This is a genomic window from Paenibacillus sp. ICGEB2008 (genome assembly GCF_000307675.1).
GTDB lineage: Bacteria > Bacillota > Bacilli > Paenibacillales > Paenibacillaceae > Paenibacillus > Paenibacillus polymyxa.
In genome coordinates this window covers 1-57,671 of record NZ_AMQU01000011.1, presented here as the reverse complement: position 1 = coordinate 57,671, position 57,671 = coordinate 1, and the positions used below count along the sequence as shown (strand labels likewise).

The following is a 57,671-nucleotide window of genomic DNA, read 5'->3' as shown; positions in this document are numbered from 1 at the left end:
GGCGATCCACAGGAATTCTATGATATTGAAATCGCTCCTTGTAAAGATTGGCTGAAGAGTGTTTTAGGTATAAACCCGATCTGGTATACGCCTGCTTTTGGTGGTGGAGTCAACCAAAAGTTAATGTTGGACAAACTAACTCCTGTTCTAGTACAGAATGGATTTGTTGGTGCTTTCAGTACAAGAGAAGGAGGGATTTCGGACAATAGAGAGTTTTGGATGGACAGAATAGACTGTATACGTCTGCCTCCTCTAGGGACATCATCGTATTTGTGATCTGTGGGATGTGAATGGGGAACGAACTACTATGTTGGTTCCTTGTGTTTTTTATTCAAAATTAGAGTTGCTTTTTGGGCATGAAAGGGGAGAAGAGGGGCTGCCTGGCTTTTTAAGCCTAAATGCGGTTTCCTTTGGTAACTCCTAATTATAAAAAGAAAAGGGGTTCCTGATGAGCTATTCCGAGGTAACGCTTGAAATAAAAAAAAATAATGTCGAATGATAAATTATCAAATGTGGAAGTATACAAATTACTGGATCATGAACTAACCAAATTAATTGAAAACTTTGAAAGTATAAATTCAAATTGTCGTCAAGTGATAGTAACTGAAATCGAACAAACAATATCAGATTATAAGAATTGGGGACTATATTTAACGTCATTTTTGCTTAGCTGTACAAAGAAACAGAGTTTTTTGAATGATATTTTTGAATATATGGAAAAAGAAGAAAGGATAGATGTGCTTCATTTTGTTTACTGGCAAATTACGAGCTTTCTTTTTACTACTCCTAAATTGAAAACAGAGCAAAACACTAATAAACTGAGAAGGATATATCGAAAATATTTTGAGTATTTTAATAGTCAAATTGCAAACGAGGCGAAGTGGATTCCTTATGAAGAACGCAACAAAGATCTTGTAGTTGTTGTAGCCGGACAGGTGCTTTCTATGTTACATAGCCCAACACAAGTAGCGTTAGATCATTGTAAAGCTTTATATAATCTCAAAAAAAATGTTTTCCTTATCAATACCGCAGACATGCCCCGCTCTATAGCCACGCCTTATTTCGGAGCTGTCCTATCTAACTATGTTGAGGGGTACAATCAAACTGACAAGCTAATGTATGAAAATTTAAGTGTTCCATTCTTTCAATGTCAAAAAGAAATGCCAAATGGCAGTCAAATAATGGAGCTTATGCAAATGATATTGCATTTAAAGCCGCTCTTTGTTTTATCCATCTCAGGCTCCAATCTAAGCTCCGACCTATTCTCTAATTTTGTGCCCGTAATTACTCTGCCATTGGCTTATGATCTCCCCATCTCAGAGAGCACATTTTCAATTTTGCCCAGAAAAATAAACACAGCAGATTTGAACACATTAAAAGAATTAGATAGGTCTCAGGAATCAGTTATTGAAAGTGTGTTTACTTATAAATATACGCCTCCGCAGACTAAAATGCATAGAGAGTTTTTTGGGTTAGGTGAGGATGATTTTGTATTGGCCATAGTAGGTAATCGCCTTGATATAGAGCTAGATGATTCTTTTTTAGCAGAGCTGGACGATCTGTTGAAAAGTAATGATCACACACGCATCATGTTTATAGGTGAACTTAAAAATTATAAAAAGGTAACGAGTCAGTATGTCACTCTTGAAAAAAAATCTGTTCATGTCGGAGTTCAAAAGGATTTAGCAGCTGTTTATGAACTGTGTGACGCGTATTTAAACACAGTTCGATCCGGAGGTGGTACTTCTGCCGCTATTGCTTTACGGCAAGGGCTACCCGTTTTTACATATGCCTTCGGAGATGTTGCTCACACGGCAGGAGAGTACTATCATATTAACAGTTTTGATGATGTGAAGACATTTATAAAAAATTGGGGAAATCCAGTATTTAGGGAACGCGAAAGATCTGTAGCAATAAACAGGGCAGATGAAATTTTTGATAGTGAAAAGGTTATGAGAGAGATTATAGAGACTATGACTAAATCACCACACTTTTATTAAGCTGCATAGGGCTTCACCACATAATTTGCTGAAATGAGAGATGATAATGATAAATTTCAATGTACCAGCAATCGTAGGTAAAGAAGGAGAGTATGTCGAAAAGTCATTTTCTAGTGGACATCTTTCGGGAGATGGAGAGTTTACGCGTTTGTGTGCAAACTGGTTTGAAAGAACTTTTGATGTAAAGAAAACATTAATAACGACTTCTTGTACACATGCGCTGGAAATGGCTGCTATTCTCTTAGATATCCAACAGGGTGATGAAATTATTATGCCATCTTATACGTTTGTATCCACTGCCAATGCATTTGTTTTAAGAGGAGCTAAGATTGTATTCGTGGATATTCGGCCTGATACTATGAATATTAATGAAGATCTTATAGAAGATGCGATCACAGATAAAACAAAAGCAATTGTCCCAGTGCATTATGCTGGAGTACCTTGTGATATGGATAAAATTTTAGAGTTGGGGAATAGGTACAATTTAGCAGTTGTGGAGGATGCAGCACAAGGGATTCTTAGCGAATATAAAGGAAGGAAACTTGGTACCCTTGGTCACTTAGGGTGTATCAGCTTTCACGAAACCAAAAATGTACATTGCGGGGAAGGTGGCGCTTTATTAGTTAATGATGAAACATTTATGGAAAAGGCTGAAATAATACGTGAGAAAGGAACAAACCGATCTAAATTTTTTAGAGGTCAGGTAGATAAGTATACTTGGGTTGACATAGGTTCTTCCTACCTCCCTAGTGAACTGAACACTGCATTTTTAATGGCACAACTTGAAGCCTCAGAAATGATTACAAAGAATAGATTGGCTAGCTGGAATTTATATTTTAATCTATTACAACCTTTGTGTGAATTAAATTTGATCGACTTACCATTTATACCTCTTAATGGTACACATAATGCTCATATGTTTTATATTAAAGTAAGAGATTTAGAAATAAGAACCGAACTATTAAGTTTTTTAAGAAGACATGAAATCATGGCTGTTTTTCATTATGTACCGCTTCATAGTTCCGAGGCAGGATTAAAGCATAGTTCATTCACTGGTGAGGATGTTTATACAACTAGAGAAAGCGAGCGTTTAATTAGATTACCTCTCTATTTCAATATAAAAGAGTCAGATATAAATATTATTGTAGATTGTATATACAATTTTTTTCGACAGTATAGTTGGAGGGATTTAGAATGCTGAAGCTTTTGCATTGGGATTCTATTTTTTTTGCTATGAATATGGCGGAAGTATCTACTACTTCGGAAGTTTCAAACTCATATTTTCAACATGTTATAGAAAAGAATAAATTAGATTTTATACAAGCACTTTGTGAAATTGATGATATAACGACTATTCATTTTCTCGAAAATGAAAATTTCCACATAGCAGATACGAAAGTGACATTTGAGACTACAATCGAAACTAACGTACACAGTAAAAGTTCTCTTGTATTAGCTACGGAGCATGACTTTCCTATTTTACAAAATATGATGACTGGATTATTTAAAGATAGTAGATATTTTTGTTATCCACATCTTTTTGATAAAGGAAAAGTGGATGAGTTATATAAACTCTGGGTGAAAAAGTCTATTACTGGTGCGTTTGATGACTATTGTCTTGTCATTAAATTAAATGAAGAAATTCTTGGATTCGTGACAATTAAAGAAGATTTAATAGATGGAAAGGCAAGAATAGGTTTATTAGGAATTGATTTGAAACACCAAAACAATGGAGTAGGCACGAAGTTACTGACAGAATTAAAGAGATTTCTTGAAAGTAGGCCGATTGAACAAATAGTAGTTTCCACACAAGGTCGAAATTATAGTGCATTAAATTTATATATAAAGTGTGGCTATAGAATTCAAAAAATGGAAAGTTGGTATTACTGGACAAGGGAGTTGAAAGAAAGGTACAAATGAAACTTCCTAGCTCCCCAAGATGACAGTGTTCTCTTTGTATGATGAGGGTGCTGATCAAGGCTAGTTCATAGATTCACCATAAGATCTTCTAAGACGAAAGCTTAGAATAAAGGATAATTAAGTCTTTTATAGAAATAGTACATCATTCACAGTAATTATTTTCAATCTATGAATAATTCTGAGTATTCTGAGAAGGGATGATGTTTATGAAGTGGGGAAAATATCTTTCTGGAATTTTATTAGCCATTTTAGTTTTAAGTATGTCAATAGCTCCAGCCTCAGTTGAGGCCAATTCATCAAGTTCAACGGCGAAGGATACTGCTACGTCACTTTCGCTTAATACGACTCAAGCGCTGGAACCTATCAGCACGACTGAGGCTGTATATGGTGAGACTCTTAAAGTGAACAATCATCGGGTTACATTAATGTCTAATTTCAATGTGAACGGTGATCTCATGAGTTTCACTGATTCTTTAACGACAGCTGATCCAACAGATTTTTGGTTCTTTAACGTACCTACGGATAGAAGCATTCTGGCTCAGATCAAGTCCAGTAATCCCAATTATAGATTTGACTTGTACTCGATTGATTGGAGCACGGGGACAGCAAGTTTGACGGGTTTTGGAGGAAAGGCTTCTGAATTGAAGTTTGCTACAGACTTAAAAGCAGGGGACTGGGGCCTTCGTGTTACTTCCACAGGAACGGTAGGTGAAGGCTATAGTATCCACATGAATGCGGCCTCGCCAGCGGATACACCGATTAATGGTAAGACAGCCAAGCTAACATCCTATTCTAATAATTTGTTATATACGGTCATTGAGTATCCAAACGGAGATATTAAGGTGAATGGGACCCAAATTGCCAATACAACGGTGGCGAACCCGAATTTGGAATGGTCAAGAGAATTCAACTTCTCTAGCGGTGGCAGTTACTCTTCAAGGAGTCATAATGTATCAGATGTTCGGGTTAAAAGTATCACTACGCCTGTGAAATATACCTCAAATTATGCAAGCTCGGATAATGCTGTTTTGATTGTTTTAAATGAAGATACGCTTTTTACCTATTTTGAATCTGCATATAGTTCAGGCAATCCACCGTATCACAGTTCCTCTTTTGTTGACACCAGTGGCAGAACTACGCCGAGACGTCTAGATTTTATTGATATGGCTGGAGATCCAGACATTCTTGTGTATGATCTAGATAAAAAGAAAGTAATTGATTTGGTAAGTAACTTAAATTACTACTACGCAAAAGGAATCGAGCCTCAGCCAACGGTAGTTTACTATAACTAACGTCGTAGAAAAAAATTAAATTTATTTTAGTAGTTTCAAACATTCACAAAGAGTTTATTATATTCGTATAATAAACTCTTTTGCCTATTATACCACTTCAATCTATAGGAATAGAATGCTTTGTCAATGTAAAATTGGAATAACTATGAATGAAAACATTATCAATTCCAATTGACAATGGATAACTTTGGGTGGTATAGTCAAAAATGTGGGCGAGAGCTTCACTTCATTTGATGACGAAGGGAATGTTAGTGCATGCAAGGTAAAGTAAAATGGTTTAACGCAGAAAAAGGTTATGGTTTCATCGAAACGGCTGACGGCGGCGACGTATTTGTACATTTTTCCGCAATTCAAACAGAAGGCTTCAAAACACTTGAAGAAGGACAAGACGTGGAGTTCGACATCGTCGAAGGCGCACGTGGACCACAAGCCGCTAACGTAACCAAATTATAATCATCCCCGGCATAGCCGACCTACATAATTGGTAAGATGGTTAGCAATGGATAACGCGCTAGCAACTGCCCTGGAATATATTCCAGGGCTTTTTTATGTTTTCTACATACAAAAAAGAGCCCCTTACACGGTGGTAAGGGGTTCAACATAACAGAACCTTTACTCTAGAGAACCGTCAAAGTCAGCCATCTCCACAAAAATGGTATTGGAGGAGGCAGATTGTTTCTCTACGCGTCCGTCTGGATAACGGAATTGATAGCGCAGGATGGCCTGGGCGATCAAGTACGCGCGGAGTGCAGATTCGATATCGAAGGAGAAGACGATGACGGCTTTATGGTCAGGATCAAGCTGGCCTAACGGGATACCTTGGAGCAGATTAGGATGCGGAATTGGCACAGAGTTCACGGTGACGGTTCTCAATACAAGGAAATCTTCGGCTGAGAATGGTGCTGTGAGCAATAGCTCTTCCAGTGGAGTATTGCCGATGTTTTCCACCTGGACGGTGAAGGACAGGGTATCTTCTTGCCCGACACGCAGAGCGCTGGAGCTAAGTGTAAGTTTAGGGATGGCTGCGATGACGGCCACGCCTACAGTGTTGGTTTGGGCGGTTTCCTGCAGGGTCTCTCCACCACTACGACGTGAGGTATATTCGATGGTGGCCTGGTTGCTGAATGTTCCATCTGCAGGTGCTTCACGAATTTGTGCCTGGAGCGTAAGGGTAAACGTCTCCCCTGGTGCAATATCCGGGAGTGTGATACCAGTGCCAGGATTAGCGCCTGGCTGTGCTTTCTCTTGGACAGTTAGGCTGTTGGGTACATAAACAAGTCCATGCGGCAACGGGTCCGTGAACAACGGATACTGCGCCGAGATTCCCCCCTTATTTGTAATCTGAATGGTGAAGGTCAGTGTGTCTCCTACAGAGGCGTCATGGGTGTTCACCTGTTTCACTAATTCGAGCAGTGGGAATACCACTGGGATCGTCACGGTATTTGTAGTCAATGTGCCTGGTACGATTCTTCCTCCAGGCAATGTAAATGAGTAGGTAAAGGCAGCTTGATTTACGATGTAGCCAGATGGTGGTGTCTCGGATACGTTTACCTGATAAGTCAGGGTCAATGACTGACCAGGTTCCACAGAACCTAGACTAACTCCGACAGCAGGATCGGCTTCTGCCAACGATTGACCGTCCAGCTGGATGCTGCCAGGAATGTATAGGGTTCCGGCAGGAATAAAATTCTGCAGAATAACTTCTGAAGTAATGTTGCCAAAGTTATGGAGCAGTACCGTGTAGGTCAGGGTTTCTCCTGCTAGGGCCTCCTTATTTTCTGTGGAGATGTTTGCGGAAAGCTGCGGATCAAAAACAGCTACAGTCACGGTATTGCTGGTGACCTCGCTCGCACCGCCACTATCAGCATACTGAAGTCGCACATTATTATTTAGACGTCCTCCGACCGGCAGAGATTGAACATTTATGGTGTAGGATACGTTAATTGTCTGTCCCGCCTGTAAGCTGCCGATAAAGAGTGGTTCACCCGGCTTGCTAGAGGCAGATGGAGAACCGTTAATTTTCAAGCTGTCCGGATTTATGATGGTGCCACTTGGTACGTAATCGGCTAATACGATGTCGGTAACGACGGAACCTCCATCATTAACAAGGGTCAGCTGATAAGGCACAGCATCACCCAATGCGACAGTAGATACCGTCGTGTGCAGCACAGCTGACAAGGCTCCTTGATCGGCAGCGGCTACTTTAACCGAGACGGAAGGCGAAGTGGTTTGCTGATCTAGGCTCCGTCCATCTGGTAACTGGTAGGAGTAAGTCAGCGAAGCTTGATTCTCTAGTAAGCCCGACTCAGGGACACGAACGACAAGTGCGGAGAAGACAGTAGTCGTTTTTTCTCCTGGTGCAATAGCGCCTAGCGTAATACCTTGTTCTGGACTGGCACCATATTGAGCAACTCCATTAACCGAAACAGAGCCGGGAACAAAGGAGAGATCAGGTGGCAATAAGTCAGCCAACAAGCCGAGGGCCCCAATATTTCCGGTGTTTTCCGCGATGATGGAATAGGTGACGCTTTGACCCGGATGTGCGATCTCTGTATTGGTTAATTTCGTAAGGTTCACTACAGGCTGGAGTATAGCAACCGTCACAGGATTGGACAAAATGGCACTCGATTCTTCACCATTTGTGAGCAACAAGCGGGCCTGGTTGGTACGCGGTCCCGGCTGTTCGGTAGCTGCGATACGGACTTCAAAGGATATAAGGGTCTTGGTATTCGCTTCTAATGAAGGCAACGGTATGCCATCACTAGGATCGATTCCAGCCACGGTAGACCCGTTAATCTGAACTGAGTCTGTAATAAACTCGATATCCTCTGGCAATGTATCCAGCAAACGGGCATTTTGCACGGTGTCCGCATCCTCGTTATGAATCACGAGTTCATACGTCAGGGTATCGCCAGTAGTGGCGAAAGGTGAGCTTACGCTTTTACTTAAGGTGATATCTAGCGGTGACACGGCAACCTCAACGATGTTGGATAAATGGAATCCGCCAGCCTCTCGGCCATCTGGAGCATTAAAGCGATAGCCTACCTCAGCCTGATCTACCAGTAGTACAGCTGTAGGGATGGAGGATACCAGCACTTGGAAAGTAACGGTTGCCGATTGTCCTGGTGCTATAGCTGGAGTCGGGATGCCGGAAACTGGGCTTGCACCAGGAGCAGCGATGCCGTTAATCGTCACTGTATTTGGAAGAAATACGGAGCCGTCTGGAATATTGTCACTTACCGTAGTTGAGGCAGCAATGTTTCCGGTGTTGGATACGACAATCGTGTAGGTGATGATGTCACCTATGGTGGCATTGTTGGTGCTGCTTGTTTTGACTGCTGTCAGGATCGGCTGGAAGACTGGAATAGTCACCACATTAGATGTTGAGCTGCCGGTAAATGCCCCGCTGGTAAAGCTAACTGATGCCTGATTGGTTAATTGTGCAGGTGTAGGCAAGAAATCAACTCGAACCTGGAATGTAACGGTAGTAACGGCTCCAGGAATGAGTGTACCGATGGCAATACCGAATCCCGGATTTCCATCAGGGAAGGAGGTTCCGTTTATAGTAACACTGCCATTCACAAAGGAGCTTCCCGCCGCAATGATATCTGAAACCACTATATTATTGGCAGTACTGATTCCATTGTTGGAGACAGCCAAGGTATAGGTGATGATATCGCCGACAATGGCGTCTGTAGCTGCTGTTCCTTTGACAATGCTCACATCTGGCGAAGATACAGAGATACTAACTGTGTTGGATACAACTGATCCTGATACGGTTCTGCCATCCGGCGGTTGGAAAGTGAATGAGCCTGATGCTTGATCGACCAGTACCTGTGGATTAGGCAGAGCATTGATAACGGTTTGGAAAGTTACGGATACCGTTCCGCCCGGCAGCACAGATCCAACCGGGACGCCCGTTTCGATGGACACACCAGGTTGTGGACTGCCAGCGATACTGACACTGTTGGCAAGGAATGATGATCCGGCAGGGATATTATCACTGATCGTAAGGGCAGCTGCAATATTACCGTTATTCACAGCTGTAATCGTATAGGTTAGTGTATCGCCGACGGAGGCGTTAACAGTGCTCGATGCTTTAGTAAGTGTAATTAACGGCTGGAACACAGGGACGATGAGTGGATCGGAAAAGGCAGTGCCGGTGAACGTTCCGCTGGTAAATGTGACGGATGCAATATCCGTGAGCAGTGGTGGTTGCGGCAAGCTTTGGACAGAAGTTTGGAAACTCACGATAAATGTATTTCCAGGTGCGACGTTTCCAATGACAATTCCAGCAATGGGCGAGGCGTTAGGGAAAGGTACCCCGTCGATAAGGACACTACCCGGAACGAATGAAGTACCTGCTGGGATTGTATCGGTTACAACGGTATCTGTGACGGAATCCACACCGCTATTCGTAATACTCAGTGTATATCTGATCGTATCTCCAACTACAGCGGCTGCCAGACTGGATGTTTTAGTCACCTGAATATTAGGTGCAGACACAGCGACATTAACTGTATTGGATGTGACAGTACCGCTCAGCACTCTACCATCCGGTGGTGAGTACGTAAAGTTCACTTGCCCTTGGTCCGTCAGTATAGGCGGAGTTGGCAGAGACGAGACGATGGTTTGGAAACTTACTGTGATACTGCCTGAAGGGGCCAGTGATCCGAGTGTTATGCCTGTAACTGGCGAAGCTCCTGGCACCAGGATGCCGTTAACGACTACGCTGTTAGGTAATAGTTCAGAACCTACAGGAATGTTATCCGACAGAACAGGTGAAACGGCGATATTTCCAGTATTGGTTAACGTCAAGGTGTAGACCAATGTCGATCCGATCTGTGTGTTGATGGTATTAGCGGTTTTGGTCAGGCCGATGATCGGCTGATAAACGGGCAAGGTCACCGGATCGGATTGCGAAGACGAGGTCAACGCGCCTGAAGTAAAGCTGACAGTCGCTTGGTTGGTTATTTGCGGCGGCTGAGGCAGACTGGCAACGGAGACCTGGAATGTAACGGCTGCTGAGCCACCTACTGCAATGGTGCCTACAGGGATACCTGAGATTGGTGACGCAGCAGGCACAGATGTGCTATTCACGGTCACACTGCCGGGGACAAAGCTGGTGCCTGGCGGCAGTGGATCAGATACGACGGCATTCACGACTGGGCTGATTCCGTTATTCGTAGCGACCACGGTATAAGTAATGGTATCTCCGACTACGGCAACTGTGGCAGAGGCTGTCTTGATAACGTCCACATCCGGCGAAGAGACGGAGACGGTCACGACTGGAGATACTGCACTTCCGGTCAGGACACGGCCATCTGGTGGCTGATAACTGAAAGCAGCGGTCGCCTGATTGACCAGTGTACCCGACGCGGGTAGTGAGGTAATAACTGCCTGGAAGGTCAGTGCGACGGTCGTAGCGGCGCCTATAATACCTAAGGGAATCCCGATGGTTGGATCTGAGCCAGGTGCGGCCGTGCCGTTGATCACTACACTATTAGGGATAAAGGCAGCCCCGGCTGGAATCGGATCAGTAAGGACGGTATCGGCGCCAATGTTCCCAGAGTTAGTAACAGAGAATGTGTAGGTCACAGTATCTCCAACCGTAGCTCTTCCCGTTCCTGCACTTTTTGATACAGTGACGATAGGTTGGTACACAGGGATGGTAACAGGGTTGGACACAGAAAATCCATTAAATGCACCTGAAGTAAAGCTGACGGTCGCTTCATTGGTGATGGACGCTGGTGACGGCAGCGATTGTACGCTAAGCAAGAAGCGAATAGTGGCTCCGCCACCGGCTCCAAGCGTCCCGACGGGAATGCCGTTTTGTGGGTTGGCTGTAGCAACAGGAGTGCCATTAATTGTAACGCTGCCCGGTACAAAGGCGGTTCCGAAAGGAATGGTGTCTGTTACGATTACGCCAGTCACTGGATCGAGTCCGTTATTGAACGAAGTTATGACGTAGGGAACCGAATCACCTACGACAGCGACTGCCACATCAGCTGCCTTCGTGACTGTAACATTCGGTGATGAGATCGGAATGGATACGGGCAAGGCTGCACCGCTGCCGGTCAACGTTCGTCCATCCGGCAGTTGGAACGTGTAGTTCACAGTGGCTTGGTTGGTTAGTATAGAGCCAGGTGGTACCGATATGACCACGGCGCTAAATGAGACGGTTACCGTCGCACCTGGGGCGACCGAGCCGATATTAATACCTGTAATCGGGTCTGCCCCGGGAATAGGCGCACCGTTGACCAACACGCTATTTTGATTCAGGCTAAGCGAGCTGGATAACAGATCAAGCACGACTGTCTCTGCGGGCGCATTGCCTGTATTCGTGACAGTGATGACAAAACCAAGCGTATTCCCTACGGTTGCACGATCTGCGCTCAGAGTATTGGTCACATTCAAAATCGGCTGAAATACAGGCAGGCTGACTTGATTCGAGACGGATTGGCCTGCGAAAGCCCCGGAATTAAAGGAGACCGTTGCCTGATCCGTTGACAAACCTGATGCTGGCAAGGAGGTTACTGTGGCCTGGAAAGTGACCGTTGCTGAGCTGGCAGAAGGGACAGTGCCCACGGACACGCCTGTGGCAATGTTGGCTCCTGGTATAGTGACACCGTTGACTTGTACGGAGTTAGGTACAAAAGTAGTACCGTCAGCAATCGGGTCGATAAAGACCGTTCCTGTCACAGGTGTAATGCCATTGTTTGCTGCGGTAATGGTGTACGTTATGGTGTCTCCAAAGGCTACAGACGTCTGATTGACTGTTTTGGTCACGGTCACATCTGGATTGGATACAGGTATAAACACCGGATTGGATTGGACGCTTCCGTTTAATGTTCGACCGTCTGGAGGCTGGAAAGTGAATGTGGCTGAACCTTGATTTAACAGCCCCAAGCCTGTAGGGACAGCATTAATGACCACTTGAAAGGTTAAAGCGACAGAGGCTCCCGCTGCAATATTTCCAACCACCACACCCGTTTGGGGGTTAGCCCCGGCAACAGGTAAACCATTTACAGTGACGCTGTTGGGTATAAAGGAGGAACCTGATGGAATGGCATCGGTAAAGGTAGCTGTTGCTGCTAAATTACCTGTATTTTGGGCGGTCAGTGTATAGACTACGGTATCGCCTACGGTTGCTTGACTCATATTAGCAGTTTTAACGAGGTTGATAATAGGTTGGTAAACGGGAACGACAACGGTGTTGGAGAGTGAGGTGAAATTCAGTGTGCCACTGGTAAAAGAAACCGTTGCCTGGTCACTCAGTTGGGGTGGATCAGGTAGACTGTTAACAGATACGGAAAAGGTGACCGTTGCTGACGCCCCAGCAGCGATAGAACCGATTGGAATCCCGGTCACGGGGCTGGCTGACGGCAGCGTTGTTCCATTTACGATAACGGAGCCAGGAACAAAAGAGGAGCCTGTCGGAATGGTATCAGTCACGCGGACATCTGTTACGATTTCGATGCCACTATTGGTAGCTGTAATAGTATAGGTTATCGTATCACCAGGAACGGAATCAGTTGCCGAGGTGCTTTTACTGACCTGCACATTGGGCGATGAAACAGGAATTGTGACGATATTGGACGAAACATTGCCGTTAACAATCCGGCCATCGGGCGGTTGAAAGGAAAAGCTGATATTCGCCTGGTCGGTGAGTTGGGGAGGTAAAGGCACGGAAGTAATCACCACCTGAAAAGTTGTTTGAGTTGTGGCTCCTGGTGCAATGGAGCCAATAGACAGACCTGTTGCGGGACTGGCACCCGGAGCAGGAGTACCGTTAACGACCACACTGTTCGGCACCAGTGCCGAGCCTGTGGGGATATTGTCTGTTAATGTGGCAGCAGCAGCAATGTTTCCATTGTTGGTCACTGCCACAGAATACGTAACGATATCGCCAACCGTTGCCTGTAGGGGGTCAGCAATTTTACTTACAGTTAGCACTGGAGCATTGACGGCTACTGTCACCGGATTAGATACTGAAACACCTGAAAAAGCGCCGCTGGTATAGCTGACACGCGCTTGATTGGTGAGCTGCGGTGGGCTCGGCAATGGAGAGGATACCGTGACCCTGAACGTGATCGTCGCCCCTCCTCCTGGGGCAATGCTCCCAACCGGGATACCTAATGCCGGATCTCCGTTAGCCACTGCGATGCCATTCAGTGTTACGCTGCCCGCAGTGAATTGGGAGCCGGGCGGGATCGGATCGGAAACGACCACATTGTTCACTGCCTGGATACCGTTGTTGAGTACTGTCAGCGTGTATAACACTGAATCGCCTGGAATGGCAGTGGAACGGTCTGCGGTCTTTGAAATGGACACATTTGGCGCAGACACAGGAATGGATAACACGTTGGATGATGAGCTATCTGTTCGCACTCGCCCATCAGGCAGCGTAAAGGAAATGGCGGCGTTGGCCTGGTCTGTCAGCACAGATGGCGTTGGAAGAGAGGTCACTACAGTTTGAAATGTCAGTGTGATCGGGCTTTGCGGTGACACGGTTCCGATAAAAATACCTGCTGCTGGACTGGCTCCCGGCTGACTAACACCATTGATTACCACGCTGTTCTCTATAAAAGTAGACCCGGAAGGAATAGCATCAGTCAGCGTGACAGAAGCATTATAGTTGCCGCTATTTGTGACCGACAAGGTATACAAAATCGTGTCGCCAATCGTAGCTGCTGTTGTACTTGCAGATTTGGCGACGCTGATACGCGGCTGATAAACGGGCACAGCAACCGTATTCGTCTGGGAGGTTCCGGTAAAGGTGCCACTGGTAAAACTGACACTGGCCGTGTTTTGCAGCGGCTGTACGGACGGGACGGCATTGACCAGCACGGCATAGGACACTAGAACAGATGCGTCTGCGCTGATGTTGCCGACAGGAATACCGCTTCTGGGGTCAGCCGTGCTCACAGGTGAACCGCCAACGGTTACGCTCCCGGGTACAAATGACAGACTACTAGGGAGCGGATCGGTAATCACGGCGTTGGTGATGGGATCAATTCCGTTATTAACGGCATTTACACTGTAGGTTAGCGTTTCGCCTACACTAACGGATGTGAATCCGGCAGACTTGGTTACTGCTACGTTGGGGAGCGATATGGATACGGAAACGATATTTGAAAGAAGTGTGCCCGACAGGGTTCTCCCGTCTTGCAATTGATAGGAATACTGGAGCTGTCCCTGATCGTTTAATCCACCTCCGGGTGGGAGAGAGTCTACTGTGGTGCGAAACGAGACTGTAATTTGTGCTCCAGGATTCACTGTGCCTACTGGAATTCCGGTATTGGGGTTGGCCCCCGGAACCGAAGATCCGCCAACAATGACGCTCCCTGGAATAAAGGTGGAGCCTGCCGGTACAGTTTCCGTTAAGGTCGTATTTAACACGGCTGTACCGGTGTTGGCGATGAGAAATGAATAAGTAATCGTTCCACCGACGCTGGCACGGTTGGAGCTTGCGCTTTTAGTAATCGTTGGCGCTGCAATCACGACAGGTATAGCTACAAGATTGGACAACGATGATCCGGTAAAGGCACCGGAGGTAAAGCTGACAGTTGCGCGATTGTTGATTTGCGAGGGAGAAGGCAATGAATTAATGGCTGCTCGAAAAACAACTGTTACCGATGCGCCTGGAGCCAAAGTGCCAATTGGAATCCCGTTTACAGGCGAAGTTGTCGTAGCTGGTGTTCCGTTTACAGTGACACTGCCAGGTACGAAGGCAACTCCGCTAGGTAGCGGATCAGTCACCACGACATTGGTCACATTTGCAATGCCGTTGTTTGTGGCGGTTATCGTAAACTGAATGGTTTCTCCAACAGCAGCAGCCGCTAAGGAAGAGGCTTTGGTCACGGTCACATTCGGCGAGGATACAGGAATGGTGAGCGTGTTGGATGTGCCGTTTCCATTCAATAAGCGTCCGTCAGGTGGCGTAAAGGTGTACGTGTAAGTCGCCTGATCTGTCAAGTTGCCAGAGGCAGGAACAGCATTGACGAGGGTCTGGAAGGTCACCGGTATAGTAGACCCCGTATTAATCGTTCCTACTGAAAAGCCAACAGCAGGATTGGCAGCAGGCACGGAAGAACCGCCAATGGTCACACTGCCCGGAACAAAGGATGAGCCCGCCGGAATGCTCTCTGTAAAGTTGAGATTCGCAGCAATGCTACCCGTGTTGGATATTTGAAACGTGTACGTAATGGTGTCTCCTACTGTAGCAGCCGATGTATTGGCACTTTTAACAATCCCAATAACGGGTTGATAGATCGGTGTACTCGCAGTATTGGACGGAACGCTACCAGAGATGACAGGCCCGCCAGGCACGGTTTGAAAGGAAAAGGCTGCCGATGCCTGATTGCCTAGCTGCGCATTGGCTGGCAATGAGGTGACTGTTGCTCGGAATGTAATGGTTACCGTGGAAGAAGGAGCTACGCTGCCCACTGTAATACCTGTTGCAGGATTGGCTGTGGGCTGGGCAGTGCCCGCGACAATAACGCTGCCGGGTACAAAGGTAGCTCCGGCTGGGATGATATCGGTAAGTACTGTGTTAGACGCGCTGACGAGCCCCGTATTTGAAATGTTAACCGTGTAAGTAACTGTATCGCCAATAACCAATCCCGTAGAGCTAGCAGTTTTGGTTAGAGTCACCAGCGGAGCATTGATATCAATTTGAATGGCATTGGCATTGACGGTATAAATATCGCCATTAGTGGTTAGTTGAAGGACACCGCTGGTTTGGCTGTTTAGCAGTGTGGATGAGATATCGACGTTGGTAATGTCCCAGCCTTGCCGCCCCCCCGTGACCTGCGTCCCAGGTGTCCCATTCACCGCATTAGTGGTACCGAAGCTCCCTGTCGTGACGAGTGTGCCATCATCCCCGTTAATTTGCGACGCAAAAAAATTAGTCGAAAAATTGTTGGGCCCAGACAGCGCAGTTAAGCTGGATGTGGTAGGTCCAAATAACGCACGATCCCCGGTGATATCCACGTCACCCTCTTGGGCGCTAATTAACGCCCTGCCGCGCAAAGTCCCCTGTACAGGCGTGGCAAACCCGCTCACTACCACGTTGACCGAGCCAGTAGCGCTGCTAACTCCTTCACCGCCTACACGCAGCGATAGGTTACGGAAGGGGAGAGACGGGTTATTGTATACCACTGCCAGTGTCCATCCAGCGTGGTTGGTGTTGGTAGAATCGGGGACCGTGATGGTGCCCGTTACATTTCCGACCGTGTATGCTCCTGCGCCGCCTTGAATGACCAGATTTGTTACATTTGCGGTTCTCACATAGGTACTGAGACTGGTGACGTTGACCGATGTTGCAGATTCAGGGCTGACTGTAGTAGATAAAGCAGGCGTCTGAAATGTGATCGGATTGCTGGCGCTGGACAATACATTGGTACTGCCGTTGGCATAGCTTCCTCCCCAAATAAGCTCAGCATATAGCACTGTACTGCCCGCAGGGAGCACAAGGAATGCCGTCGATGAGTTACTGGCAAAAGCAGAAGTCGTGCCAAATGGATATGTGCCGAAGCGTGAGGATGTATTGGTTGTGATGAAAGCACCAATGCTGGTCGCTGTACCCGGCACCCCTACCGAAGTAGAACGTGCCAGCCCGAGTGTATTTCCTATAAAGGTAATAGCCCCGGTCTGGTTCGTTGCATAACGCTGAATAAAAGCCATGGATTAACTTCCTACTTTCCATCTCTTCCCAATTAGTTGTCTTAGGGGTTTTCGTAGAGGAAGAGCCAGCTGGGCTGGGTGTAATGATCCTTTCGTATAAATTGCCTGCATGATAATCAGGTCTTGCATACGGCATAAGTTCCTATACCTGATTCAGCTTGATATGGCCCCCCCTCCCTCCTTCGATAAAATAGATTAGCATGAGCTCCAAATAGTGGATCTGTCACGACACCAGCGGAGTAGCTATTTAAATATCTCTTCATTATTCACATATGTATGCGAGCTAAAATTAAACATGACCCTTTTCATAGAATGGCGTTATTGGAAGCGTTTTATCGAATCATGAGGGATTTTGTAAAAATCCGTCGAAATGTTGATAGGTTTTTTTACTTGGCGTTAACATATGTGTTATACTGAAGGGGCAAAGGAGGCGTGCCCTATGAACTTAACAGTACGAGGTCAACAGATCGAGGTTACCGACGCTTTGAAGGACTACGTTGATAAGAAATTCAGCAGACTTGAGAAGTATTTCGATGCACCCCCGACGTCTGATGGAAGTGTAACGTTAAGCACAACCAGAGATTTGCACACTGTAGAAGTAACCATTCCTTTGCCGGGGCTTGTACTCCGTGCCGAAGACGAAAGCGATGACATGTATGCATCCATTGATGCCGTGGTAGACAAGCTAGAACGGCAAATTCGCAAGCACAAAACTAAGCTTAACCGGAAATTCCGGCAGGAAGGTAGTTTGAAAACTCTTTTTGTGGAAGATCCAGCGGGTAGCGTGGCTGTTGCCGAAGATGAGGATGCGGAAATGGATGAGCTGGAAGTCGTTCGTACCAAGCGTTTCTTGTTGAAACCTATGGATGTGGAAGAAGCTATTCTGCAAATGAACATGGTTGGACATAATTTCTTCGTATTTTCTAATATTGATAATGAGGAAGTTAACGTAGTTTACAAACGCAATGATGGTAAATACGGTCTGATCGAACGAGAATAGCCTGTGAAGCAGAAACTCATCACATTTTAAAGTGAATAGAATGTTTTCGATTGAAGCATGCTTCATGGATATTAGGAAAATGATCATAACACGAGCCTTATCCTTGCGAACCTGGCGGGATAGGGCTCTTTTATATGTTTATTGTAAACATGATTGAAAATTTCAGCTTGGACAGGTGTAACCAATTGTGTATTTCGTGCGTCAATTGTTTTGGTATCTTTAACCGGATGCAAATCTGGAGGCTGCTTGTGTTGCGGCATGTCCTACAAACTGTTACAATTTATGCAAAGAACATCGCACGATGGGCTGGTATAGCCGGGCCTGTCAAACATATCGGGAATCAATTTCATCATGGACCCTTTCTTATTGTGAAATTGATTCTATTAATTGTTTTGCGCGAAAGGGGTAAACCATGCTAGGAATTGTCAAAAAAATTTTTGGGGATACAAATGAACGTGACGTCAAACGTTTAATGAAGACGGTTGAACTGATCAATAAAATAGAGCCTGATTTTGAGAAGCTCTCGGATGAGGAACTGAAAGCCAAGACGGCGGAGTTTAGAGAGCGGATTGAACAAGGTGCTACGGCTGAAGAAGTGCTGCCGGAAGCTTTTGCAACGGTTCGTGAAGCGTCCAAGCGGGTGCTGGGCAAACGTCACTATGACGTACAGATGCTCGGCGGTATTGCGTTGCACGAAGGAAAAATCGCAGAAATGAAAACCGGTGAAGGTAAAACACTGGTGGGAACATTGCCGGTTTATTTGAACGCTCTGTTGGGCAAAGGTGTGCACGTGGTTACAGTCAATGACTATTTGGCACAACGCGACAGCGGAGAAATGGGACAAATTTATAATTTCTTGGGAATGAGCGTAGGTCTGAACCTGGCCAATATGGATCATGCTGCCAAACAGGAAGCTTATGCTTGTGATATTACGTATGGTACAAACAATGAGTTCGGGTTCGATTATCTGCGCGATAATATGGTGCTTTACAAAGAACAGATGGTACAGCGTCCGTTGTACTTCTGTATCATTGATGAAGTGGATTCCATTCTCGTCGATGAAGCTCGTACACCATTGATCATTTCAGGACAAGCTCAAAAATCGACCGAGCTGTATTTTGCGGCTGATCGTTTTGTGAAGAGCCTGAATGTTGAAGAAGACTACACGCTGGATATTAAGGTGAAGTCAGTTGCTTTGACCGAAAACGGCGTATCCAAGGCTGAAAATTTCTTTGGTCTTGAAAACCTGTATGATCAGGAAAGTGTTACAATCAATCACCACATCGTACAAGCCTTGAAAGCTAACGCTATTATGCGTTTGGATGTGGACTATGTCGTGGCAGACGGTGAAGTCCTGATTGTTGATGAGTTTACAGGTCGTCTGATGGCTGGACGTCGTTACAGTGATGGTTTGCACCAAGCTATTGAAGCGAAGGAAAACATCATTGTCCAAAATGAAAGCATGACACTGGCGACAATTACATTCCAAAACTATTTCCGTATGTACCGCAAATTGGCGGGGATGACGGGTACAGCGAAAACAGAAGAAGAAGAATTCAAAAAAATCTATGGTCTGGAAGTGCTCCAAATTCCGACGAACAAGCCTAACCAGCGTGTAGATATGCCTGACGTAGTGTACAAGAGCGTGAAGGGCAAATTCCATGCTGTAGTAGACGAAATTCTGGAGCGTAACAAAAAGAACCAGCCGATATTGGTAGGTACGGTTTCTATTGAAAACTCGGAGCTTCTTTCTGAAATGTTGAAACGCAAAGGCGTTCGTCATAAAGTACTTAACGCCAAGTATCATGCCGAAGAAGCTGAGATTATTTCCCGTGCAGGTGAAGCTGGCGCGGTTACCATCGCTACTAACATGGCTGGACGTGGTACTGACATCGTACTGGGCGAAGGCGTTGCAGAACTCGGTGGTTTGCACATCATCGGTACAGAACGTCATGAATCCCGTCGTATTGATAATCAGCTTCGCGGACGTGCAGGGCGTCAGGGTGATCCGGGCTCCACGCAGTTTTACTTATCGCTGGGCGATGAGTTAATGAAGCGTTTTGGTGCAGACAACGTACTGAATATGATGGAACGCTTGGGCTTCGAAGAAGATCAACCTATCGAGAGCCGTATGATTTCACGTGCTATCGAATCAGCTCAAAAACGTGTCGAAGGGAATAACTTTGATCAGCGTAAAGTCGTTCTTCAATATGATGACGTGATGAATCAGCAGCGTGCTATTATTTACAAACAACGCCGTGAGGTGCTGGAATCAGAGAACATCAAGGAAATTGTGTTCGACATGATCAAGCCTGTCATTGAGCGTGTAGTGGAAGCTCACTGTGGTGATGATATCCCTGAAAACTGGGAACTGGAAGAAGTTGCGGAGTATGTGAACAACAACCTGCTTGAGGAAAACACACTTTCGCGCGACGATCTGTGGGGTAAGGAAAAAGAAGAGATGGTCGATATGATCTTCGAAAAAGTTACCAACAGATACCACAGCCGTGAAGAGATGATCGGCGAAGAAATGGTACGTGAGTTCGAGAAGGTTATCGTATTGCGTGCAGTTGACAGCAAATGGATGGATCATATTGATGCTATGGATCAATTGCGTCAAGGTATTCACTTGCGTGCTTATGGTGGTACTGATCCATTGCGTGAATACCAATTTGAAGGTTTCGAAATGTTCCATGCTATGATCGCCAGCATCCAAGAGGAAGTTGCGACCTACATTATGAAAGCACAAATCGAATCCAACCAAGAGCGTCAGGCTGTCGTTGATGAAGATAAAATCTCAACGAGTGGAGAACCTGCGGCTCCCAAAAAGAAATCCGCTCCTTCGCGTCCGCGTAGAAAATAACGGATTGAAATTAAGGGATAGATCTTGATATACACTATCCTCTGCAATGCATATAATGGCAGGCGGCAGTTCAACCACTGACCGTCGGCCATTTTGTGCCATCAGGGGACGACACTGATGTCTTCAACTTATAGCTTTTCTGTTGGAGGATCAGTCTGAACATTGATGAATGGCTAGATTGCTCTCAATTCTTTTTAAACAATTATGACAAATAAGCAAGTCTCTGCTTATTTGTCAGTCAATTCCGCAGTTGATCTGGCTCACATACCAGAGCCTGTTATTTAAAAGCAGTTTGACTTTACGGCGGTCGGGAGCGAAGCGGAGGATTTAAATCTGGAGAAGCGTCAGCGTTCGTAAGATCAAATCATTCGCGCAGCGTCTCTTACCCAGCCGTAACTCAAAACGCTTTACTCCCCCTAACCCTATATTAAAAGGAGAATGACACCATGATTGATCCAAGTGTAAAACATGATTTACGAGAAATAGGCAAGAAACTAACAAACCTTAGGGGGTCTCTTTGACTTAGATCTCAAACAGGAAATGATCGCGAACTTTGAGGAAAAGATGGCAGCGCCTGATTTTTGGGATGATAACGAAAAGGCCCAAGGCGTAATTGCTGAAATGAATGCTGTGAAATCTTCTGTGGACAGCTATGAACAGCTGCGTCAGGAATATGAAGATGCAGGTATGATGGTTGAGCTGGCTGAAGAAGAAGGCGATGAAGCGCTGGCTGGAGAAGTTGAAAACAGTATCAAATCCCTGCTGAGCAAGCTGGAGGAATTTGAGCTGCAATTGCTTTTAAATCAGCCCTATGACAAGCTTAATGCTATTCTGGAGCTGCACCCGGGGGCAGGCGGTACCGAGTCTCAGGACTGGGGACAAATGCTGCTGCGTATGTATACACGCTGGGGTGAAAAACGAGGCTTTAAGGTAGAGACCCTGGATTATCTGGCAGGTGATGAAGCGGGAATTAAGAGTGTAACCCTCTTGATCAAAGGCTACAATGCCTACGGTTATCTCAAGGCGGAGAAAGGTGTACATCGGCTTGTTCGTATCTCTCCATTTGACTCCTCCGGTCGTCGACATACATCGTTCGTGTCTTGTGATGTAGTACCGGAAATTGCGGATGATGTGGATATTGAGATCCGCACAGAAGATCTTAAAATTGATACGTACCGGGCCAGCGGTGCAGGTGGTCAGCATATTAATACGACCGACTCAGCTGTTCGGATTACGCATTTGCCTACTGGTATTGTCGTGACTTGTCAAAATGAACGTTCCCAGATCAAAAACCGTGAACGTGCGATGACGATGCTCCGTTCCAAGCTCTACGAGCGCAAGATTGAAGAACAACAGCAGCAATTGGACGAAATCCGTGGTGAACAGTCCGATATTGCATGGGGTAGCCAAATCCGCTCCTACGTGTTCCATCCATACAGCATGGTTAAGGATCACCGTACCAGCGTGGAAACTGGCAACGTCGGGGCAGTGATGGACGGCGATCTCGATCCATTCATCGATGGTTACCTTCGCAGCCAAATTAAGCTGGACGCAGAATAATTGTCTGTACGTTTTCCTACAGAACCGCAGTCTACGTGCCTGCGGCCTGTAGGAATTTTTGTGTGACGGTATTTTTATTAAAGGAGAACGTGAATGATGTCTCAATTGAACCCTCCCACTGCCCGCCGAAGAAGGCGTAAGCCTCTGATTGCCGCCAGTGGGCCAGCGCGTAACGTGATCGATGTTTTGCTAATTATACTCGGCTCCTTCATTACAGCGCTGACCTTTAACATGTTCTTGCTGCCCAACCGGATTGCATCCGGGGGTGTATCTGGCTTGTCTATCTTGGGCGAGGAGCTGTTTGGCCTGGAACCGGCCTATACGCAATGGGGAATGAACATTCCGTTATTTATAGCAGGAGTACTGCTATTAGGGAAAAAGTATGGCTTGCGTTCCCTGCTGGGCAGCATCATGCTGCCACTATTCGTTTATGTGACGAAGGATTGGGCAGTCCCGACAACCAATCCGTTGCTGGCTTCGCTGTATGGTGGAATCGGAGTAGGATTGGGCTTGGGCACTGTGTTTCGGGGCAGAGGCTCGACGGGTGGACTGGCTATTTTGGCGCAAATTATTCAAAAGTATACCGGTTTTAGCCTTTCTCTTTGTGTCATGCTAATGGATGGCACAGTGATCACGCTAGCTGGTTTCGCCCTATCGCCGGAGCGAGCTCTGTATGCATTGATTGGCTTGTTTGTAACCGGCAAGGTTATTGATGCTGTAGAAATGGGATTAGGCTACTCCAAAGTGGCTTACATCATATCCAATCAAAAGGAAAAGATCACGCAAACTATTTTACAGGATTTGGATCGGGGTTTGACAGAGCTTGCAGGACGGGGGGGTTACACGAACGAAGAACGTCCTGTACTTATGGTTGTAGTCGGGCAAAACGAGGTAACCCGCCTCAAAACGCTCGTTCGCTTGGTAGACCCGGAAGCTTTTGTGATTATTAGTAATACACGTGAGGTATTGGGTGAAGGGTTCAAAAGGGAAGGCTAGCATAATGTGGTCTTTTGGACGCTTGCTCTTAAATGAATCAATGTAGGAGAGCCCACTGATGTAGTGGGCTTTTCTCTTTTCAGAACAGCTTTATCAAGCCTTTTTTGGTAACAGATCAAGCCAATCTGCTGCTTGTCCTTGATTAAAATATGAGGTCGGTACTCCTTTTACTCCGGTTTTGACCATAAATAAACCGCCTGCTAGTGGTTGATCGGTATTATCGCCATCTTGAGCAGTTGTGATATACAACTCATCCAGATGTTCACCGCCAAAAGCACATGAAGTCACACAATTGACTGGAAGTGAAACCTCAGCAATTACTTCTCCCTGAGCAGGATGGATACGAGAAACACGTTTACCGCCCCAACGCGCGATCCACAACATGCCCTCTGCATCGATGGTCATGCCATCTGGATATCCTTCACTTTCATCCAATCTAGCTACCACTTGCTTATTCTTAATGGTGCCCTGTGTCACATCGTAATCGAAGGAGACCACTTCCAAGGTCGGAGTATCAATATAGTACATGGTACGATGATCTTGGCTCCAGGCTAAGCCATTAGATATGGAAGCTTTATCAACCAGTAAGGAGACGCTTCCTTTTGTGCTCAGACTATACAACGCTCCTTGCGCGCGTTCGCCATTTAAACTCATAGTTCCTGCCAAAAAACGTCCTGCAGGATCACATTTACCATCATTAAATCGATTTCCTGATCTACCTTCCTCAGGATCGTGGATCAATACTTTGGCTCCTGTTTCAATATCCAAACAGTATAGACCGCTGATCATGGCCACGATTACTTTATTTTTAAGATAAGGGACGACTGCACTAATATGTTCACCCACATCTATGGTACGATCTGTGCCTGTAGATGGATCGTAAATGTGTAATTGAAAACCCTCAATATCGACCCAAAATAAACGTTGCGACTGATGATCCCAACTGGGACCCTCGCCTAACTTGGCTTTAGCATCTATCACTAAATTCGCTGTATATGTTTTGATGTGTAGCACCCCTAACGTATAGGTTTATTTTCGTACATACTCACTCTTTATACCCTATTCAATGTCCAACGAATACATAAGTGCAGCAAATGGATAAGCCAGATGAATACCAATATACAAGATAATATATAAAGGGAACGCTCCTTTTCTTATGCAAAATAGAAGACTAGATTCGCAAGGGGGTCTGTCTTTTTTGTTTTCCTTAATTGTAGCCTGTACAGCTTGGCGGCCAAAAGAATGGGCAAGAGTGCATATTTTAAATTTGGAGGAATAACATGACATGAGGTGTTGTATTTATATGAATAGAGTCGTATAATAATACATATTTCATAGGGACGGAATGGAGGAAGGTCTGTGAGCAGCAAGCTAAAGGTAGCAATTGTCGGTTCCACTGGATATGGCGGAGTGGAGCTGATTCGATTTTTGGTTCATCATCCGCAGGTGGAGATTGTATCTGTTATTTCTTCATCCAGCGCGGGTGTCCCGATTAGTGATGGGTTTCCACATCTGACGGATATTGTGGTACAGGATTTGGACGGTGTCGATATCCATGAAATTGCTGCCAAGGCTGATCTGGTTTTCACAGCTACGCCATCAGGCGTTAGCACCAAATTAGTGCCACAGCTTCTGGATGCCGGACTGAAGGTGATTGACCTTTCCGGGGACTTTAGGCTCCGAAGCGGGGAAGCGTATGAAGCATGGTACAAAAAGCCTGCGGCTTCACCCGAGTATCTTAAGCGAGCGGTTTACGGACTCAGCGAAGTGTATGCAGAAAAGCTTGCTGGTGTTTCTTTTATTTCGAATCCAGGCTGCTATCCAACGGCAACACTATTAGGAATTATTCCTGCCTTAAAGGCGGATTGGATTGACCATCGGTCACTGATTGTGGATGCCAAATCCGGGGTATCCGGCTCCGGTCGGGGAACAAGTCTTGTTTCACATTATGCGGAGATGAATGAGAATTTTAAGGCTTATAAGGTGAATAAGCACCAACATATCCCTGAGATCGAACAGGTATTGGGTGATGTTGCGGGCGAGGACGTTACAATTACGTTTACGACACAGCTGGTGCCTATGACGCGAGGAATCATGAGTACAATTTATGTCACGTTGAAAGGTGATCATACGGATCAGGACCTTATCGGGTTATACCGGGATTATTATAAAGGCCATCCTTTTGTCCGTGTACGTGGCGAAGGTATATGGCCGGCAACAAAAGAAGTATTTGGTTCGAACTACTGCGACATCGGTTTTGCAGCAGATGCCCGTACTGGGCGTCTTACGATTATTTCTGTCATTGATAATGTTGTGAAGGGTGCCGCTGGGCAGGCGATTCAGAATTTAAATTTAATGATGGGATGGGAGGAGAACCTCGGGCTGGGCTTCATACCGGTATATCCGTAAGTAGCACGTAAACGCAACAGGTACAGGAGAACGACAGCGGGCAGGTTTGAGAACGCAAGCGTCCAGCTGCCATTCATTCCTTATAATGCGGGCGAGGGCACATAATTATGGGCAAATTAGGATTTACAGTCGTACATGGGGGCAACATCGTAACTCCGCGTGGCTTTACAGCCGGGGGATTGCACTGTGGATTGAAAAATACGAACCGCAACGATATCGGCGCGATTCGCTGTGAGGTAGAGGCGACAGCTGCTGCGGTGTATACCACTAATGTGTTTCAGGCTGCACCGCTGAAGGTGACCCGCGAGAGCCTGACAAACGGTCGATTACAGGCGATAGTAGTGAACAGCGGGAACGCCAATGCCTGTACAGGACAGCAAGGGGAGCAGGACGCTTACGCTATGCGTTCGGCCGCTGCTCGTGAACTGGGTGTGGCAGAGAGCAATGTAGCTGTTGCTTCGACGGGTGTAATTGGCGAGCATCTGAAAATGGATCGTGTGCTTGGCGGTATATCGTCACTACCTAAGCGGATGAGCGAGGCAAACGATGGAGCGGAGCAATTTAGCCAAGCCATTCTGACAACGGATTTGGTGAAAAAGGAAGCATGCGTGTCAGTTGAAGTGGACGGTGTGACCGTGCACATCGCCGGGGCGGCAAAAGGATCGGGTATGATTCATCCGAATATGGCAACCATGCTAGCTTTTATAACTTGTGATGCGGTCATCGGGCAGACGGCTCTTCATCAACTATTAAAGCAGGCCACGGATACTAGCTTTAATATGATTACGGTCGATGGGGATACCAGTACGAACGATATGCTAATCGCTATGGCAAGCGGACTGGCAGGCAACAGCGAGTTGAACGGAGAGCATCCTGATTGGGGGGCTTTTGCCGAGGCATTCACTTATATTTGCCGGGAGCTGGCGAAGGCGATTGCCCGTGACGGGGAAGGTGCTACGAAGCTGGTAGAGGTGTCCGTAAGCGGAGCGGTAAGCGATGCTTCTGCCCAGGCGATAGCCAAGACCGTAATTGGGTCCAGTCTGGTGAAGTCAGCCGTTTTTGGCGCAGACGCCAACTGGGGGCGAATTATTGCAGCCGTCGGACGTGCTGGAGAACCGGTCAATCCCGATACGGTAGACATCCGTTTGGGCGATATTGTGGTGCTGAGTCAATCAAGTCCAGTCGCTTTTGATGAAGCCGAGGCGCTTTCCTATTTACGTGGAGATACGGTTCAAATTATCGTTGATTTGCATCACGGGAACGGAATGGCTACAGCATGGGGCTGTGATCTAACCTACGATTATGTGCGGATTAATGCGGCTTATCGGACATAGATACCAGATTTAAATACAGATGGATTTTTAATAGTTAATAGAAGAAGTGAGCGGATATAGTTTTTCGCATCATTTGAAAATCGCACAAAATTGTGCAGAGGAGAAAAGGAGAGATGATATGCAATCGGCAGTGGGACACGCGGATCAAGCGAAACAAGCGGGACTGGCACGTCGTAATTTTGTGATGAAATGCGGAGGAAGTACGCTGGCTGCGTTGCCTGATTCCTTTTTTGACGACTTGGCCCGTCTGCAGTCGGAAGGCCTTCAACCAGTCATTGTACATGGCGGCGGACCTGCTATCTCTGACAATTTGGCGAAGCTGGGAATCGAAACGGAGTTCATTCACGGGTTGCGTAAAACGACTGAACCCGTGTTGGATGTCGTGGAAATGGTGCTGGCAGGCAGCATTAACAAGCAGATTGTTCGCAGAATAGGGATGCACGGAGGGCGAGCGTTGGGTTTGTCGGGCAGTGATGGCTATTTAATTGAAGCAAAGCCTGTGCCGAATGCTGCCGAGGTCGGTTGGGTTGGAGAGGTAACATCTGTTCAAGCATCGATTATTACGGGTGTGCTGGACATGAGCTATATGCCAGTTATTGCGCCTATCGGCATTGATCGATCCGGTCAGCGTTATAACATTAATGCCGATACAGCGGCGGGCGCGGTTGCTTCTCATCTCGGCGTCAGTCGAATGATTGTTGTGACGGATGTACCTGGTATTTTGAAAAAGAATGGTGTAGAGAAGAAGGTGCTGGAATCGATCACTATACAGGAAATTGAAGATATGATCAGCACGGGTGAAATCTACGGTGGTATGATCCCGAAAGTGAGAGCGGCTATTGCCTGCATTCACGGAAAAGTGAAGGAAGTCGTCATCGTTGACGGCAGCGAACCGCAGGTACTCAGCCGTGTGCTGAGCGGAGAATCAATTGGAACACGCATTGTGCGCATGCAGTAATTGCAATATATGCTCAACCTATATAACCAAACGATAAAGGGGCGTGAACGACATGAGTAAGGAACCGAATACGCTGGTGAGCGAGGAAATGCCAAGTACGAATGGAAGCGGAGCGCAAGCGCAAAAGGGGACGGCAAAAACGCAGGCAGATAGCTCTCTTTTTCCAAACTACGCAAGATACCCGCTTACACTGGTGAAAGGACAAGGAAGCTGGCTGTGGGATGATCAGGGCAAACGTTATCTGGATTTCATGTCAGGTATTGCTGTTACCAATCTAGGTCATACGCCTCAAGCTGTAGCGGAGCGGTTGAAAAAGCAGATCGATGAACTGTGGCATGTATCCAATCTGTTTCATATTCCTGGGCAGGAGCGGGCCGCGGCCTTGCTGACAGCTAATAGTAGCGCAGATGCGGTGTTCTTCTGCAATAGCGGAGCTGAAGCGAACGAAGCTGCTATTAAGCTGGCGCGTCGTTACCACCAGAAGGTGAAGCAGACCGGTCGCTATGAAATCATTACGTTCACGCAATCCTTCCACGGACGGACGCTGGCAACCTTGACTGCTACGGGTCAGGACAAAGTAAAAGAAGGCTTTTTACCGCTTCCCGCCGGGTTCAAAAGCGTTCCGCTTCATGACCAGGCTGCGCTCGAAGCAGCGATCAATGAGAATACAGCGGCAATTATGCTGGAAATGGTGCAGGCCGAAGGTGGCATGTATCCGGTAGACCCTGCTTTCGTAGATGTGATTACCCAGCTGTGCCAGGAGCATGGATTGCTGCTGATCATTGACGAGGTGCAAACAGGTATGGGACGGACAGGTAAGCTGTTTTCCTTTGAGCATTATGGGATTGAGCCGGATATTTTTACATTGGCGAAAGGACTGGGCAGTGGCTTTTCGGTCGGTGCAATGCTAGGCAAAGAATATTTGCGTGAAGCGTTCACAGCGGGCAGTCATGGTTCTACGTTCGGGGGTACACCGCTTGCTATGGCAGCAGTTCAAGCGACCGTTGAAACGATTATTGATGACAAGCTGCCAGAACGCGCTGCCGAAATGGGAGATTATCTCTTCCAGAGTCTGCAAAAGCAGCTTGCAGATATTCCTTTTGTCCAGGATATCCGCGGAAAAGGTCTGATGGTCGGGATTGAGTGTGCGGAGCCGGTAGCAGAGCTTGTTTTGGCAGGACAGAAGAAGGGCATTCTGTTCATTACAGCAGGACCGAACGTGATTCGCCTGTTGCCTAACCTGTATGTAACGAAAGACGAAATAGATCAGGCTGTAGCATGGATTGCTGAATTGATTCGGGAGCACGTAGCTTAGTGTAAAGACAGAAGCATCCGAGATTAGAGCGTAAAAGGAGAGGATCGCATGAGCCAGGGCGGCGCACTGCAACAGGTGAATTTGAAAGGACGGGACTTTCTAGAGCTGGACGATTACTCGCCAGAGGAAATCCAGTATTTAATTGATCTCGCCGTTGAAATTAAGCGTAAGCACAAAAACGGAGAAGCTTATCAGCGCTGAAGGGGAAAACACTTGTGCTGATTTTCGAAAAATCCTCCACACGCACACGGGTATCCTTTGAAGTCGGTATGTATCAATTGGGCGGGCATGCCCTTTTCCTCAGCAAAAATGACATTCAACTGGGACGCGGTGAACCGATTAGCGACATGGCCCAAGTCATGTCACGTTATCTGGATGGCATTATGATTCGTACCTTTGGGCACGATAATGTCGTAGAGTTGGCGCGTTATGCATCCGTTCCTGTGATTAATGGTTTGAGCGATTTGGCGCATCCGTGTCAGGTGCTGGCTGATTATCAAACCTTATATGAACAAAAGGGTAAGCTGAAAGGACTCAAACTGGCTTACATCGGAGACGGCAACAATATGGCGCATTCCCTCTTAATTGGTGGAGCAAAGCTCGGAGTGCATGTCTCCATTGCAAGTCCAGCTGGATACGAGCCTGACCCGAGTGTGGTCGCGGTTTCTCGTGAGATTGCCAAACAGACAGGGAGTGAAATTGTTATCACGCAAAGTCCGCAGGAAGCAGTAAAAGATGCCGATGCGATCTACACAGACGTGTGGGCAAGCATGGGCTTTGAGGAAGAGCAGAAGGAGCGTGAGCTTGCTTTTGCCGACTTCCAGGTGAATGAGGAGTTGGTTAAGCTCGCGAAGCCAGATTATCTATTCCTGCACTGTCTACCTGCGCATCGTGGGGAAGAGGTGAGTGCAGGAGTAATCGACGGTCCCCATTCGGTCATTTTTGATGAAGCGGAAAACCGTCTACATGCACAAAAAGCGTTGCTAGTTGCTTTAATGGGATACAGTTGATCGTAAAGAAGATAGAGGTATAAGCATTCGGGGAGGACTTCAACAATGGCAAAAGAAAAAATCGTACTCGCATATTCCGGCGGTCTGGATACGTCGGTCATTCTGAAATGGCTCAAGGAAACCTATGATGCTGAGATTATCGCATTTACCGCAGATATCGGACAAAAGGAAGAACTGGACGGTTTGGAGGAAAAAGCACTCGCTACGGGAGCTTCCAAAGTGTACATCGATGATCTGCGTGATGAATTCGCCAAGGATTTTATTTACCCAATGTTTCAGGCGGGTGCTTTATATGAAGGGCAATATTTGCTCGGAACGAGTATTGCACGTCCATTGATCGCTAAGCGGATGGTCGATATTGCGATTGCCGAGGGAGCAACAGCCATTGCCCACGGCGCAACAGGCAAAGGCAACGATCAGGTGCGCTTCGAGCTGAACGCGGCGGCGCTAACGCCGGACATCCAAGTCATTGCACCTTGGCGGCTGGAAGAGTTCCGCAACCAGTTCCCGGGCCGGGCAGAAATGATTGCCTATGCGGAAAAACACGGTATTCCGGTAACCGCTTCTGCAGCCAAGCCGTACTCCATGGACCGCAACCTGCTGCATATCAGCTATGAAAGCGGCGTGCTGGAGGACCCCTGGTTTGATCCGAGCGCTCCTGAAAATAAAGAAATGTTCTTGCTCAGCAACGCGCCTGAGGACGCCCCTGATGAAGCAGAATATTTGGAGCTGGAATTTAAAGCAGGCAACTGCGTCGCTTTGAATGGTGAACAGCTAACTCCGCTGCAAGTGATGGAAAAGCTGAATGAACTGGGCGGCAAGCATGGAATCGGACGTGTAGATATGGTGGAGAACCGTTTTGTGGGTATGAAGAGCCGCGGAGTCTATGAGACGCCAGGGGGTACAATCCTGTTCACTGCTCACCGCAAAATGGAGTCCATCACAATGGATCGCGAGGTTATGAATCTGCGTGATAGCCTGATTACCCGTTATGCTACCTTGGTGTACAATGGATTCTGGTTCGCGCCGGAACGTGTTGCTTTACAGGCACTGGTTCATGAGAGTCAGAAAAATGTCAGTGGTACGGTGCGCGTGAAGCTGTACAAGGGCAATATTATCGGTGCAGGCGTTAAAAGTCCGGTTAGCTTGTACAACCCAGACATTGCAACCATGGAAGCTGATCCGACGCAAGCCTACGACCAAGGCGATGCCACAGGCTTTATCCGCTTGAATGCTTTGCGTTTGAAGGTAAATACGGGCGTAACACAAAATCATAAATAAGATGTAATCAAAAAAATGTACGGAATGCGGGCCGTTCTTGTCCAAACGACGAGGGCGGCTTGTTATTGCAGAGAGGGGATCATGCAATGAGTAAGCTATGGGGCGGACGGTTTACAAAGCAAACGAACAAGCTGGTAGAGGAATATACGGCTTCTATTGAGTTTGATCAGGCGTTGGCGGAAGAAGATATTCAAGGCAGTTTAGCTCATGTGGCCATGCTGGGCAAATGCGGTATTATTCCGCAGGAGGATGCGGACACGATCAAGGGAGGACTGCACACCGTTCTGGAGCGTATCCGCCGTGGGGAAATTGAATTTTCCGTTTCGGATGAGGATATTCACATGAATATTGAAAAAAACCTGATCGAGGCCATTGGTCCGGTCGGCGGTAAGCTGCACACTGGACGCAGTCGTAACGATCAGGTAGCAACGGATATGCACTTGTATTTGCGCGGACGTGTGGTATCGCTGGTAGGTATGCTGCATGATGTACAAGTTGCATTAATTGGGCAGGCCAAGGACAATCTGGACACAATAGTGCCTGGATACACACACTTGCAGCGTGCGCAGCCTATTTTGTTCGCGCATCACTTGCTAGCGTATGTGTCTATGCTAGAGCGTGATATTGACCGACTCAAGGACAGCTACAAGCGCATCAATGTGTTGCCGCTCGGGGCTGGCGCTTTGGCTGGAACCACTTTCCCGATTGATCGTCATTTTGTAGCTGAGCAGCTCGGTTTTGATGGCGTCTATGAAAATAGCCTGGACGCTGTTAGTGATCGGGACTTTATCGTAGAGTTTTTGGCCGGAGCCTCGCTGATTATGACGCATTTGTCCCGTCTGAGTGAAGAACTGGTGCTATGGAGCAGCACGGAGTTTGGTTTTGTCGAGCTGGATGATGCTTTCTGCACAGGCAGCAGCATTATGCCACAGAAGAAAAACCCGGATGTACCGGAGTTAGTACGTGGCAAAACCGGGCGTGTCTATGGAAACCTCGTTGGTCTGCTGACAGTACTGAAGTCCTTGCCACTGGCATACAACAAGGATATGCAGGAGGACAAGGAAGGGATGTTCGATACGGTTGCTACGCTGGAGGGAGCCTTGCAATTGTTCGCTCCGATGATCGCTACGATGAAGGTGAACAAGGATCGCATGCGTCAAGCGGTCAACCAGGATTTCTCCAACGCAACGGATATTGCGGACTTCCTGGTCGGTAAGGGGCTTCCGTTCCGTCAGGCCCATGAGGTTATCGGCAAAACGGTGCTGTATTGCATCCAGCAGGGCAAGTATTTGCTTGATCTGAAACTGGATGAATTCCAGCAGTTTTCGGATCTGTTCGACGAGCGGATTTATGAGGTGCTTCAACCAGAAGCGGTAGTCAATGCTCGAAATGTGTATGGTGGAACCGCCACCGGTCAGGTGCAGGCAGCCATTGAACGCAGTGAACAGCTTCTAGTGAACACGTCAACATGGTTTGAAAATCATAAGCCAAAAAATTAATCTGTAAAGAAATAATTATTCTCTTGCACAGCAACGGGATGCTGTGTAAAATCAGATTTTAAGAATATTTGCCAGCTATGTTCTCAAAGGCACCGTTCGCGGTGTCTTTTGTGTTTTCTGAGGTATTTGAATGATTTATGATCGGAATAACCATGAACTACATAGATGTATTGAAAGAATATCATCCACGAGGCTTGATAACTAGTTCTATATACCTATCCATACATTAGTGTGAAAGTTTCTAGAATTTACATTTTTGTATACTACGCCTACTATGATTATGGTAGAATAGCACTAAGTTTTTCATTGAATTACCAATTCAATAGAACAAGAAGCATATGCGATAATTCATTGTCAAGTTATTATTGGTTTTTTCGACCAGGAAAATTGCATAAATGTGTAAATGAAGGGCTTGAATGAGAAAACAGGTGTGCCCTGGTTTCGAAAGAATAGCCGTTAAAAATATTGAAGTAGCGACATAGCAAAAGGCAGAGTCGGGACGATCCAGGGAGGTATTATGAGAACTAAACGAACGACGCGTCAGCTAAAGAGCGCTTGGATCGGTTATCGCGCTTCTGACGCCGATGGATTGGTATCCTCATTGCATGAGGAGCGAATCCAGGCAGAGAAGTTGCTACGTGAGGAGCGGGAGCTTTTCCACGCGGCGCTGGAGCGGAAAAAGCAGCGGGATACCGAGTTAAAGCAGCTGCTTGCGGACGCGCTTGCGGAAGAGCGGCGCTGGATTGAAAGGGCGGGAATTCATGGGTGACAAGCTTAGGTGGCAGGTTGGAGGAGTTTCAATTCGCCAAACCAAGAGAAGAATAAAAGAAGAGCGTCAGCGAATCGAACAACTGCAACAACAGCTAGAGGCTCAGCGTGCAGAGCAGGCCCCGATACTGTACAAGCTTGATTTTCATATCGAAGAGTTGGAACGGCGACTGCAGGATACAGAACTTCGTATTCAGGCTTTACAGAATGCCAATGATACAGCAGCAGCTGTGGAACAATTGCTGGATGAAGGAATACAGGATGGACAGGTGCAGGAGGCGCAAGTCCAATATGCATCTGGGCAGGAACAAGCAGCGGCAGGAGCAGCTATAGGTCTTGCTTCCAGTATCCCTGGTGCAGAAGGCGGAGAGGCGGCAGCAGGAACGCAGACCGGACGAAACGGCAAGGCCCGTCTGGGAGATCAGCTGGTGGAGAACGGGATGATTACCCGGGATCAGCTGACAGATGCTATCCGCAACCAGAAGCGTTACGGTGGCAGACTGGGCGATATTCTTGTAGAGATGGGTTTCATTACAGCTGAGCAGCTACAAGAGCAAATTGACGGTGATGAGTCCAAGGAGAGACTGGGCGATATGCTGGTTCGTTCCGGCTATATTACACCGGAGCAGCTAGAGCGTGCGCTCGAGTTCCAGGCGAAGAGCGGCGGACTGCTCGGCGACATCTTGCTATCATTGCAAATGTTGGAGCCAGCGGATTTGTACCGCGCGATTGCTACACAGAACCGAATCGGGCGTATTGGTGAGGAGTTGGCGCTGGATGCGGCGTACAAGCTACCCGAGCAAGTGGCCATGGCTTATGGCGTGGTCGTCATCCACCAATATATGAACCGCTATATTGTAGCGGTCAGTGATCCACTGCCAGAGGAGCGACGCTTGAAGCTGGAAGAAATTCTGGGTATGCCGGTAGAGCAAGTACTTGCAACGAAGGAAGAGATGGAGCAGCTCTGGGGTAAAATCTACGGTGAGGAAATGATGCAAGAGAGCACGACTGGGCTATTGGAAAAAGAACCGCATAATTCGGCGCGGACCACCTTTACCAAAGGACAGCTCTGGGTGTTTGCAGCTATGGGAATGATCACACTGCTTGGCCTCCTCTGGAACAGTTGGAAAACGGTGCTGATCATTAATATGATGATTCAGCTGTTTTATTTTGCTATGACGCTATTCAAATTTGGTATTATCTATCTCGGTTCCCGGCGTGGGGCGCAGCTTCGCTTCACGAAGGAAGAGGTAGACGCCATGGATGAAAAAAGACTGCCGATCTATACGATTCTTGTTCCGATGTATAAGGAAGCGGGCGTGCTTCCGATGTTGTTGCGGAATTTGGAACAGCTGGATTATCCAAAGTCCAAGCTGGATGTACGGCTGCTGATCGAAGAGGACGACATTGAGACGATTGAGCTGCTACGGGAAATGAAGCTGCCAGCGTATTACACGACACTGGTCGTGCCCGACGGCTTGCCGAAAACTAAGCCGAAGGCATGTAATTATGGACTTATTCGGGCCCGCGGCGAATTTGTCGTCATTTACGATGCTGAGGATCGTCCCGATGCTGACCAACTTAAAAAGGTCATTGCAGCGTTTGATTCACTGCCTGAGAATTATGCGTGTATTCAAGCGAAGCTCAATTATTTTAACAGCACACAAAATTTGCTGACCCGCTGGTTCACACAAGAATACAGTATGTGGTTCGAATTGCTGCTGCCAGGAATTATGCAGTTAGACACCCCCATTCCGTTGGGCGGTACGTCCAATCATTTCCGGGTATCTGTATTGAAAGATATCAATGCGTGGGACCCCTATAATGTAACCGAGGATGCCGATCTGGGCATTCGTCTGTATAAAGGTGGTTATAAAACGGCCATTGTCGATTCCCGCACATGGGAGGAAGCGAACAGCCGCGTGGGCAACTGGATTCGTCAGCGTTCACGTTGGATCAAGGGATATATGCAGACATGGCTGGTTCATATGCGCAATCCGGTTAAGCTGGTGCGCGAAGTGGGCTGGAAAGGATTTTTCGGTTTTCAGGTGATGATTCTGGCGACTCCGATGTTGCCATTGCTAAACCCGATTTTTTGGGGCTTGCTTATTTTATGGTTTGGCTGGGAGTTGTCCTTTATTCCCAAGCTGTTCCCGGGTTATGTGTACTACTTGGCCAGCGCGGAATTTTATATCGGTAACTTTCTGTTCGTATTCAGTAATGTGGCCGGCATGTATTGGGTCATCGGTGAGCTGGAAGAGCGCGGTGAACGAACATTTTCATACGCGATGGTCAAATATGGGCTACTCTCGCCGTTATATTGGGTACTTATGAGTATAGCTGCGATAAAAGCAGCTTGGCAGCTTATAACCAAGCCGTTCTATTGGGAGAAGACGACGCATGGTCTGACCGATATGCATGACTTGGATGATACCCCGGCACAGTCCTCCTGAATATGAAGAAAGAAGGAGCAAGAATGGAGACCAAAAATCCTTTTTTATCCGTCGTCATTCCTATGTACAATGAAGGCTCACACCTTGAGCGTTCACTTAAGGTGATCGATGGGGTGCTGTCTGTTGTCACCTCACGTTATGAGCTTATTATTGTAGATGATGGTTCCAAAGACGATACGTGGCTCAAGTTGTCCGAATTGTCCCGTCGTATGCCCTCTTTGCTCGCACTCCGGCTGAGTCGGAATTTTGGTAAGGAGCTGGCGTTATGCGCAGGTTTGGAAAATGCATCTGGCGATGCGATCATTGTCATGGACGGTGATCTGCAGCATCCTCCTGAGATGATCGGGGAAATGGTGCGTTTATGGCAGAATGAAGGTTATGATTTAGTTGAATGTGTGAAAGAATTTCGGGGAGAAGAGTCTGTAGGCAAAAAGCTCGGAGCTTCTTTGTTCTATGCAACCTTGAATCGTTTGACGGGCTTTAATCTAAAGGATGCCTCCGATTATAAGCTGCTGGATCGAAGAGTGGTGGATGCCTGGATGGCGATGCCAGAGCGCATGCCGTTTTTTCGCGGGATGACCGCCTGGCTCGGTTTTCGTAAAACCCAGATTACATTCCGGGTGGCTCCACGAGAAGAGGGTCCAAGCCGCTGGAGTCCGTTAGGCCTATTTCGATTGGCTGCGGAAGCGATCGTTTCGTTTTCGACGGTACCTTTGCGGGTAGTGAGTTTAATGGGTCTCATTTTCATGCTGATTTCGGTCGTGTTGGGGATTCAAACCTTAATGCACAAAATAACGGGTGACGCTGTGACCGGGTTTACCACTGTCATTTTACTGCTTTTGATTATCGGTAGTGTACTTATGCTGTCGATTGGAGTGGTAGGAGAATATATTGCCGCCATATATCACGAAGTCAAAGCCAGACCCCGTTATCTAATTGCAGATAAACGGGCGAATGCTGACCGACTGTGGGTGGATAGGGAGTTTAATCAACATGATCAGACGTTCGTATCTAAAGTATCCAATCATTAAATACGGTATTGTCGGACTGCTGGGTACAGGCATTCACGTCGGTGTACTTGTGCTGCTGGTGGAGCTGTTTGCAATACCTGCAGTAACGGCTACTACCATAGGCTTTATCGTTACGTTGCTCGTTTCGTATGTGCTGAATCGTAACTGGACGTTCGAGCCTACCGGCGAAGGGAGCCGCACTCAGTTTCTTAAATATTTATTGGTCTGCACCTGCGGCTTGCTCCTGAATGCCGCTCTGATGTACGTAACCATTCACTGGATTGGTTGGTCGTATCTGATCGGTGAAGTCTTAACTACCATCATCGTGCCAGTTCATAATTATATCTGGAACCGCTATTGGATCTTCTCCGTTCCGCAACAGCGTCAGAAAGAGGTTTCATGATCGTAAGGAAACATGGAAAGTTGTTGTCATTGTTTGCTTGTATTGCTGCTCTAGAATTAGCCGTGGGTGTTTATTTTGCATGGCATCTTGGCTATATGCATACCGATGCGCTCAGTCGAGTAGCGAATGCATTTTATGTACTGTATAGTCGTGACCCGCATTTGGGTGCTATTGGGTTTGTGTGGAATCCACTACCGAGTTTGATGGAACTCATTGTACTGTTGTTCTATCCATTGTTTCCCGCACTCGCTTCCCACGGGCTGGCAGCAGTGATTGTGAGCAGCCTGTTTGCTGGGGCGAGTACAGCATTATTGTACGGGACGGGAAAAGAACTAGGGCTTCACGGTGTAACTAGTTTGCTAATTGCGCTGTTATTTTCACTGAATCCGTTTATGTTTCTGTTTGGCTTCAACGGCTTGAGTGACTCGCCCTATATCTTTTTTATCCTGTTGACAGTGAGTCGATTCTGTATGTGGCTTAAGGATCGCAAGGCGGCGAATTTGATCGTATCCGGTTTTGCGCTTGCATTGGCATTTTGGGTTCGCTACGAAGCAGTCCCACTGGGGGTTGCGCTGGCTTTGGGCGTATTACTGACGATTTTTTTTCTGCATCGGTGGCGTACAAACAGAGAGAACGTTAAAACGCAATTGTCTTTAAAAGAGCGCCTGTACAAGGTAGAAGCGACATGGCTTCTATTGTTGCTGCCGCTTGTCTTTTCCGGTTTGCTGTGGCTCTTTTTTAACTGGATTATCATGGGCGACCCGCTTTACTTTTTACGCTCGCAATATTCCAATTCCACACAATCAGCGGCTTTGCTGGAGGATCAACGCTTTGTAGAAATGTTTGCTCACCCTATGCTGATGCTAAAGTTTGTCGGGCAACGGACCTTATGGTATGCGGCTCCGTTGATTGCCGTTTTGCTTATACGCCTATTGGACAAACGTCTGTGGAGTTGGAGCACATTAACGCTGCTGGCTATTTTTTTATCAGTACCTGGGCTCCAGCTTTTACTGATGCTTAAGCATTCTTCGTTTGGCTGGTTCCGATATTTTATGTATGTATTCCCGATTACGGTTGCTTGGCTGCCGTATGAGCTTAGTCTGTTGAAGGGGAAAATGCGGGGGATCGGAATCTCACTGGTAACGGCAGGAATGTTGGCAACAGCAGGCTTGTTATCCTACGCACTGACGAATCCCGCGATTGCGGCGGATGAGCATAGCTATCTGACGCATAGTGGCAATGAAAGCTATACTCGACAAATTGTTGAACGGAAAATAGGGTCATGGCTGGATAAACATTATGGTTCATCTCTCATTTTGACAGATTCTTATACGGCCTATCCGATTATTTTGAGCAGTAAAATGCCGAAGAAGTTTATGATAACGAGTGATTATGATTTTGGGAAATCTTTAACGGATCTGCCCGCTTCCAAGGTGGATTATGTTTTGGTTACGCGCTTGGTAGAAGGGGTACCGCTGGATCAGGTGAACCGGAACTATCCTGATCTGTTTGAAAAGGGGGCGCCATGGGCCACGTTGGTGCATGATTTTGACGGGGAGTGGCGATTGTACAAGATAGAGCATGAAGAACTGCAATAATTTTATTGTATTTTAGTGCATCGTAGCGGAGGGAAGGATACAGCTGGAGGGCGTAAGCTCCCTACAGCTGCACCACCGCAAGAAGTTTGAGGGGGAACGAGAGGAATGTCCTTTCGCAAATGGTCTGCAAGCAGATGGATGGCTATAGGTCTGTTTGTGTTTATACTTGCATTGGAGCTATCTGCGGGCATCTATTTCAGCTATGTTCTGGGATATATGCACACAGACGCGCTCAGTCGGGTAGCTAACGCATTTTATGTGCTGTACAGCCGCGACCCGCATCTGGGCGCTATCGGATTTATTTGGAATCCACTACCCAGTCTTCTGGAAATGGTGATTCTATTGCTGTATCCAATCTTTCCGGCATTAGCCTCCTATGGATTGGCTGCTGTTATTCTGAGTGCTACCTTTTCTGCTTTGACCGCTATGCTGCTATATCGGGCGGGTGTCAGAACAGGGATTAGCTCTAGCATGAGCATGCTGCTGGCTTTGTTGTATGCACTGAATCCGTTTATTTTACTATTTGGTGCCAACGGTCTAAGCGATTCGTTATACATATATTTCATTATGATGACGGTGATTGAATTTGCGCTGTGGCTCAAGGACCGCATGACGGCAAGTCTGATTGTTTCTGGGTTAGCACTTGCCATGGCGTTCTGGACTCGTTATGAAGCGGTGCCTCTGGGCGTGGCCATGGCTGTTGGCGTGGTCTTGGCGATTTTATTTCTTCATCGCAACTTGGGTAGACGTGAACTGGCCCTGCGGGAAAAGCTGCATAAAGTCGAGGCAACCTGGTTGCTTCTTCTGCTCCCCGTGGTCTTTTCCGGGCTGTTGTGGATTTTCTTTAACTATCTTATTATGGGGAACGCTTTTTATTTCCTGAATTCAGAGTACTCGAACACGGCCCAATCGGCAGAGCTGCTGAATGATGATAAATTTGTAGAGATTTTCTCCAATCCGCTGGTGGCTTTGAAGTTTATTGCATCCAAAACTATCTGGTATTCTGTACCGTTGTTTGCTATTTTGTTCATTCGTCTGTTGAGTGGACGCTTGTTCCGGTGGGGAACCTTGATTATTTTGTTATTGTTCCTGTCTGTACCAGGCTTGCAGTTTTTACTTATGATGCGGCAATCCTCGTACGGTTGGTTCCGCTACTTTATGTATGTATTCCCAATTACCGTAGCCTGGTTGCCTTATGAGTTGAGCCAGCTTCAGGGACGTTGGCGGAGGGCGGCCTTTGGTCTAGTGTCCGTCAGTCTGCTACTTACCGCTGGATTACTCTCCTATGCGTTGACTCGCCCGGATATTGCACCGGATGAGAATAGCTTTCTCACACGCACGGGGAATGTAAACTATGTGAGACAAGAATCAGATCGTAAGATTGCCGTTTGGCTGGATGAGCATCTGCCGAAGTCTACCATTATGACAGATTCGGCTTCAGCCTACACGATGATCGTCTACAGCCAATATCCCAAACGTTTTCTGATCACCAGTGATTATGCGTTCAATAAAGCATTAAGTTATCCGCAGGACAATCATGTGGACTATATCCTTGTACCTAAGATTATGTCAGGCATGCCGCTGAGTAAGATTAATATGGTATATCCGAATTTATATGAGCATGGTGCCCCATGGGTTCAGCTTGAACGTGAGTTCAACGGCGAGTGGCGCCTGTATAAAGTGTTGCCTAAGGCACTAACTAATGGATCTCCAACGACGGAGACAACGACTAATCCCTGATGATAGGCATAACAACAATCCCTGGAGCCTATTCCCTTCGCATGGTGCGAGGAGGAAGGATGCGGGGATTTTTTTGCCTGTTTAGTGCCCTTTAAGCGGTAGCCATGCCAGTACATCCTGAATTTTCGCGTCCCAGTATCCCCATTCATGAGTTCCAGGACCTTCTTCGTAGGTCAGCGGAACTCCAAGAGAGGTGCATGTTTCACGAAAAGTCTGATTTCCCTTATATAAGAAATCTTCCGTACCGCAGCATTGGTAGAGTCGGGGGAGTGAGCTCCCCGCGGTGGTATGACGTTGTAGCAGCTCCAGCAAATCGTGATCTGTTCCGCGTATTTCATCTGGCCCGAAAATGTTAAGCCATTCCGCTGGACTCATGGCATTTTGCATAGGATCGGTACGGGATGCGTGTAAATCCATAACCCCCGAAAGACTGGCAGCGGCTGCAAAGCGTTCTGGGTGCTGGAGTGCCAGTTTGAAGGCACCATACCCCCCCATAGAAAGACCAGCTACAAAATTGTCTTCACGTTTGTCCGACAGAGGAAAGAATGAACGTGCCAAAGCCGGCAATTCTTCACTAATAAAGGTCCAATAAGCCGCTCCTTGCTCCATATTCGTATAGAAACTCCGATGTACCTGGGGCATGACGACGGCTAGGCCCATAGAGGCGACGTAGCGTTCAATCGAGGTTCGACGCAGCCAGGTTGAATCATCGTCCGACAGGCCATGCAGTAAATACAGTGTCGGATGTGGCCCTGTTCCTTGCTTGCCCTCCATTCCAATCTGTGAGCGGGTTGCCTGCGGAAGAATAACATTCATGGATGTGCTTAGACCAAGAACTTCCGAGTAAAACTGACATTGAATAAGTGCCATAAGAAAACCTCTTTTCCTAGGGGTTGCAATCTCTTTGACCTGTTCCAGCCTACTGATTATTCATTCATTATACTTTAACCTGTCCAAATATACATATCCAAGTGAATAACTAGGCATTAAGTCCTGTTTCTTATTTATCCTACATTAGGAGGGGGCATGGTTATATGGGACGATTTTTTTAATTTAGGGGTTATTTGGGTTTGATTTCTGGTAAAGTGTTTAAAAAAGATTGATGAATCCAATCTGAGGGAGGAATTTATAGCATGGGGAAAAAGTTAAGAACCACAATTACAGGTGTACTGAGTACAGGTCTTATTCTTAGCGCATTCAGCGCAGCGGCAGCTGCTCCTCAAACTACAAGCGGCCATTGGGCGGGAGATCAGGTGCAACGCTGGTCAGCTACAGGGCAATTGGATGGGGCGGTAAAACCGGATGCGGCGATCACACGCGCAGAATTTATCGTTCTTCTGAACCGCAGCTTGGGAACGTTCACACAGGAACTTCCAGCAGTGACAGACGTAACGTATGCAGGTGGTGTGAAAATTAACGGTAATGGAAGCAGAACGTTCACAGATGTTCCGGCATCCCACTGGGCATACAACGAACTGACAAGTGCCGTAAATGCAGGCTACATAAGCGGCTATGCAGATAACAAGCTCAAACCAAATGGTAAGGTAACACGTCAGGAAGCAGCTGCGATTATTGGCAAAGCTATTGGGCTGACTGCGGGTAACGCAGCAGATGTTACTAAATTCATTGACTCCGACAAAATCGGATCTTGGGCGAAGAAAAGTGTAGCGGCTGTTGCGGAGCAAAAAATCATCAACGGTTATCCGGATGGTAAATTCCAGCCACTGAAGCCGCTGACTCGTGCAGAGGCGGTTGCTATTCTGGATGCTGCATCCGGTTATAACCTGAGCCCTGTTGATAATCTGACGACGACTCCTGGCGGAACGGTAACGGATTCCACATACAGTAACGTGACCAATTCCACTTACGGTAATACGTCGACTACTTCTGACAGTGAAACAGAAGATAGCAGCACAAGTACTAGCACAGATAGTACAACTACTACGGACAACTCTACAACAACAGAGACAAGCACAGAGACAACTACAAATACCGATACGACTACAGACACAGCTACTGACGCGGATGCTACCTCGAATACACTGAAAGTCAACGATGTGTACGATGGTGAAGGTACAATTACAGGAACAGCAAAAGCGGGTTCCACAGTAACTGCCTATTCCAACGATCTGCCTATCGGCAGTGCAGTAGCCAAAGATGACGGCACATTTAGCATCAGTGTGCTTACTCAAAAAGCGACAGTTAGACTGGTGATCAAAGCTAAAGATACAGACGGCCATGAAAGTGAGCCTGTAGAAATCTCGGTTTTGAGTAAACGCAGCGAGTAATTTAGAAACAAAAAAAACCCCCTTTCACTCTGTCTGGAACCAATCCAGCCAGTAGTGAAGGGGGATTTTTTCGTTTATTCGCTTATTCCATCTTCCACAATAGGTTTCTCCAGTTCGCGTGTTTGTGGCTCAGACGATGTGCTACCGCCATAACTAGCTATAATGCGCTGCTGCGCTCGGTACGTATCGCGGCTGATTCGGGTGCGCTCGACGGGTTTTCCATCTACCTTTTTTATTCGAAAAGTCTCTACCACATACCCTTCTTTCCCCTGCCGAATGACTTGATAGAAGCCGGAGGGGAGTGAGTCGTTACGTATTCTCTTTACGGGTATGGGGAGTACGCGAACGGTGTGAGATTCAAGCTCATACGCAATATTGGATGGGAATGTACCAAAAATTTTGACGGTAAGCGTTCGATTTTGGACCGCGGCACGTAGGAGCAAATGTTTGCCGGTATTATTTCTAAAACGAAAATTAATGGATCCTGTAGCAAAGGTCGCATCCTGGCCTTTGGGCAGATAGCTGACTGGCAGGGAATGGTTGCGGCGTTCGACAATGTCCAAGCCGACTCGCAGCGCTGCATTATAGACCGTGCTGGATACCTGACAAATCCCACCGCCAATGCCGGACTCCAGCCGTCCGTTCACGATTACTGGAGCCTCACGAAAACCATGGGTGCGCTCAGCCTTGGCAATCACCTGGCCGTAGTCAAATATGTCACCTGGTTTGAGAATTAAACCATCAACGGTGCTTGCCGCCGAATTAACGTTATACACACGTCCTTTCGAGCTACTGCCGAGACTGGTGGAAAATTGGGTAATTTTACGCTCTATACCTTCGCTGCGCAGCCTGTCGACCGTAATTTTCGGCTCCAACTGGTGGAACGGTAATTCCACTCGGATCGGCTCCTCGAAAGCCGTAAAATCCTTGGGGAGTGCCTGCTTCATTACGACGTCCAGTTTGGGCCAATCCAAGCGCCGGGCAGAGCGCCCCGGAATATAACGAACCTGATCGTTTGCATCAATCTGACGCACCGCATTGATAGGCATGCCGTATCGTTGTTCCTCCCAATCAGCTCCAAATTGGGATTTTAAGATCTTCTCTTGCTGGAAAGGTGTGATAGACCATTCCTTCTCGAAGCTAAAACGTGTCTGTACGCGAGTCCATAGATGCTTCGCGCTGAGTGCCTTTACCGCATTTCGGAATGCCTCCGCTTTATAACTGAACCCTGCTTCCCCGAGTGTTAGCTTTATATCCTGTGCACTGCTGTCACTGTCCGTGAAGAGCAGAGGGCGCTGCTTCAATGCATCCAGTTTTTTCTCCACCAGTCGAAGAGCGTCCGTTTTATCCATGCCGCCTACGTTGACTCCTCCGATCCGCACTCCCTCTGGTAGTGTTTGTCTATCGGCGTACAGATGAAGTCCTCCCCACAGCATAGCCAGCGCCAGAACACCAGACCATATCCAAATGACAGATAAATGAATTTTTTTTCATAATGCAGATGTCTCCTGTCTGATAAGCTTGATAGCATTTCGTGTGCCATAATATTCATATATATGTGCCAAAAGCAGAAAACTTTCGGTACTATTTAGGTAACAAATTTGTTACAATGATAAACGGTATGATGAAATACAGAAGTTTTTAAAGGAAATGCATGGAATATGTCGAATGGATACTAGGTTATACGTAACATGATTAAGCAGCGGGAAGTGATCGAGTGATTGAAATGCAGGATGTGTGGAAGACCTATACGAACGGGACCCACGCACTTCAAGGAGTATCGGTCAGAATTGACCGTAATGAATTCGTATACGTAGTCGGCCCGTCTGGAGCGGGGAAATCGACTTTTATGAAGCTTATTTATAGAGAAGAAGTACCGACCAAGGGACAAATTTCAGTCAATGGTTTTAATATTGGGAAGCTCAAGCAGCGCAAAATTCCCTACGTTCGTCGTAACATCGGAGTCATTTTTCAGGATTTCCGGCTTTTGCCGCGTTTGACAGCCTATGAAAATGTGGCTTTTGCTATGGAAGTTATAGAGGCTCCCAAGAAGCTGATCCGCAAGCGGGTTCCAGAAGTGCTCGAATTGGTTGGCTTGAAAGAAAAAATGAATCGTGAGCCTGCCCAGCTTTCTGGTGGGGAGCAACAGCGTGTAGCAATTGCACGGGCCATCGTGAACAATCCCTCGGTCATCATTGCTGATGAACCGACGGGGAATCTGGACCCCGAAACATCGTGGGAGATCATGCAGTTGCTGGATGAAATTAATTTTCGGGGTACGACCATTGTGATGGCGACACACAATAAGGACATCGTGAACTCCATGCGTAAACGCGTCATTGCCATCGAAAATGGCAATATCGTAAGAGACCAGGTAAGAGGGGAGTACGGATATGACTTTTAATACCTTCTTGCGTCATATGCGGGAAGGTTTCAAAAACATATTCCGCAATGGCTGGATGTCCGTAGCATCCGTCACCTCAATTATTGTGTCACTGCTCATACTGGGCGTGTTTATTATGCTGGTGCTTAACGTCAACTCCTTGGCTGATCAAGCAGATAGTCAGGTGGAAGTTAACGTATTTCTGGAGCTCAATGTCGATCAGAGCATGCGTGAAACACTGCAAAAGGAAATCGCGGCAATGCCGGAGATCAGCAAAACGACCTTTGTGACGAAAGCTCAAGGTTTGGAGGAGCTTCGCAAAGATTTGGGAGACAGTGGCAAGGATCTGCTGGAGGGTTTTGACAAGGACAGCAATCCACTGCCGGACAAAATCGTGGTAGAGGTTATTGAACCAACGACGGTTCCATTTGTGGCCGAGAAGATTGAGAAGCTGAATACATTGCATCCCGAAAAACCGATCTTAAAGGTTCGTTACGGCAAAGGCACTGTAGAGACGCTCTTTACCATTACTAAGCTGATCCGCAATGTTGGTTTTATATTCGTCGCCGGACTGGCGATCATGTCTATGTTCTTGATATCGAATACCATTCGAGTAACGATATTGGCACGACGCAGAGAAATCAGCATTATGAAGCTGGTCGGTGCGACCAACTTTTTCATACGATGGCCGTTTTTTATCGAAGGCGCGCTTATTGGTCTTATTGGTTCTCTTATTACTGTAGGAATTTTATTTACAGGCTATCAGCGTTTGCTGACAGCCGTTCAGGGAGATATCGCTCTCAATATGTTGAAGCTTATGCCGCTTGAAGGCATTTGGATTCAGCTGAGTGCATTGCTGGTTATTTTGGGGATGCTGGTCGGAATTATTGGCAGTACCCTGTCCATGCGCAAGTTCTTGAAAGTCTAAGAAGCATTTGGTGGAACGTCGTAGTCATTCAATAGAACGGGGAAGCCCGGTGTTATTTTGCGATAAAGGATGGGGAGTGCAAGTTGAAAAAAATAGGATCTGTGTTGGCTGCTACGTTGGTAGCTGCATTGCTAATCCAGCCTTCTGACGGATATGCCAAAAGCGTGAGTGAGATCAATTCGCAACTGAACCAATTAGAAAAGCAAGCCAAATCTGCCAAGCAACAGCAGCAAAAGGCTGCTCAAGATAAACAGTATGCTCAACATTACAAAAATAAAACCGTACAAAACCTGAAAACGGTACTTGCTCAAATTAACAGCGTCAGTGATCAGCTGACTCGTGTAGCGGTTCAGATCGATCAAACGGAAGATAATCTGCGTGCGACTAAAAAAGATTTGGCCGAAGCAATTGATCGCATTAATTCGCGGGAAAAAATGCTGGAAACTCGTGTGCGTCTCATGTATACGGATGGAACGGTCTCCTATATGGACGTGCTTATGTCTTCGACCAGCTTTAGTGATTTTCTCAGTCGGGTAGATTCCCTGAAAACGATCGTGGAGCAGGACCAAATTCTGTTGGACGAGCATAAAAAGGACAAGGCTCTGGTCGTTAGCAAGAAAAAGCAGCTTGATACGGAATATAAAAATGCCAAGAAGCTGTATGCGCTCAAGCAGGACGCCAAAGCTCAATTGAATTCGAAGGAAAAAGAGAAGCAAAGACTGATTGCCAACTACGATCATGATATTGCTGAATCGGATGAAATTAGTGAAGAGCAAAACGATATGCTGGTAGCCCTCGCGAACAAACGTGTGGCGCTGGTGCAGGAGAAGAACAAGCTCAGAGCGGAGCAGGCTGCCAAAGCAGCACGCGCTAGAGCAGCTGCACGTGCTGCTGCAGCCAAGCGAATTGCATCTTCATCCTCAGGCGCCGCCTCGAATTCCAGCCATACGGCAGCCAGTACGTATACGGGCGGATCAGGTACTTTGGCTACGCCTGTAGCCCATTACCGACTCTCATCTACTTTTGGCATGCGGGTACATCCGATAACCGGCAAGCTTAAAGGCCATACAGGTATTGATCTGGCGGCTCCGCAGGGAACCGACATTCATGCAGCCGAGGACGGTGTTGTCATTGTTGCTGAATGGTGGAGCGGATATGGGAACACGGTTGTCATTGACCACGGAGACGGACTATGGACCCTATACGGACATATTCGCAACGGCGGTACGGTGGTTCATACGGGGCAAACCGTGAAACGCGGTCAAAAAATTGCGGAAGTGGGTTCGACGGGGAATTCCACAGGACCTCACTGTCATTTTGAAGTGCGCGAGAATAACAAACCTGTAAATCCGATGAACTATTTATAATAGATAAGGTAAGCCCTATTTGTAACCAATCCGGTTGTAGATAGGGTTTTGCTTTAATGGTTCATATCCAATGAAGAACATGTGCATTGAAACACGGAGTAGGATACAATTAACATATTCCGTACAAGCTAAACGTATACTTCGTGAATGGATGCGTTGTGAGGGAAATAGGATACAAGATAAAGAGAAGGCGGTGGACGATTAGATGTTGAAGAAAAGTACAGCGGTACTCTTGATGGTGATCGGGCTGCTTGGCGGCAGTCTGCTCACTTTTGCTTATACTGGAACAACCACAGTAGGGAATAGCGCTCTGGGCGAAGGACTGCTGGCGAGTGTAACGGGGAGTAGTTCCTCCTCCAGAAGTGATATCCGCAAAATTGAGACAGCGATGGACCTAATCCAGGGACAATATTATCAGGATGTGGATCGCACCAAGCTGGTGGATGGCGCCATCAATGGAATGATGGAGTCGCTTGGCGATCCGTATTCCTCTTATATGGGTAAAGAAACTGCACAACAGTTCGAGCAATCCATAGAAGGCTCTTTTACCGGGATTGGAGCCGAAGTAGCGGCTGAAAATGGGAAAGTAGTCGTAGTCACACCAATTAAAGGATCTCCGGCTGAAAAGGCGGGTCTACGCGCTAAGGATATTATATTGTCTGTTAACGGTGAAACACTGGACGGTTTGGATCTGAACAAGGCCGTTTCCAAAATTCGTGGACCAAAGGGCAGTCAGGCAAAAGTCAAAATTCAGCGTAACGGTTCTCCTGATCCACTCGAATACACGATTACCCGTGACAACATTGATATGGAAACTGTAACGGCTCATATGGAAAGTGATGGAGTAGGCGTCATTACGATCACCCAGTTCTCCTTAAATACGGCAGAACGTTTCAAGGAAGAGTTAGCCAAGCTGGAAAAACAAGGGCTTAAGGGACTCGTCATTGACGTGCGTAATAACCCAGGTGGGGTACTTTCTGTTGTCATTGATATTGCACAGCAATTTGTACCTTCCGGTAAAACGATTGTACAAGTGGAAGACAAAAATCAGAAGCGTGAGGAAGAGAAGTCCAAAGGTTCACGCAAAAATTATCCGGTGACTTTGCTCATGAATAAAGGTAGCGCAAGTGCGTCCGAAATTCTGGCAGGTGCTCTCCAGCAATCCGCTGGCGCAGTGTTGATCGGAGAAAACTCCTTTGGTAAAGGTACTGTACAAACCAGCTATGACAAGCAAATGGGTGACGGTAGCCTGCTCAAAATCACGATTGCCAAATGGCTAACGCCAAATGGAACATGGATTCATAAAAAAGGGATTAAGCCGGACATCGCGGTGGACCAGCCTGAATACTTTACGGCAGCACCGCTGAACAAGGAAAAGTCCTTGAAATACAATATGAATAGCAGCGATGTGAAAAATGCACAAATCATTCTGCAAGGCTTGGGATACAAACCAGGTCGCGAGGACGGCTATTTTGACAAAGTGACTGAAAGCTCTGTTATGGCTTTCCAAAAAGAGGCGAAGCTGACGGCTAACGGCATCATTGATGCGAAGACAGCATCAGCGATGGAAGCGAAGCTGATTGAAAAAATTCGTGATCCGAAAAATGATAATCAACTCAAGCAGGGGATTGAAGAGATTCGGAAGGAAATGAAGACAGGCGTAGCGAAATAATAGTGAGGCTACAACAAGGGGGCTGGAAACAGCCTCCTTTTTTATTGGGATTTATTTGCAGTCTGTCGGTTTGTCTTCCCTACATTGGCAATTTCATATAAAATAAATGGATATGAAATGTACGTGCTCCGCTATACAGCGGACCAGGGGCATAAGGAGTGTGAATGGACTTGGAATGGGCATTACAATGGGGATGGAGCGTCTTGAATGCTTGCTTGTACCTGCTTTTGCAGCCGTTTTATTATATCTCGATACTCATTGTCGCGCTTGGCTATCGTCGGCAAATGCTACTGGAGCGCAAGCTATTTCATACTAGAATGCATAGCTGGGCTGCAGAGACCTGGCGTGTCGTATGGAGTGGCTTGCTTGCCGGGATGGCACTATCCGTTCTAGGAATGTTCATCAGCGTGCATCTGAACCCGACTTCCATCGTGTGCCTGTGGATAGCCACATTACTGCTCATGCTGGTACGCGTCCGTTACCTGTGTCTTGCTTATTCGGTTGGTCTGCTAGGTGTAGTTCAATTTTTTCTGAACATAGCGAGTGGCTGGCAGCCTGGGGGAGTGCTCGGGACATCGGTAGCAGCTATCCGTGGATTGGATATTCCAGCACTCTTAGTGTTGGTTGCTGTACTGCATGTGGCTGAAGCGCTGTTGGTTCGCTGGCAAGGAGGAAAGGCAGCTACTCCGCTGTTCGTCGAGGGCAAACGGGGGAGATTGGTTGGTGGCTATCGTATGGAAGATCTCTGGCCCATTCCATTACTGTTACTGGTACCCGCTCAGGGAGGATTCATGCTTCCCTGGACACCTTTGTTCGGCGGCGATGCCGGAACAGGGTATATGCTAGCAGCTCTGCCAGTCCTGATGGGCTTTAGCAGTGTGACGCTCGGCCAGCTACCCCGACAGAAGGCAGTACTTACTTCGAACCGATTGCTCCTGTACAGTGTGGCTTTGCTTCTGCTAAGCCTGTTGGCGGCCTGGTGGAGTCCGCTAATCTTGCTGGCAGCGTTATTCTCCTTCTTGGCCCATGAAGCGCTGATTTGGTACGGAAATATAGAGGAAAGCCGTCTTAGTCCGATGTTTGTACATCCCGAGCAAGGGATGCGTGTTCTCGCTGTGCTGCCAGATAGTCCGGCGACAGCTATGGGCATACTGCCGGGTGAGGCCATATACCGTGTGAATGGCATGGTTGTGAACAGCCGTGCCGAGCTGCATCAGGCCTTGCGGATCAACTCTGCTTTTTGTAAGCTGGAGGTACGCAATCTGCAAGGGGAGAGCAAGTTTGTACAGCGAGGCATGTACGATGGCGATCATCATCAGTTAGGGGTCGTGCTTGCACCTGATGCAGACGCAGGCTGGGCTGTATCCATACAGCCGGCCTCCATCTACCGAATTGTGGCCATGCACATAGGTGCACGACGACGCAAAGCAGGACAGGCATCCAAGGCAGAGGGTACGCATTTGGACACCATGGACCAATAGATATTACAACAAGAGGGTAGTCATTATTTGATTAGAATCGAATAAGGCTACCCTCTTTTGTATATGGCGACAGCAGCCTGCTTGAAATGAATATTCTCATCGGTATACAATGAATAATGTAATGGGAAACATTGATGAACCGAATGCCTATCATGTGTGTCAAGCAGGGAGAGGAAAAGATGAACGCGATTCACTTTATTCGAGAGTACATCAGGCACCCACGCAGCGTAGGCGCTGTAATACCCAGTTCAAGACAGCTGGCCAAACAAATTGCGACACCGATTTACTTTGACAAAGCCTCGTGCATTATTGAATATGGGGCAGGGACCGGTGTGTTTACGCAGGAGCTGATTTTGAACAAACGTCCAGATACACTACTGTTAGTGATTGAGGCAAATGAATCGTTTTATAAAAAATTACAAAGCAAATATGGTCACCTGGAGAGGGTACACATCATTCATGGATCGGCCGAGCATGTAGCGCGGTATATGGAACAGTACCAAGTCTCGAAGGTGGATTATATCGTATCGGGGCTTCCTTTCACCAGCTTACCCGCCGCGTTATCCAGCCTCATTTTGGGACAAACGGCCGAGGTGTTAGGCCAAGAAGGCAAGTTTATTACGTTCCAGTATAGCAAAGTTAAGCACAATTTCTTCCGTACTTTCTTTGCAGATATCCAGATTAAAAAGGTAAATTATAATGTGCCGCCAGCCTATGTGTTTACTTGCAGCCTGTGACCCTTCAGCTATGTAGGAGATTAGAATAAATACGAATATCCATACACGGATGATTATGAGAAGATTGGGTCAGCATCATTAAGATGTTGAAACGGTCTTTTTTGTTGTCTACTTTTATGGAAATTTAAGATAAGGGTTATGTTAAATGGCAAAATTCATTTAAGGAATCATATTTTAAAATGGGGCTTAACCTATATATTACATAAGTTGGAACCTGTTAGACTTTTGTAGGATTCATAATAAATCTGAACTTTTGTTAAAGGAGATTTATATATGGTAAAACCGCTGATGTTCATGCGCTGGTGTGAGTATTATGGGTTAAGCGACCGTGAAACAGATTTTGTATCCTTTTTTATGATGAATTTTTCGGCTGCACGATCAGGCAATCAACCCAAACTTAAGGATCAATTTGTTGAGATTCAAAAAAAAGCCTTTCCAGAATACCCCTTTGATATTAGCCCGGAAGAACTGGATTATAACAAATTTGAAGAACTGATGAAACGAGTGTTGAACATTCATTTTGACACAGCCGAACTGCTGTATTCCTTCTATCTCCAAAAGCTGTGTGCACCTTTAGCAGAATACATTTTATCTACTGGAGATGCCGAGCCAGCACGGATCTACTATGAACTTATTCAAAAGGACAAAGTACGGTAGAGATAAAAAAGCCCCTTAGCTAAGGGGCTTTTTTATATTCAGGCTATAAAGTTATTTAATAAGTTAACTCTAGTCAATGTTCTGCTATATAACCATTTGGAATAATCTAAGAATATGGACATTACGTCCCATAAATGGTTCGATATGAAGATTTGATCGGTAAAACGTATAGCAAAGCTGTATTACAACATTTGAAGATCCGAGCAATTCTGAATTTCGGACGGAGAGGAGAGTGTAATCAACCAGATACTTGGAGCTTCGATGGGTGGAATTTCAGCACAAATCTATAAAAAATGAATCTATGGATTAGAGTAAGGCGATGCTGTTCCGGAGCGGTACTTGTATGGGGCTGCTCTTTTCAAATGTAAAGGAGGAAAGTGGTATGAGAGCGAAAAATAGTAGTAGTATTCTGTTCAAACGTTCCAAATGGCTGCCTGTCGTCATGGCCTGCACGATGATAGTAGGGGGGGCTTTACCTGCTCCAGCTGTGGTTCACGGTCAAACGGCAAAGACTATTACTATTAAAGTAGATACATCCAAGGATCGTAAGCCTATTAGCCCTTATATATATGGTACAAATCAGGATTTGACAGGCGATGAAAATATGGCTGCCAGACGACTTGGTGGCAATCGAATGACCGGATACAACTGGGAAAACAACATGTCCAATGCAGGAAGTGACTGGCAGCAATCTAGCGATAACTATTTATGCAGTAATGGTGGCCTGACACAAGCCGAATGTGAAAAGCCAGGAGCGGTGACGACTTCGTTTCATGACCAATCGCTGAAGCTTGGCACTTATTCTTTAGTTACGTTGCCGATGGCCGGTTATGTGGCTAAGGATGGAAACGGAAGTGTGCAGGAAAGCGAAAAGGCCCCTTCCGCTCGTTGGAATCAGGTCGTAAACGCCAAAAATACACCGTTCCAACTACAGCCTGATCTGAATGACAATCGGGTCTATGTGGATGAGTTCGTCCATTTTTTAGTGAACAAGTACGGCACTGCTTCAACAAAGGCGGGTGTGAAAGGATATGCCCTCGACAATGAACCCGCTCTCTGGTCGCATACGCATCCACGCATTCATGGTGAAAAAGTCGGAGCGAAAGAGTTGGTAGACCGGTCAGTCAGTTTATCCAAAGCTGTGAAAGCGATTGACGCAGGTGCAGAAATTTTTGGGCCGGTTCTTTACGGATTTGGCGCCTATAAAGATCTTCAAACTGCACCTGATTGGGACTCTGTAAAAGGCAATTATAGCTGGTTCGTAGACTATTACCTGGATCAAATGCGCCTTAGCTCGCAAGCCGAAGGCAAGAGATTGCTGGATGTATTCGACGTACACTGGTATCCCGAAGCGATGGGCGGAGGCATACGAATTACGAATGAGGTAGGCAATGACGAAACGAAGAAAGCCAGAATGCAGGCACCTCGCACCTTGTGGGACCCAACCTATAAGGAAGATAGTTGGATCGCTCAATGGAACAGCGAGTTTTTGCCCATACTACCTCGATTGAAGCAGTCGGTGGATAAATATTATCCGGGAACCAAGCTGGCAATGACCGAGTATAGCTATGGCGGCGAAAATGATATTTCCGGCGGGATTGCGATGACCGATGTGCTCGGTATCTTGGGCAAAAATGATGTTTATATGGCAAACTACTGGAAGCTAAAGGATGGTGTCAACAACTACGTTAGTGCCGCTTACAAGCTTTATCGCAATTATGACGGAAAAAACTCTACTTTCGGTGATACCAGTGTTAGTGCGCAAACATCGGATATTGTCAATAGCTCGGTCCACGCTTCCGTAACGAATGCATCCGACAAAGAACTGCACCTCGTTGTCATGAATAAAAGCATGGACAGCGCATTCGACGCCCAATTTGATCTTTCCGGCGCGAAGACTTACAGTTCCGGTAAAGTATGGGGGTTCGATAAAAACAGCTCGCAAATTAAAGAAGCAGCGCCAATCACGCAAATTTCAGGCAACCGTTTTACTTATACCGTACCGCCTTTGACGGCATATCACATTGTGCTGACTACTGGCAATGACACGTCTCCAGTGGAAGGTCCTGAAAGCTTTAAGCTGAAAGCTGAGGCTGGTGATGGGAAAGTCCATTTGTCCTGGGACGCTTCCGGCGGAATTGTAGGTTACAGTGTACAGCGGGCAACAGATGAAAACGGCCCTTTCGCTGCTGTAGCATCCAACTTGGTCGAAACGTCTTATACGGATACTAACGTAACAAACGGTACTTCATACTATTACAAAGTAACCGCCAAAACCAATAAGGGATCGAGCGAATCTAATATTTTGAAAGCGGTTCCGAAGACGCCTGTAAACGGTCCCGCTCGCTATGAAGCCGAAGAAGGCACGCTGAAGGGAACCATTGTGGAATCCAGCGGGACCGGCTACTCCGGTGCTGGTTATGTAACGAATTTCCACAATCCAGGGGATTCTCTGACGATGACGATTCAGGCTCCCACGGCAGGCTTGTACAATCTTACAATCGGCTACCGTTCTCCTCATGATGACAAACGCACCAATTTCTCATTAAACGGCAAAGCGTTTGGCGAACTGTTGCTTAAGAAAACGACTGATTTTAAAGAAACTTCCGGAGGCAAGGTGCTGTTGAATGCAGGCGCGAATACGATCGGTTTTGAAACAGGCTGGGGCTGGTACGATATCGACTACGTCAGACTGGAGCCTGCCGCTGACCGCCCACCTCATGCGGTAACCAAAACGCTTACCAATCCGAATGCGACGGTAGAAGCAAAAGCATTGATGAACTATCTGGTTGATCAATACGGGAAGAATATGCTCTCTGGTCAAGAGGAAATAAACGAAATTGATTGGCTTCAAGCCAATGTAGGTAAAAAGCCGGCGATTGCAGCGCTTGACCTGATCGACTATTCGCCAAGCAGAGCGGAACACGGTCTTAATTCCACAGAGGCAGAAAAGGCGATTGCATGGGATAAGCAAGGGGGCATCGTTACCTTTGCATGGCACTGGAACGCACCGAAAGGTCTGATCGATACGCAGGGAAAAGAATGGTGGAGAGGCTTCTATGCCGATTCGACCACATTCGATATAGAATATGCGATGAATCATCCAGAGTCCGAAGATTATAAATTACTTATTCGCGACATCGATGTGATTGCAGGGCAATTGAAGAAGTTGCAGGATGCGAAGGTTCCTGTCCTGTTCCGTCCTTTGCACGAAGCGGAAGGCAAATGGTTCTGGTGGGGCGCCAAAGGTCCTGAGCCTGTTAAAAAACTGTATATTTTAATGCACGACCGTTTGTCGAATGTGCACAAATTGAACAATCTGATCTGGGTATGGAATTCTGTTGCTCCGGATTGGTATCCGGGAGACGAGTATGTGGATATTTTGAGCTTTGACTCTTATCCGCAAGCAGGTGATTACAGCCCGCAAATTTCAAAATACGAAGACCTTGTTGCATTGGGCAAGGACAAAAAGCTAGTTGCCATGAGCGAAAATGGACCGATCCCGGACCCAGATCTGATGAAGGCGTATCAAGCTCATTGGAGCTGGTTCGCTACATGGTATGGAGATTTTGTGAGAGACGGCAAACAAAACAGCCTTGAGCATCTGAAAAAAGTGTATAATCATCCGAACGTCATTACGCTGGATGAGCTCCCAACGAACTTAAAAACGTATGGCATTACTGAGCAGCCGTCCGTACCGGGCAGCTTCACGCTGAACGCTGCGGGTGAAACGGCGAAAATATCGCTAAGCTGGACAGCATCGGCGAATGCGAAAAGCTATGAAGTGAAGCGTTCGACGACTGAAAACGGCGCGTTCGCCACCGTAGCGAGCGATGTGTACGGAAGCAGCTACGCCGACACAGCTGTAACGGCGGACACGACGTACTACTACCAAATCGTAGCGAAGAATGATGCAGGCCAGACGCTGTCGAACACGGCTAGCGCAGCGCCAAAAGCGGATACACAACAGCCGACGACGGGACTGCTGCTCCAATATCGCACAGCAGATACTAAGGTGAACGATAATCACCTCAATCCGCAATTCCAAATTGTAAACAAAGGCACAACCTCCGTACCGATCAACGAGTTGAAAATTCGCTACTACTACACAATCGACGGTGACCGTGAGCAGACTTTCAACTGCGACTATGCGACGCTGAGCTGCTCGAAGCTGAACGGTAAGCTGGTTAAAATGGAGAAGGCTGAAACCGGTGCCGATTATTATTTGGAAGTCAGTTTCAATTCGGATGCAGGCGTGTTAGCACCTGGAGGAAGCACGGGCGATATCCAAACCCGTATTCATAAGACAGACTGGTCGAACTATAACGAAAGTGACGATTATTCGTATAAAGGCACGCAAACCTCATTTGCCGATCATCTTAAAGTTACCTTGTATCATAACGGCGTACTTGTTTGGGGAACCGAGCCGACAGCTAATTAAGATAAATGTTCGATCTAAAACATTGCTGAAATGAGCAGGGGAATTGTATCCTCTGCTCATTTTTTTTGTACAGAGCCTCTATAACTTTAAAATGGATAATGAAGGAAGGGATATGTTTGACTTTTATATTCAGATTAAAGAAATCACGAACTAAAATTACCTCATAATGTTAGAAAAGACGAAAAATATATTTTTCAGTTAAGAGGGGGATTGAAATGGAACATACACCTACGATCCGCTCGACGATAGAGACCGAACTCAAGCAGAGAGGCTATACATTTAGCAGCTTCAGTAAAATATCTGGAATTAACCGTGGTACATTTAGCACTATGCTGAACAGTAACCCACCTAAGCCAATTTCGGTTCGTCAGATGGACCTGATTACCAAGGCATTGGGGTATCCCGAAGGCTGGTTGTATGAGTTATACATAGATGAATGTTTTTACGAGGGGAAAGGGCACTGGAAACGGATCAAGCCTTTTTTACTGCGTTGTGTGGAGTTGGGGAGGAAGGAGTGTATTCAAAAGGTATTGTCGAGACTAACAGAAGACTTGTCCTATGTGCCGACGATATTTGAGCTTGCAGAAGAACTACACGAAGCAGGGACAAGGAAAATTGAA

36 protein-coding genes and 1 pseudogene (1 of these 37 running past the window's edge) are annotated in these 57,671 nt (G+C 46.8%); 33 read left to right on the top strand and 4 right to left on the bottom strand.

Features of this window, described 5'->3' with window-relative positions:
• The 6 genes from C400_RS0111740 to C400_RS0111715 form a co-directional block, all read left to right on the top strand.
• Window positions 1-276: the 3' portion of a polysaccharide deacetylase family protein gene (locus C400_RS0111740; RefSeq protein WP_017427093.1), read on the top strand. 624 nt of this gene lie to the left of the window's left edge; only the last 276 of its 900 coding nucleotides appear in the window; its start codon lies beyond the left edge, outside the window; the stop codon is at window positions 274-276.
• A 212-nt stretch (window positions 277-488) separates the two neighbouring features.
• Window positions 489-2,000, top strand: coding sequence for a glycosyltransferase (locus C400_RS0111735; protein WP_017427092.1), 1,512 nt, complete (start codon window positions 489-491; stop codon window positions 1,998-2,000).
• A 46-nt stretch (window positions 2,001-2,046) separates the two neighbouring features.
• Window positions 2,047-3,201, top strand: a complete 1,155-nt coding sequence (gene rffA / locus C400_RS0111730; protein ID WP_017427091.1) for a dTDP-4-amino-4,6-dideoxygalactose transaminase — start codon at window positions 2,047-2,049, stop codon at window positions 3,199-3,201.
• Window positions 3,195-3,920 (top strand): GNAT family N-acetyltransferase, encoded by a 726-nt coding sequence (locus C400_RS0111725; protein WP_017427090.1) that lies wholly within the window; start codon window positions 3,195-3,197, stop codon window positions 3,918-3,920. The genes rffA and C400_RS0111725 overlap by 7 nt, the downstream gene beginning before the upstream one ends.
• Window positions 3,921-4,180: 260 nt before the next feature.
• Window positions 4,181-5,212, top strand: coding sequence for a hypothetical protein (locus tag C400_RS0111720; RefSeq protein ID WP_232795357.1), 1,032 nt, complete (start codon window positions 4,181-4,183; stop codon window positions 5,210-5,212).
• A gap of 255 nt (window positions 5,213-5,467) precedes the next feature.
• Window positions 5,468-5,665, top strand: coding sequence for a cold shock domain-containing protein (locus C400_RS0111715; protein ID WP_013373372.1), 198 nt, complete (start codon window positions 5,468-5,470; stop codon window positions 5,663-5,665).
• 159 nt (window positions 5,666-5,824) lie between these two features.
• Here the strand turns inward: C400_RS0111715 and C400_RS0111710 are convergent, their stop codons facing one another.
• A complete protein-coding gene (locus C400_RS0111710; RefSeq protein WP_017427088.1) occupies window positions 5,825-16,900 on the bottom strand; it encodes a DUF11 domain-containing protein in 11,076 nt (3,691 codons plus the stop codon).
• A 439-nt stretch (window positions 16,901-17,339) separates the two neighbouring features.
• Here C400_RS0111710 and hpf point away from each other — a divergent pair, with 439 nt between their 5' ends.
• From hpf to C400_RS0111685, 4 genes are all read left to right on the top strand, one after another.
• Complete coding sequence (hpf, locus tag C400_RS0111705; protein WP_017427087.1) at window positions 17,340-17,900, top strand: ribosome hibernation-promoting factor, HPF/YfiA family; 561 nt, start codon at window positions 17,340-17,342, stop codon at window positions 17,898-17,900.
• Window positions 17,901-18,312: 412 nt separating this feature from the next.
• A complete protein-coding gene (gene secA / locus C400_RS0111695; protein ID WP_017427086.1) occupies window positions 18,313-20,763 on the top strand; it encodes a preprotein translocase subunit SecA in 2,451 nt (816 codons plus the stop codon).
• Window positions 20,764-21,209: 446 nt separating this feature from the next.
• Window positions 21,210-22,323, top strand: a protein-coding gene (gene prfB / locus C400_RS0111690) for a peptide chain release factor 2 (protein ID WP_100212693.1) whose coding sequence is annotated in 2 segments (ribosomal slippage) — window positions 21,210-21,281 and window positions 21,283-22,323 — 1,113 coding nt in all. Because the reading frame shifts where the segments join, the coding sequence is not laid out codon by codon here.
• Window positions 22,324-22,419: 96 nt separating this feature from the next.
• Entirely contained in the window at window positions 22,420-23,319 is a 900-nt protein-coding gene (locus C400_RS0111685; RefSeq protein WP_017427085.1) for a YitT family protein, read from the top strand.
• 93 nt (window positions 23,320-23,412) lie between these two features.
• Here the strand turns inward: C400_RS0111685 and C400_RS0111680 are convergent, their stop codons facing one another.
• Window positions 23,413-24,300: an SMP-30/gluconolactonase/LRE family protein gene (locus C400_RS0111680; RefSeq protein WP_017427084.1), complete on the bottom strand. Its 888-nt coding sequence runs from the start codon at window positions 24,298-24,300 to the stop codon at window positions 23,413-23,415.
• 378 nt (window positions 24,301-24,678) lie between these two features.
• Here C400_RS0111680 and argC point away from each other — a divergent pair, with 378 nt between their 5' ends.
• The 13 genes and pseudogenes from argC (at window position 24,679) to C400_RS0111615 (ending at window position 41,097) form a co-directional block, all read left to right on the top strand.
• Window positions 24,679-25,728: an N-acetyl-gamma-glutamyl-phosphate reductase gene (argC, locus tag C400_RS0111675; protein WP_017427083.1), complete on the top strand. Its 1,050-nt coding sequence runs from the start codon at window positions 24,679-24,681 to the stop codon at window positions 25,726-25,728.
• A gap of 107 nt (window positions 25,729-25,835) precedes the next feature.
• Window positions 25,836-27,062: a bifunctional glutamate N-acetyltransferase/amino-acid acetyltransferase ArgJ gene (argJ, locus tag C400_RS0111670; protein WP_017427082.1), complete on the top strand. Its 1,227-nt coding sequence runs from the start codon at window positions 25,836-25,838 to the stop codon at window positions 27,060-27,062.
• 118 nt (window positions 27,063-27,180) lie between these two features.
• A complete protein-coding gene (gene argB / locus C400_RS0111665; RefSeq protein ID WP_016822940.1) occupies window positions 27,181-28,020 on the top strand; it encodes an acetylglutamate kinase in 840 nt (279 codons plus the stop codon).
• 52 nt (window positions 28,021-28,072) lie between these two features.
• Window positions 28,073-29,335, top strand: coding sequence for an acetylornithine transaminase (locus tag C400_RS0111660; protein WP_017427081.1), 1,263 nt, complete (start codon window positions 28,073-28,075; stop codon window positions 29,333-29,335).
• A 48-nt stretch (window positions 29,336-29,383) separates the two neighbouring features.
• Window positions 29,384-30,345: pseudogene (gene argF / locus C400_RS0111655) on the top strand (ornithine carbamoyltransferase).
• 45 nt (window positions 30,346-30,390) lie between these two features.
• Window positions 30,391-31,626, top strand: coding sequence for an argininosuccinate synthase (locus C400_RS0111650; protein ID WP_017427080.1), 1,236 nt, complete (start codon window positions 30,391-30,393; stop codon window positions 31,624-31,626).
• A gap of 86 nt (window positions 31,627-31,712) precedes the next feature.
• On the top strand, window positions 31,713-33,125 hold the full coding sequence (gene argH / locus C400_RS0111645) for an argininosuccinate lyase (protein WP_017427079.1): 1,413 nt from the start codon (window positions 31,713-31,715) through the stop codon (window positions 33,123-33,125).
• A 517-nt stretch (window positions 33,126-33,642) separates the two neighbouring features.
• The gene (locus C400_RS0111640; protein ID WP_016822944.1) at window positions 33,643-33,894 is read left to right on the top strand and encodes a hypothetical protein; all 252 of its coding nucleotides are present in this window, start codon (window positions 33,643-33,645) and stop codon (window positions 33,892-33,894) included.
• Window positions 33,887-36,346, top strand: coding sequence for a glycosyltransferase family 2 protein (locus C400_RS0111635; RefSeq protein ID WP_016822945.1), 2,460 nt, complete (start codon window positions 33,887-33,889; stop codon window positions 36,344-36,346). The genes C400_RS0111640 and C400_RS0111635 overlap by 8 nt, the downstream gene beginning before the upstream one ends.
• A 23-nt stretch (window positions 36,347-36,369) precedes the next feature.
• Window positions 36,370-37,377, top strand: a complete 1,008-nt coding sequence (locus tag C400_RS0111630; RefSeq protein WP_017427078.1) for a glycosyltransferase family 2 protein — start codon at window positions 36,370-36,372, stop codon at window positions 37,375-37,377.
• Window positions 37,340-37,759, top strand: a complete 420-nt coding sequence (locus tag C400_RS0111625) for a GtrA family protein (RefSeq protein ID WP_013373353.1) — start codon at window positions 37,340-37,342, stop codon at window positions 37,757-37,759. The genes C400_RS0111630 and C400_RS0111625 overlap by 38 nt, the downstream gene beginning before the upstream one ends.
• Window positions 37,756-39,357: a glycosyltransferase family 39 protein gene (locus tag C400_RS0111620; protein WP_017427077.1), complete on the top strand. Its 1,602-nt coding sequence runs from the start codon at window positions 37,756-37,758 to the stop codon at window positions 39,355-39,357. The genes C400_RS0111625 and C400_RS0111620 overlap by 4 nt, the downstream gene beginning before the upstream one ends.
• A 105-nt stretch (window positions 39,358-39,462) precedes the next feature.
• Window positions 39,463-41,097 (top strand): glycosyltransferase family 39 protein, encoded by a 1,635-nt coding sequence (locus C400_RS0111615; RefSeq protein WP_016822948.1) that lies wholly within the window; start codon window positions 39,463-39,465, stop codon window positions 41,095-41,097.
• Window positions 41,098-41,178: 81 nt separating this feature from the next.
• Here C400_RS0111615 and C400_RS0111610 read toward each other — a convergent pair whose 3' ends face one another.
• Entirely contained in the window at window positions 41,179-41,967 is a 789-nt protein-coding gene (locus C400_RS0111610) for an alpha/beta hydrolase (RefSeq protein WP_017427076.1), read from the bottom strand.
• A gap of 263 nt (window positions 41,968-42,230) precedes the next feature.
• Between C400_RS0111610 and C400_RS0111605 the strand changes: the two genes are divergently transcribed.
• Window positions 42,231-43,385, top strand: coding sequence for an S-layer homology domain-containing protein (locus tag C400_RS0111605; RefSeq protein WP_017427075.1), 1,155 nt, complete (start codon window positions 42,231-42,233; stop codon window positions 43,383-43,385).
• Window positions 43,386-43,459: 74 nt separating this feature from the next.
• On the opposite strand, the gene C400_RS0111600 is transcribed toward C400_RS0111605, so the two are convergent.
• Window positions 43,460-44,821: a VanW family protein gene (locus C400_RS0111600; RefSeq protein WP_049885693.1), complete on the bottom strand. Its 1,362-nt coding sequence runs from the start codon at window positions 44,819-44,821 to the stop codon at window positions 43,460-43,462.
• Between the two features lie 281 nt (window positions 44,822-45,102).
• On the opposite strand from C400_RS0111600, the gene ftsE reads away from it, so the two are divergent.
• From ftsE to C400_RS26225, 9 genes are all read left to right on the top strand, one after another.
• Window positions 45,103-45,789: a cell division ATP-binding protein FtsE gene (ftsE, locus tag C400_RS0111595; RefSeq protein WP_007432660.1), complete on the top strand. Its 687-nt coding sequence runs from the start codon at window positions 45,103-45,105 to the stop codon at window positions 45,787-45,789.
• Entirely contained in the window at window positions 45,779-46,696 is a 918-nt protein-coding gene (gene ftsX, locus C400_RS0111590) for a permease-like cell division protein FtsX (RefSeq protein ID WP_016822951.1), read from the top strand. The genes ftsE and ftsX overlap by 11 nt, the downstream gene beginning before the upstream one ends.
• A gap of 83 nt (window positions 46,697-46,779) precedes the next feature.
• Window positions 46,780-48,063 carry a murein hydrolase activator EnvC family protein gene (locus C400_RS0111585; RefSeq protein ID WP_016822952.1) on the top strand — a complete coding sequence of 428 codons (1,284 nt, stop codon included), beginning with the start codon at window positions 46,780-46,782 and terminating at the stop codon, window positions 48,061-48,063.
• 205 nt (window positions 48,064-48,268) lie between these two features.
• Complete coding sequence (locus C400_RS0111580) at window positions 48,269-49,735, top strand: S41 family peptidase (RefSeq protein WP_016822953.1); 1,467 nt, start codon at window positions 48,269-48,271, stop codon at window positions 49,733-49,735.
• Between the two features lie 164 nt (window positions 49,736-49,899).
• Window positions 49,900-51,216 carry a PDZ domain-containing protein gene (locus C400_RS0111575; protein ID WP_017427073.1) on the top strand — a complete coding sequence of 439 codons (1,317 nt, stop codon included), beginning with the start codon at window positions 49,900-49,902 and terminating at the stop codon, window positions 51,214-51,216.
• Between the two features lie 179 nt (window positions 51,217-51,395).
• Window positions 51,396-51,953 (top strand): class I SAM-dependent methyltransferase, encoded by a 558-nt coding sequence (locus C400_RS0111570; RefSeq protein ID WP_016822955.1) that lies wholly within the window; start codon window positions 51,396-51,398, stop codon window positions 51,951-51,953.
• A gap of 273 nt (window positions 51,954-52,226) precedes the next feature.
• Window positions 52,227-52,610: a hypothetical protein gene (locus C400_RS0111565; RefSeq protein ID WP_016822956.1), complete on the top strand. Its 384-nt coding sequence runs from the start codon at window positions 52,227-52,229 to the stop codon at window positions 52,608-52,610.
• Window positions 52,611-52,992: 382 nt separating this feature from the next.
• A complete protein-coding gene (locus C400_RS0111560) occupies window positions 52,993-57,051 on the top strand; it encodes a glycosyl hydrolase (RefSeq protein ID WP_017427072.1) in 4,059 nt (1,352 codons plus the stop codon).
• A 215-nt stretch (window positions 57,052-57,266) separates the two neighbouring features.
• Window positions 57,267-57,671, top strand: a 405-nt coding sequence (locus tag C400_RS26225) for a helix-turn-helix domain-containing protein (protein ID WP_232795356.1), incomplete at its 3' end; no start/stop codon positions are given.

Excerpts from the sequence above, each read along its gene's own strand:
- rffA (WP_017427091.1), top strand. The coding sequence starts at position 2,047 with ATGATAAATTTCAATGTACCAGCAATCGTAGGTAAAGAAGGAGAGTAT.
- argJ (WP_017427082.1), top strand. The coding sequence starts at position 25,836 with ATGGGCAAATTAGGATTTACAGTCGTACATGGGGGCAACATCGTAACT.
- C400_RS0111560 (WP_017427072.1), top strand. The coding sequence starts at position 52,993 with ATGAGAGCGAAAAATAGTAGTAGTATTCTGTTCAAACGTTCCAAATGG.
- C400_RS0111605 (WP_017427075.1), top strand. The coding sequence starts at position 42,231 with ATGGGGAAAAAGTTAAGAACCACAATTACAGGTGTACTGAGTACAGGT.
- C400_RS0111620 (WP_017427077.1), top strand. The coding sequence starts at position 37,756 with ATGATCGTAAGGAAACATGGAAAGTTGTTGTCATTGTTTGCTTGTATT.
- C400_RS0111610 (WP_017427076.1), bottom strand. The coding sequence starts at position 41,967 with ATGGCACTTATTCAATGTCAGTTTTACTCGGAAGTTCTTGGTCTAAGC.
- C400_RS0111720 (WP_232795357.1), top strand. The coding sequence starts at position 4,181 with ATGTCAATAGCTCCAGCCTCAGTTGAGGCCAATTCATCAAGTTCAACG.
- C400_RS0111725 (WP_017427090.1), top strand. The coding sequence starts at position 3,195 with ATGCTGAAGCTTTTGCATTGGGATTCTATTTTTTTTGCTATGAATATG.
- C400_RS0111565 (WP_016822956.1), top strand. The coding sequence starts at position 52,227 with ATGGTAAAACCGCTGATGTTCATGCGCTGGTGTGAGTATTATGGGTTA.
- C400_RS0111685 (WP_017427085.1), top strand. The coding sequence starts at position 22,420 with ATGTCTCAATTGAACCCTCCCACTGCCCGCCGAAGAAGGCGTAAGCCT.
- C400_RS0111580 (WP_016822953.1), top strand. The coding sequence starts at position 48,269 with ATGTTGAAGAAAAGTACAGCGGTACTCTTGATGGTGATCGGGCTGCTT.
- C400_RS0111630 (WP_017427078.1), top strand. The coding sequence starts at position 36,370 with ATGGAGACCAAAAATCCTTTTTTATCCGTCGTCATTCCTATGTACAAT.
- hpf (WP_017427087.1), top strand. The coding sequence starts at position 17,340 with ATGAACTTAACAGTACGAGGTCAACAGATCGAGGTTACCGACGCTTTG.
- argB (WP_016822940.1), top strand. The coding sequence starts at position 27,181 with ATGCAATCGGCAGTGGGACACGCGGATCAAGCGAAACAAGCGGGACTG.
- C400_RS0111660 (WP_017427081.1), top strand. The coding sequence starts at position 28,073 with ATGAGTAAGGAACCGAATACGCTGGTGAGCGAGGAAATGCCAAGTACG.
- C400_RS0111735 (WP_017427092.1), top strand. The coding sequence starts at position 489 with ATGTCGAATGATAAATTATCAAATGTGGAAGTATACAAATTACTGGAT.
- C400_RS0111575 (WP_017427073.1), top strand. The coding sequence starts at position 49,900 with ATGGACTTGGAATGGGCATTACAATGGGGATGGAGCGTCTTGAATGCT.
- secA (WP_017427086.1), top strand. The coding sequence starts at position 18,313 with ATGCTAGGAATTGTCAAAAAAATTTTTGGGGATACAAATGAACGTGAC.
- C400_RS0111635 (WP_016822945.1), top strand. The coding sequence starts at position 33,887 with ATGGGTGACAAGCTTAGGTGGCAGGTTGGAGGAGTTTCAATTCGCCAA.
- C400_RS0111615 (WP_016822948.1), top strand. The coding sequence starts at position 39,463 with ATGTCCTTTCGCAAATGGTCTGCAAGCAGATGGATGGCTATAGGTCTG.
- C400_RS0111715 (WP_013373372.1), top strand. The coding sequence starts at position 5,468 with ATGCAAGGTAAAGTAAAATGGTTTAACGCAGAAAAAGGTTATGGTTTC.
- C400_RS0111640 (WP_016822944.1), top strand. The coding sequence starts at position 33,643 with ATGAGAACTAAACGAACGACGCGTCAGCTAAAGAGCGCTTGGATCGGT.
- C400_RS0111570 (WP_016822955.1), top strand. The coding sequence starts at position 51,396 with ATGAACGCGATTCACTTTATTCGAGAGTACATCAGGCACCCACGCAGC.
- ftsX (WP_016822951.1), top strand. The coding sequence starts at position 45,779 with ATGACTTTTAATACCTTCTTGCGTCATATGCGGGAAGGTTTCAAAAAC.
- C400_RS0111600 (WP_049885693.1), bottom strand. The coding sequence starts at position 44,821 with ATGCTGTGGGGAGGACTTCATCTGTACGCCGATAGACAAACACTACCA.
- argH (WP_017427079.1), top strand. The coding sequence starts at position 31,713 with ATGAGTAAGCTATGGGGCGGACGGTTTACAAAGCAAACGAACAAGCTG.
- C400_RS0111625 (WP_013373353.1), top strand. The coding sequence starts at position 37,340 with ATGATCAGACGTTCGTATCTAAAGTATCCAATCATTAAATACGGTATT.
- C400_RS0111650 (WP_017427080.1), top strand. The coding sequence starts at position 30,391 with ATGGCAAAAGAAAAAATCGTACTCGCATATTCCGGCGGTCTGGATACG.
- C400_RS0111710 (WP_017427088.1), bottom strand. The coding sequence starts at position 16,900 with ATGGCTTTTATTCAGCGTTATGCAACGAACCAGACCGGGGCTATTACC.